At 59.8% G+C, this 56404-nt stretch carries 53 protein-coding genes, 1 tRNA gene, 4 pseudogenes and 1 riboswitch (1 of these 59 cut by a window edge); of the genes and pseudogenes, 34 read left to right on the plus strand and 24 right to left on the minus strand.

All coding sequences use genetic code 11. The features are described 5' to 3' along the window. Together Q7V03_RS02570 and Q7V03_RS02575 are read left to right on the plus strand one after the other, a co-directional pair. On the plus strand, nucleotides 1–832 hold the 3' portion of the coding sequence (locus tag Q7V03_RS02570) for a M81 family metallopeptidase (protein WP_304924046.1). The gene continues 680 nt to the left of window position 1, outside the view; 832 of the gene's 1512 nt are visible here — the last part of the coding sequence; the start codon falls outside the window, past its left edge; it ends in the stop codon at nucleotides 830–832. A gap of 205 nt (nucleotides 833–1037) precedes the next feature. Continuing rightward, a complete protein-coding gene (locus Q7V03_RS02575) occupies nucleotides 1038–1175 on the plus strand; it encodes a hypothetical protein (protein WP_304924047.1) in 138 nt (45 codons plus the stop codon). Here Q7V03_RS02575 and Q7V03_RS02580 read toward each other — a convergent pair. After that, nucleotides 1157–1852 (minus strand): type 1 glutamine amidotransferase, encoded by a 696-nt coding sequence (locus tag Q7V03_RS02580; protein ID WP_304924048.1) that lies wholly within the window; start codon nucleotides 1850–1852, stop codon nucleotides 1157–1159. The two genes, Q7V03_RS02575 and Q7V03_RS02580, sit on opposite strands and share 19 nt — an antisense overlap. Nucleotides 1853–1924: 72 nt before the next feature. Here Q7V03_RS02580 and Q7V03_RS02585 point away from each other — a divergent pair, with 72 nt between their 5' ends. From Q7V03_RS02585 to Q7V03_RS02600, 4 genes are all read left to right on the plus strand, one after another. Beyond that, the gene (locus Q7V03_RS02585) at nucleotides 1925–3181 is read left to right on the plus strand and encodes a cytochrome P450 (RefSeq protein ID WP_304924049.1); all 1257 of its coding nucleotides are present in this window, start codon (nucleotides 1925–1927) and stop codon (nucleotides 3179–3181) included. A 40-nt stretch (nucleotides 3182–3221) separates the two neighbouring features. Continuing rightward, complete coding sequence (locus Q7V03_RS02590) at nucleotides 3222–4523, plus strand: glutamine synthetase family protein (RefSeq protein ID WP_304924050.1); 1302 nt, start codon at nucleotides 3222–3224, stop codon at nucleotides 4521–4523. A gap of 140 nt (nucleotides 4524–4663) precedes the next feature. After that, entirely contained in the window at nucleotides 4664–4975 is a 312-nt protein-coding gene (locus Q7V03_RS02595; protein ID WP_304924051.1) for a 2Fe-2S iron-sulfur cluster-binding protein, read from the plus strand. A gap of 65 nt (nucleotides 4976–5040) precedes the next feature. After that, entirely contained in the window at nucleotides 5041–5907 is an 867-nt protein-coding gene (locus Q7V03_RS02600) for a ParB N-terminal domain-containing protein (RefSeq protein ID WP_304924052.1), read from the plus strand. A gap of 43 nt (nucleotides 5908–5950) precedes the next feature. Here Q7V03_RS02600 and Q7V03_RS02605 read toward each other — a convergent pair whose 3' ends face one another. The 3 genes from Q7V03_RS02605 to Q7V03_RS02615 form a co-directional block, all read right to left on the minus strand. After that, nucleotides 5951–7393, minus strand: coding sequence for a P-loop ATPase, Sll1717 family (locus tag Q7V03_RS02605; protein ID WP_304924053.1), 1443 nt, complete (start codon nucleotides 7391–7393; stop codon nucleotides 5951–5953). Between the two features lie 226 nt (nucleotides 7394–7619). Continuing rightward, nucleotides 7620–8720: a chorismate synthase gene (gene aroC, locus Q7V03_RS02610; RefSeq protein WP_304924054.1), complete on the minus strand. Its 1101-nt coding sequence runs from the start codon at nucleotides 8718–8720 to the stop codon at nucleotides 7620–7622. Between the two features lie 173 nt (nucleotides 8721–8893). After that, nucleotides 8894–9175: a hypothetical protein gene (locus tag Q7V03_RS02615; RefSeq protein WP_304924055.1), complete on the minus strand. Its 282-nt coding sequence runs from the start codon at nucleotides 9173–9175 to the stop codon at nucleotides 8894–8896. Nucleotides 9176–9319: 144 nt separating this feature from the next. Next, nucleotides 9320–9440: riboswitch (TPP riboswitch) on the plus strand. A gap of 37 nt (nucleotides 9441–9477) precedes the next feature. Between Q7V03_RS02615 and thiB the strand changes: the two genes are divergently transcribed. From thiB to Q7V03_RS02630, 3 genes are read left to right on the plus strand one after another with little or no spacing between them, the layout of a single operon-like run. Further along, nucleotides 9478–10461 (plus strand): thiamine ABC transporter substrate binding subunit, encoded by a 984-nt coding sequence (gene thiB / locus Q7V03_RS02620; protein ID WP_304924056.1) that lies wholly within the window; start codon nucleotides 9478–9480, stop codon nucleotides 10459–10461. After that, a complete protein-coding gene (locus Q7V03_RS02625; protein ID WP_304924057.1) occupies nucleotides 10437–11981 on the plus strand; it encodes a thiamine/thiamine pyrophosphate ABC transporter permease ThiP in 1545 nt (514 codons plus the stop codon). The genes thiB and Q7V03_RS02625 overlap by 25 nt, the downstream gene beginning before the upstream one ends. After that, nucleotides 11968–12660 carry an ATP-binding cassette domain-containing protein gene (locus tag Q7V03_RS02630; protein WP_304924058.1) on the plus strand — a complete coding sequence of 231 codons (693 nt, stop codon included), beginning with the start codon at nucleotides 11968–11970 and terminating at the stop codon, nucleotides 12658–12660. The genes Q7V03_RS02625 and Q7V03_RS02630 overlap by 14 nt, the downstream gene beginning before the upstream one ends. Nucleotides 12661–12714: 54 nt before the next feature. Here the strand turns inward: Q7V03_RS02630 and Q7V03_RS02635 are convergent, their stop codons facing one another. The 4 genes from Q7V03_RS02635 to Q7V03_RS02650 all read right to left on the minus strand — a co-directional run bounded on the left by Q7V03_RS02635 (nucleotide 12715) and on the right by Q7V03_RS02650 (nucleotide 16264). Beyond that, nucleotides 12715–13503 (minus strand): cytochrome c1, encoded by a 789-nt coding sequence (locus Q7V03_RS02635; protein ID WP_304924059.1) that lies wholly within the window; start codon nucleotides 13501–13503, stop codon nucleotides 12715–12717. 19 nt (nucleotides 13504–13522) lie between these two features. Further along, nucleotides 13523–14836: a cytochrome b gene (gene petB / locus Q7V03_RS02640; RefSeq protein ID WP_304924060.1), complete on the minus strand. Its 1314-nt coding sequence runs from the start codon at nucleotides 14834–14836 to the stop codon at nucleotides 13523–13525. 11 nt (nucleotides 14837–14847) lie between these two features. Then, nucleotides 14848–15408, minus strand: a complete 561-nt coding sequence (petA, locus tag Q7V03_RS02645) for a ubiquinol-cytochrome c reductase iron-sulfur subunit (protein ID WP_304924061.1) — start codon at nucleotides 15406–15408, stop codon at nucleotides 14848–14850. A 247-nt stretch (nucleotides 15409–15655) separates the two neighbouring features. Next, nucleotides 15656–16264: a glutathione S-transferase family protein gene (locus Q7V03_RS02650; RefSeq protein ID WP_304924062.1), complete on the minus strand. Its 609-nt coding sequence runs from the start codon at nucleotides 16262–16264 to the stop codon at nucleotides 15656–15658. 403 nt (nucleotides 16265–16667) lie between these two features. Here Q7V03_RS02650 and Q7V03_RS02655 point away from each other — a divergent pair, with 403 nt between their 5' ends. Beyond that, nucleotides 16668–16949 (plus strand): hypothetical protein, encoded by a 282-nt coding sequence (locus Q7V03_RS02655; protein ID WP_304924063.1) that lies wholly within the window; start codon nucleotides 16668–16670, stop codon nucleotides 16947–16949. Here the strand turns inward: Q7V03_RS02655 and Q7V03_RS02660 are convergent. The 3 genes from Q7V03_RS02660 to Q7V03_RS02670 all read right to left on the minus strand — a co-directional run bounded on the left by Q7V03_RS02660 (nucleotide 16908) and on the right by Q7V03_RS02670 (nucleotide 17984). Then, on the minus strand, nucleotides 16908–17525 hold the full coding sequence (locus Q7V03_RS02660) for an FMN-binding negative transcriptional regulator (RefSeq protein ID WP_304924064.1): 618 nt from the start codon (nucleotides 17523–17525) through the stop codon (nucleotides 16908–16910). The two genes, Q7V03_RS02655 and Q7V03_RS02660, sit on opposite strands and share 42 nt — an antisense overlap. Nucleotides 17526–17707: 182 nt before the next feature. After that, a complete protein-coding gene (ykgO, locus tag Q7V03_RS02665; protein ID WP_054006596.1) occupies nucleotides 17708–17833 on the minus strand; it encodes a type B 50S ribosomal protein L36 in 126 nt (41 codons plus the stop codon). Between the two features lie 76 nt (nucleotides 17834–17909). Then, nucleotides 17910–17984: transfer RNA gene (locus Q7V03_RS02670), tRNA-Val, on the minus strand. 182 nt (nucleotides 17985–18166) lie between these two features. On the opposite strand from Q7V03_RS02670, the gene Q7V03_RS02675 reads away from it, so the two are divergent. Continuing rightward, the gene (locus tag Q7V03_RS02675) at nucleotides 18167–19024 is read left to right on the plus strand and encodes an N-formylglutamate amidohydrolase (protein ID WP_304924065.1); all 858 of its coding nucleotides are present in this window, start codon (nucleotides 18167–18169) and stop codon (nucleotides 19022–19024) included. A gap of 155 nt (nucleotides 19025–19179) precedes the next feature. Here Q7V03_RS02675 and Q7V03_RS02680 read toward each other — a convergent pair whose 3' ends face one another. Beyond that, nucleotides 19180–20433, minus strand: a complete 1254-nt coding sequence (locus Q7V03_RS02680) for a DNA polymerase IV (protein WP_304924066.1) — start codon at nucleotides 20431–20433, stop codon at nucleotides 19180–19182. A gap of 233 nt (nucleotides 20434–20666) precedes the next feature. Here Q7V03_RS02680 and Q7V03_RS02685 point away from each other — a divergent pair, with 233 nt between their 5' ends. The 4 genes and pseudogenes from Q7V03_RS02685 (at nucleotide 20667) to Q7V03_RS02700 (ending at nucleotide 23839) form a co-directional block, all read left to right on the plus strand. Further along, nucleotides 20667–21500, plus strand: a complete 834-nt coding sequence (locus Q7V03_RS02685) for an NAD(P)-dependent oxidoreductase (RefSeq protein ID WP_304924067.1) — start codon at nucleotides 20667–20669, stop codon at nucleotides 21498–21500. Continuing rightward, nucleotides 21497–22105: a sugar transferase gene (locus Q7V03_RS02690; protein ID WP_304924068.1), complete on the plus strand. Its 609-nt coding sequence runs from the start codon at nucleotides 21497–21499 to the stop codon at nucleotides 22103–22105. The genes Q7V03_RS02685 and Q7V03_RS02690 overlap by 4 nt, the downstream gene beginning before the upstream one ends. A 75-nt stretch (nucleotides 22106–22180) precedes the next feature. After that, a pseudogene (locus Q7V03_RS02695) lies at nucleotides 22181–22482 on the plus strand (nicotinate-nucleotide diphosphorylase (carboxylating)); the annotation flags it as partial. A 394-nt stretch (nucleotides 22483–22876) separates the two neighbouring features. Continuing rightward, nucleotides 22877–23839: a glycosyltransferase family 32 protein gene (locus Q7V03_RS02700; protein ID WP_304924069.1), complete on the plus strand. Its 963-nt coding sequence runs from the start codon at nucleotides 22877–22879 to the stop codon at nucleotides 23837–23839. On the opposite strand, the gene Q7V03_RS02705 is transcribed toward Q7V03_RS02700, so the two are convergent. Together Q7V03_RS02705 and Q7V03_RS02710 are read right to left on the minus strand one after the other, a co-directional pair. Continuing rightward, nucleotides 23831–24556 (minus strand): polysaccharide deacetylase family protein, encoded by a 726-nt coding sequence (locus tag Q7V03_RS02705; protein ID WP_304924070.1) that lies wholly within the window; start codon nucleotides 24554–24556, stop codon nucleotides 23831–23833. The genes Q7V03_RS02700 and Q7V03_RS02705 overlap by 9 nt on opposite strands. Further along, a complete protein-coding gene (locus Q7V03_RS02710; protein WP_304924071.1) occupies nucleotides 24553–25668 on the minus strand; it encodes a glycosyltransferase family 4 protein in 1116 nt (371 codons plus the stop codon). The genes Q7V03_RS02705 and Q7V03_RS02710 overlap by 4 nt, the downstream gene beginning before the upstream one ends. 164 nt (nucleotides 25669–25832) lie before the next feature. Here Q7V03_RS02710 and Q7V03_RS02715 point away from each other — a divergent pair, with 164 nt between their 5' ends. Together Q7V03_RS02715 and Q7V03_RS02720 are read left to right on the plus strand one after the other, a co-directional pair. Next, nucleotides 25833–27161 (plus strand): nucleotide sugar dehydrogenase, encoded by a 1329-nt coding sequence (locus tag Q7V03_RS02715; RefSeq protein WP_304924072.1) that lies wholly within the window; start codon nucleotides 25833–25835, stop codon nucleotides 27159–27161. Nucleotides 27162–27164: 3 nt separating this feature from the next. Then, nucleotides 27165–28841 (plus strand): metallophosphoesterase, encoded by a 1677-nt coding sequence (locus Q7V03_RS02720; RefSeq protein ID WP_304924073.1) that lies wholly within the window; start codon nucleotides 27165–27167, stop codon nucleotides 28839–28841. Here Q7V03_RS02720 and Q7V03_RS02725 read toward each other — a convergent pair. The 6 genes from Q7V03_RS02725 to Q7V03_RS02750 all read right to left on the minus strand — a co-directional run bounded on the left by Q7V03_RS02725 (nucleotide 28777) and on the right by Q7V03_RS02750 (nucleotide 37723). Continuing rightward, nucleotides 28777–30438, minus strand: a complete 1662-nt coding sequence (locus Q7V03_RS02725; RefSeq protein ID WP_304924074.1) for an adenylate/guanylate cyclase domain-containing protein — start codon at nucleotides 30436–30438, stop codon at nucleotides 28777–28779. The two genes, Q7V03_RS02720 and Q7V03_RS02725, sit on opposite strands and share 65 nt — an antisense overlap. A 105-nt stretch (nucleotides 30439–30543) precedes the next feature. Then, on the minus strand, nucleotides 30544–31908 hold the full coding sequence (locus Q7V03_RS02730) for an adenylate/guanylate cyclase domain-containing protein (protein WP_304924075.1): 1365 nt from the start codon (nucleotides 31906–31908) through the stop codon (nucleotides 30544–30546). A 156-nt stretch (nucleotides 31909–32064) separates the two neighbouring features. Beyond that, on the minus strand, nucleotides 32065–32943 hold the full coding sequence (locus Q7V03_RS02735; protein ID WP_304924076.1) for an MBL fold metallo-hydrolase: 879 nt from the start codon (nucleotides 32941–32943) through the stop codon (nucleotides 32065–32067). 201 nt (nucleotides 32944–33144) lie between these two features. Continuing rightward, on the minus strand, nucleotides 33145–33588 hold the full coding sequence (locus Q7V03_RS02740; protein WP_235815622.1) for a Crp/Fnr family transcriptional regulator: 444 nt from the start codon (nucleotides 33586–33588) through the stop codon (nucleotides 33145–33147). A gap of 73 nt (nucleotides 33589–33661) precedes the next feature. Further along, nucleotides 33662–36382, minus strand: a complete 2721-nt coding sequence (locus tag Q7V03_RS02745; RefSeq protein WP_304924077.1) for an ABC transporter ATP-binding protein — start codon at nucleotides 36380–36382, stop codon at nucleotides 33662–33664. Nucleotides 36383–36547: 165 nt separating this feature from the next. Further along, the gene (locus Q7V03_RS02750; protein ID WP_304924078.1) at nucleotides 36548–37723 is read right to left on the minus strand and encodes a DUF3095 domain-containing protein; all 1176 of its coding nucleotides are present in this window, start codon (nucleotides 37721–37723) and stop codon (nucleotides 36548–36550) included. A gap of 270 nt (nucleotides 37724–37993) precedes the next feature. Between Q7V03_RS02750 and Q7V03_RS02755 the strand changes: the two genes are divergently transcribed. From Q7V03_RS02755 to Q7V03_RS02790, 8 genes and pseudogenes are all read left to right on the plus strand, one after another. Continuing rightward, nucleotides 37994–39916 (plus strand): ABC transporter ATP-binding protein, encoded by a 1923-nt coding sequence (locus tag Q7V03_RS02755; RefSeq protein WP_304924079.1) that lies wholly within the window; start codon nucleotides 37994–37996, stop codon nucleotides 39914–39916. After that, entirely contained in the window at nucleotides 39913–41802 is a 1890-nt protein-coding gene (locus Q7V03_RS02760) for an ABC transporter substrate-binding protein (RefSeq protein ID WP_304924080.1), read from the plus strand. Before Q7V03_RS02755 ends, Q7V03_RS02760 begins: the two co-directional genes overlap by 4 nt. A gap of 3 nt (nucleotides 41803–41805) precedes the next feature. Then, a complete protein-coding gene (locus tag Q7V03_RS02765; RefSeq protein ID WP_304924081.1) occupies nucleotides 41806–42804 on the plus strand; it encodes an ABC transporter permease in 999 nt (332 codons plus the stop codon). Beyond that, nucleotides 42801–43994 (plus strand): ABC transporter permease, encoded by a 1194-nt coding sequence (locus Q7V03_RS02770; RefSeq protein ID WP_304924082.1) that lies wholly within the window; start codon nucleotides 42801–42803, stop codon nucleotides 43992–43994. The genes Q7V03_RS02765 and Q7V03_RS02770 overlap by 4 nt, the downstream gene beginning before the upstream one ends. A gap of 42 nt (nucleotides 43995–44036) precedes the next feature. Further along, complete coding sequence (locus tag Q7V03_RS02775) at nucleotides 44037–45248, plus strand: glycosyltransferase family protein (RefSeq protein WP_304924083.1); 1212 nt, start codon at nucleotides 44037–44039, stop codon at nucleotides 45246–45248. After that, the gene (locus Q7V03_RS02780; protein ID WP_304924084.1) at nucleotides 45245–46525 is read left to right on the plus strand and encodes a glycosyltransferase family 4 protein; all 1281 of its coding nucleotides are present in this window, start codon (nucleotides 45245–45247) and stop codon (nucleotides 46523–46525) included. The genes Q7V03_RS02775 and Q7V03_RS02780 overlap by 4 nt, the downstream gene beginning before the upstream one ends. Further along, a complete protein-coding gene (locus tag Q7V03_RS02785) occupies nucleotides 46522–47670 on the plus strand; it encodes a glycosyltransferase family protein (protein ID WP_304924085.1) in 1149 nt (382 codons plus the stop codon). The genes Q7V03_RS02780 and Q7V03_RS02785 overlap by 4 nt, the downstream gene beginning before the upstream one ends. A gap of 25 nt (nucleotides 47671–47695) precedes the next feature. Further along, nucleotides 47696–48232 (plus strand): annotated as a pseudogene (locus tag Q7V03_RS02790) (SDR family oxidoreductase). Between the two features lie 52 nt (nucleotides 48233–48284). Here the strand turns inward: Q7V03_RS02790 and Q7V03_RS02795 are convergent. After that, complete coding sequence (locus tag Q7V03_RS02795) at nucleotides 48285–48758, minus strand: bifunctional 4-hydroxy-2-oxoglutarate aldolase/2-dehydro-3-deoxy-phosphogluconate aldolase (RefSeq protein WP_370651063.1); 474 nt, start codon at nucleotides 48756–48758, stop codon at nucleotides 48285–48287. Between Q7V03_RS02795 and Q7V03_RS02800 the strand changes: the two are divergent. The 5 genes and pseudogenes from Q7V03_RS02800 to Q7V03_RS02820 form a co-directional block, all read left to right on the plus strand. Then, a pseudogene (locus Q7V03_RS02800) lies at nucleotides 48727–49459 on the plus strand (IS5 family transposase); the annotation flags it as partial. The gene Q7V03_RS02795 and the pseudogene Q7V03_RS02800 sit on opposite strands and share 32 nt — an antisense overlap. Nucleotides 49460–49683: 224 nt before the next feature. Continuing rightward, on the plus strand, nucleotides 49684–50166 hold the full coding sequence (locus Q7V03_RS02805) for a transposase (protein WP_304924087.1): 483 nt from the start codon (nucleotides 49684–49686) through the stop codon (nucleotides 50164–50166). A gap of 4 nt (nucleotides 50167–50170) precedes the next feature. Beyond that, nucleotides 50171–50380, plus strand: a complete 210-nt coding sequence (locus Q7V03_RS02810; RefSeq protein ID WP_304924088.1) for a hypothetical protein — start codon at nucleotides 50171–50173, stop codon at nucleotides 50378–50380. Between the two features lie 31 nt (nucleotides 50381–50411). Then, entirely contained in the window at nucleotides 50412–50624 is a 213-nt protein-coding gene (locus Q7V03_RS02815; RefSeq protein ID WP_304924096.1) for a DUF2805 domain-containing protein, read from the plus strand. Nucleotides 50625–50640: 16 nt separating this feature from the next. After that, nucleotides 50641–50982 (plus strand): pyridoxamine 5'-phosphate oxidase family protein, encoded by a 342-nt coding sequence (locus tag Q7V03_RS02820; RefSeq protein WP_304924089.1) that lies wholly within the window; start codon nucleotides 50641–50643, stop codon nucleotides 50980–50982. A 318-nt stretch (nucleotides 50983–51300) separates the two neighbouring features. Here the strand turns inward: Q7V03_RS02820 and Q7V03_RS23780 are convergent, their stop codons facing one another. After that, a complete protein-coding gene (locus Q7V03_RS23780) occupies nucleotides 51301–51792 on the minus strand; it encodes a transposase (RefSeq protein WP_370651066.1) in 492 nt (163 codons plus the stop codon). Between the two features lie 220 nt (nucleotides 51793–52012). Here Q7V03_RS23780 and Q7V03_RS02830 point away from each other — a divergent pair. Next, nucleotides 52013–52312 (plus strand): annotated as a pseudogene (locus Q7V03_RS02830) (transposase); the annotation flags it as partial. 367 nt (nucleotides 52313–52679) lie between these two features. On the opposite strand, the gene Q7V03_RS02835 reads toward Q7V03_RS02830, so the two are convergent. Beyond that, nucleotides 52680–52856, minus strand: coding sequence for a hypothetical protein (locus tag Q7V03_RS02835; RefSeq protein WP_304924090.1), 177 nt, complete (start codon nucleotides 52854–52856; stop codon nucleotides 52680–52682). Between the two features lie 472 nt (nucleotides 52857–53328). On the opposite strand from Q7V03_RS02835, the gene Q7V03_RS02840 reads away from it, so the two are divergent. Both Q7V03_RS02840 and Q7V03_RS02845 read left to right on the plus strand, forming a co-directional pair. Beyond that, nucleotides 53329–53973, plus strand: coding sequence for an alternative oxidase (locus tag Q7V03_RS02840; protein WP_304924091.1), 645 nt, complete (start codon nucleotides 53329–53331; stop codon nucleotides 53971–53973). 109 nt (nucleotides 53974–54082) lie between these two features. Then, the gene (locus Q7V03_RS02845) at nucleotides 54083–55303 is read left to right on the plus strand and encodes a cysteine desulfurase (protein WP_304924092.1); all 1221 of its coding nucleotides are present in this window, start codon (nucleotides 54083–54085) and stop codon (nucleotides 55301–55303) included. An 18-nt stretch (nucleotides 55304–55321) separates the two neighbouring features. Here Q7V03_RS02845 and Q7V03_RS02850 read toward each other — a convergent pair whose 3' ends face one another. Further along, nucleotides 55322–55600 carry an NAD(P)-dependent oxidoreductase gene (locus Q7V03_RS02850; protein WP_370651067.1) on the minus strand — a complete coding sequence of 93 codons (279 nt, stop codon included), beginning with the start codon at nucleotides 55598–55600 and terminating at the stop codon, nucleotides 55322–55324. Nucleotides 55601–55719: 119 nt separating this feature from the next. Here Q7V03_RS02850 and Q7V03_RS02855 point away from each other — a divergent pair. Then, nucleotides 55720–56404, plus strand: a 685-nt coding sequence (locus Q7V03_RS02855; RefSeq protein WP_304924093.1) for a transposase, incomplete at its 3' end; no start/stop codon positions are given.

Below are 56404 nucleotides of genomic sequence, written 5' to 3' on the forward strand. Positions count from 1 at the left end.
CGGCATCCTTGCGGTCTCGATCAACGCAGGCTTTGCCGAGGCCGATATTCTAGAGGCTGGCCCCACCGTTCTGGTCAGCTACGATCAAACCATCCCCACCGCTGGCCCGCGCGCGCAGGCGATTGCCAAAGCCTTGGCCGATACAATCTGGGCACAACGCGACTCTGTCTCGAATGATTTTCTCAGCCCCGCCGCAGCCGCCCTGCAAGCCCGCGATTTCGACGCCAGCCAAGGCCCGCTTGTCATCGCCGACTATGCCGACAACCCCGGCGCAGGCGCTTACGGCGATGCCACCGCGCTGTTGCAAGCCCTGCTTGACGCGGGTGCAACTGGCGGCGCCTTCGCCCCAATGATCGACGCCGAAGCGGCAGCGCTTCTGCACCGTCACAAAGTCGGCGATCAAGTCAGCCTCGCACTTGGCGGCAAACAAGACCCCAGCTTTGGCGGAAGCCCGCTGAACCTGACAGGCGAAATCATCCACCTGTCGGATGGCAGCTATACCGGCAACGGCCCCATCCTTGGCGGCATCACCCACAGCTTCGGCCTCACCGCCGTTCTGCGCGTGCAAGGCATTGATGTTCTGGTCGTCACCCAACCCGGCCAGATGCTTGATCTGATGCAGGTCCGCACATTTGGCGTTGAGCCGACCGCCCTGCGCTTTCTGGTGGTCAAATCCATGCAACACTTCCGCGCCGCGTTTCAGCCGATTGCGGGCAAAGTCATCGTCTGCGACACCGGAGCCCTCGCCACCCCGCAAGCCCATCTGCGCCCCTATGTCCGCGTTCGCCGCCCGGTCTGGCCACTGGATCGCACTGGATTTGGTGCCTTGTAACGGGCTCTAAACGCAGTTTAGTGGCATTTTTTTGGGCGATGGCCTCCCCTTTGGCAGCAATATCCGAACCGCGTGACCGGTTAAATTTGCGACCTGACAATGATATCTGACCTATTCGAAAGAAACCGACACTCACCTTTTGCACCCAAGCGCGATATCGCGGTTGAGCCTATGTTTGGTAAACTTTACAAAAAACCGGACAATCATGGCACAGATCGACGTCGCACCGCCTCATCCGTACACGGCCGCCACCTGGCAGGCGCGTAAAAGCTGGTGGCTGCTGCCCGCTGTCGGCTTCGGTACGGCATGTTGGGGCACACTGATCTATGGGCTGCTGACCTGAGCAGTTTCAAAGAACTGCACGATCCGTCGTGCGATCTTGTCCTGATCCGCCACCGCACCGCAGAGTGAGGCGCGGGCAGCGTTCAACACCTGATCCGGCAGCTTGCCCTGCATTTCTTCGGTCAATGCCACCATAAACCCATGCGTCATCTCGGGATGATACTGCGTTGTCAGCACGTTTGATCCAATCGCAAAACTCCCCACCGCACAATCCGCATTGCCCCCCAACGCTATAGCCCCCTCTGGCATGGTCAAAACTTGCTCTCTATGCGCCGCATAAAGCCGGATTTGTGCGCCCTCTATCTCCGTCTGCACCGCCCCAAACACCCAACCGCCGGGATTGTCCCCGACCACCCCGCCCAAAGCCACCGCAATCGCCTGATGGCCAAAGCACGCGCCAAACAACGGCGCGCCGCGCGCCACGATCTCTCGGATCAGCCCAAACAGCCGCCCGACCCAAGCCGCAGAATCATGCACCGAGGCCGGGCTTCCGGTGATGATCCAGCCATCAAACCGCGCCCCCTCGGCCGGAAACGCCCCATCCTTCACCGAAAACGCACTCACCCGCCACTCCGGGCGCTCTGCTTGCAACAGCGCGGCAAACTTCGCGCCATCCTTTGGATGTGCCTGCGCAAATTCACTCTCGTCGGTGTTCGCCACCAGCACTGCAATATGCATAATCTTTCTCTTTACATATTTATGAACATGTATAGCATATTTATAAATCAGCCCCACGGCAAGCGAGGAATTATGACGCTTTGGACCCCCACCGACGATGGCCATGCCGATTTGTCCAGCCATGATGCCTTCACCAATGGTGCGCCGCTGAACACCTTCGCCCGTCTGCGCCGTGAGGATCCAATGCATTGGACCGATTACGCGCAGGGCGAGAACTATTGGAGCGTCACCCGCCATGCCGATATTCTAGAGCTGAACCGCCAGACTGACCTGTTGTCTTCGGCCCGTGGTATCCGCATCGAGGATCAGTCCTACGAAGAATACCTCGCCCGTCGCACCTTCCAAGAAACCGACGGGCCTCAGCATATGGCCACCCGCATCCGCGTTGCCAAAGCCTTCTCCCGCCCGGTGATTGCGCAGTTTGAACAGGTTATCCGCGATATTTGTGTCGATATTCTCGACACCACCCTGCCGAAAGGCAGCTTTGACGCCACCGCCGAAATCGCCCGCCAACTGCCAATGCGGATGCTGGGCCGCATCATGGGCACACCCGACGCCGATCTGCCGTGGCTGGTCGCCAAAGGCGATGCGCTGATCGCCAACACCGACCCCGATTTCACCAGCCATGTCCTTGACAAGATGACCACCGATGAATTCCGCATGATGCCGTTCAACTCTCCGGCAGGCGCAGAGCTGTTCGTCTATGCCAAAGATCTGATGGCCCGCAAAGCTGCTTCAGGCGACCGCTCGGGCATCCTGCCGCTGATCATGGAGCCTGCCGCCGATGGCACCACCATGCCCGAACACGAATTCCGCAATTTCTTCTGCCTGCTGGTTGCCGCGGGCAACGACACCACCCGCTATTCGATCGCGGCAGGGCTGCAAGCCCTCGCCCACCAACCCGAACTTCTGCCGCTGCTGCAAACCCATACGGTGTGGGACACCGCCCCCGATGAAATCATCCGTTGGGCCACCCCTGCGATCTATTTCCGCCGCACCGCCACCCGCGATTTTGACTATCACGGCAAGCAGGTCAAGGCGGGTCAAAAGGTGGTCTATTGGTTCCTTTCCGGCAACCGTGACGACGCGGCCTTTGATGACCCGATGCGCGTCAATCTTGCGCGCCAAAACAATCGCCACGTGGCCTTTGGCCAAGGCGGCCCACATGTTTGTCTTGGCATGTGGCTGGCCCGTCTAGAGGTGCGTGTGTTGTTCGAAGAACTTGCCAAACGCCTCCGCAAGATCGAACCTGCGGGTGATCACAAATACCTGCGCTCTAACTTCGTTGGCGGTTTGAAATCTTTGCCCGTCACCGTGACACTCAACTAAGCGGCCAAAAGCGGTCAAAGAACCGCCTCAGGGAGTTACCATGACCGATCACCCGCAGCGCCTGCGCGCGATGTTTTGCGATCACCTTTCCATCATGCGCGGCAAATACTTGCCTGCCAGCAAGTTAAAAGACGACGAAAGCCGCTTCGCCCGCCCGACCTTTTCGGTGCATTACGACAAAGACTTGCTGATAGAGGCGCCCGGCACGATGTGCCTTGAAGGCATTCCCGACATGGCCTTGCGCTGGAAGGGCGACGAGATTCGCCAAGGCTGGGAGCCGAACACCAAAGTCGTCACTGGAGACCTGTTCGCCGCCGATGGCACCCCGATCCCGATGTGCCCGCGCTCTGCCCTGAAACGCGCTGTCGCGGCGTGGAAGCAACACGGCCTGATCCCGAAAGTCGGCATTGAGCTGGAAGCCTACGCCTTCGTCCGCCGCGATGATGGCCAGATCGTGCCCTACGACACCCCCGGCGGCGTGGTCTATGGCACTGGCAATTTCACCGACCCGAGGCGCTTTACCGACGCAATCTGGAACAAGGCCCAAGACATTGGCCTGCCGTTGGATCTGATCACCGCCGAATATGACACCCCGCAATATGAATTTACCCTCACATTCAACAGTGCTGTCCAACACGTCGATACCGTCGTGCTGTTCCGGCAAATGGCCCGTGAAATTGCATGGGATCACGGCATCATTCTGACCTTCCTGCCCAAGCCGATCCCCGGCAAGGGTGGCAACGGCATGCACATTAACCTCTCGTTCAACGACTCCAAAGACCACAATGCCCTTGCCAATGGCGATTATGGCGACCCTGCCAACCTCAACCCCCTCGCCAAAGGCTGCATCGCCGGCTGGATGCAGCATCACAAAGCCATGGCGGGCCTGATCGCGCCCAATGCGCAAAGCTACAACCGCCTGCAACCCGCCAGCCTGTCGGGCTATTGGGGCAACTGGGGCGGCGACAACCGCAACGTCACCGTCCGCCTCAGCGCGGAAGGCGGCAAGAAAGCCCGGCTGGAACACCGCATGGCCGACGCCGCCGCAAACCCCTACACCGCCGTCGCCACAGTCCTGCAAGCCGCGCTGCTCGGGTTCGAGGGCAAATACAAACTGCAACCGATGGAGACTGGCAACGGCTTCACCACCAACGATGCCAAACACGGCACCGCCGCCTGCCTCCTCGAAGCCCTGAACGATCTGCAATCCGACACCACCCTCACCACCGCCGTGGGCAGCGGCCTTGTCGAAAACCACCTTTATATGAAACGCGCCGAGGTTGAAAAAACCGCCCTTCTTGAACCCGACGCCCTGCGCGATTGGTACATCTGGTATCTGTAACCCGCCAATGCTTTCCCATCGGTAAAGCCGCACGCGGATGACGCAAAAATTGCCCCGCTGCCGCGTTCACATTGGCACAAATATCCCACAGGGGCCCAAGGGTGTGAACCCCGGCGCGTCCCGCCAAACCGGAGCCTGAAATGCAAGCCACCTGGCGCCTCCCCAACGGTCAATCCATCACCGCCACCGTCCACCCCGGCCAAACCCTGATGGAAGCCGCCGTCGCCCACAATGTCCCCAACGTCATCGGCGAATGTGGCGGCTCGCTGTCCTGCGCCACCTGCCACGTCGTCGTTGATCCCGCCTGGGCCACCCGCGCAGGCCCGCCCTCCGCTTTTGAAGACGACATGCTCGACGTCACCGACGCCGACCGCCAACCCACCTCGCGCCTGTCCTGCCAGATCAAGATGACCGCGGCGCTCGACGGCATCCTCCTGCACATCCCCGGCTAAGACCGCCCCGCTCACCCAATCTTAACCACACCCCCGGCACCCTGCACCGCAAACAGGAGCGCCCGATGACCCCCACCCATCCCACCGAAATCACCCAGATCCCCGCCGCCGAAATCTTCGAGCACGCCCTGCTCCGCGACCGCTCCCACCTCGACACCACAGCCCTCGAAGACCTCGCCGCCTCCATCGCCCGCGATGGCCTGCGCCAACCCATCGAGGTCTGGGCGCTCTCCCAACCGACCGAGACCCACCGCTACGGCCTGATCTCCGGCCTGCGCCGCCTCACCGCCACCCGCCTGCTGCACAGCCGCAACCCCAGCGCCCACACCACCATCCCCGCCTTCCTGCGCACCCCCGCCTCGATCCCCGACGCGATGGCGCAAATGATCGCCGAAAACGAAATCCGCGAGAACCTCACCCCGTGGGAGCGCGGCCTCACCCTCGCCACCTGCGTCGCCCAAGACCTGTTCCCCACCATCGACGCCGCCATCGCCGCTCTGCACCCCACCGCCACCAAACAAAAACGCACCCGCCTGCGCACCCTCGCCCTTGTGGCAGAGGAGTTGGAGGATGCCTTCACCACCCCCGAACTGCTCTCACAAAACCAGATCGAGCGCCTCGCAGCCGCCCTCCGAGGCGGCCTCACCCCCCTCATCCACCAGATTCTCAAGGAAAACCGCCGCGCCAGCCTGCCCAGCCAATGGGCCGCCCTGATCCCGACGCTCACCGAGGCGCTCGCCCCCGAGACCGACCCCACCCCCACCAAACCCGGCCGCCCGCGTCGGCTGCTGACCCTGAAACAGGGGCTGACGATACGGCGAGAGAAATGCATCGGCGGCTGGTCGCTGAAATTCACCGGCCCCCACGCCCGCAGCGGCGGGTTGATGGATGATGTGATGGACGAGATCGAGCGGTTGTTTCAGCCGGAGTAGGGGGAGGAACTCCATTGAAAAGGCGGACAATCTAATAACCGCACTATACTATATTTAGAGCTTTCCAAAGTCCTCGATGCAGCATGATTGATTTTGCGTCATTGAAGGCCGAACTTCTATTGCGATACTTAAATGAGTAGGACGTTTTTCCTTGAGGCATACTATCAATGTTTCCAATAGCACTGCAATTAAACAGCGCGACACACAACGTATACACTTGCTGATCAGATAGGGGGAACAAAGTTGCCTTAGATGCGGCGAAGAGTTCCGATATTTTAAAATCTCTTTTTCCCACCAGACTTAGCGCTGAAATTATTGCTTCGATCTCATTCGGTAAAGCGTATCCTGCGAGTTCATCTCGAATTTCGGGTAGAAAATACTTGATAGAGTAGTCACGCGATGCTGACCTAACGTTGCTTTCAGATAGTCGATTACCACTACAAAACTCTTGCATGTGTGACAAAAGCTGCAAAAAATCCCTTGGTGTGTGGCGTGTCAGGTCTAGTAAGTACTGCTTTGAGGGGGTGGAGTTGATATAAGGCGGAAAAAATTCTTCAACTATTTTGACGGATCGTGCCAAACTTCTTTCCGCTCGAATTGTGGCAGCTCTAAAAAGCAGTGAATTATCGGGGTCCTTGACATCATGATACCAATCAAGCTCCAACGCATATGATTGACGAATTTTATTTTTATTTGGCCCCGGAATTCTATCGAATAAGTCTGTTCGACAGAGCACAATTATTTTAAACGGCACAGAGTTCCTACTAAAAAGTTCATTCAACTTTCCTATTTCGTAAATAAGTGCAGCCAGCGATTTGTACTGAACCTCTCGAGTCGTGAGGATATCATCTAGTCCGTCAATTATAAGATAGTGGTTGCTTCCACTTCTTATCCTTGATGCAATGGATTTTAAAGATTCAACAAAATTAAATATCTCAGTAGTATTTTTTACTTCTCCGCCTGAAGATACATACTCAGCAAGCTTACCTGGAAGGGTGACAGAAAAATTGGTTTTAGACGATTTTCGTACTATGGCACTTGGTGACGCAGAGGGAGAAAGCCCCATAGCTCGAAATGCACCTATGGCCTCGTTGAATACTTCGGCATCAGAAATCTGAGCGCCTTTGTCTTTTTCAAAGGATTCAAGAACATAAATTAGGAGAATCCATGACCAAGCAGCGGGAAATTTTGACTCCGGTTCTTCATCTCCTTTAATAATTTTTGAAAATGGCGTAAATGGGAAATCTCCCAACGACACAACTTTAACAAATTTATCGAACCGCCCAGACAAAGTTAGGTCCATGCGTTCTGCCAGCGTTGATTTTCCAGAGCCCTTGTATCCTAAAAAAAGATACTTCTTACCTTCAGTGGCTTCTGATTCCATAGAGCGAAAATCAATATGTCCGTCTGTGAGCAAGCCCGGATCATTTGCTCTCTCTGCCTCCGCGCTAACCCATCCGAATTTAATTTTCTTGAAATCGGTCAACTTAAATTCCCATTTCTTCTTGGTGAACGCTACGAATTGAACCAAACACATACATCTTTAAGATTGTGTCAATAGGAAACTTGGCATTTGTTTGCTTCAGACACATCGAAGAAGAATCACATAGGCCTCTGGAACGCGTTTAGGCGTCCAAACCTTAACAAATCCTTAAATCCACCACCCCAACCCACTGATATGAAACAACAAAAAAAGGTCCCGAGTTGGGACCCTACCCGATCCGGCCCCGAACCCCTCCGGTCTGGCCCCGGTCCAGCAAAAGATGGTCGGCCAGAACGCAGGCCATCATCGCCTCCCCCACCGGAACCGCCCGGATCCCCACGCAAGGGTCGTGCCGCCCCTTGGTGACCAGATCAATCTCCGCCCCCGTCGCATCAATCGTCGCGCGTGGCGTCAGAATAGACGAGGTCGGCTTCACCGCGAACCGCACCACAACCGGCTGCCCGCTGGAAATCCCGCCCAAGATCCCCCCCGCATGGTTCGACAAGAACTCCGGCCCGTTGGCCCCCATCCTGATCTGATCCGCATTCTCAACCCCGGTCAAAGTCGCGGCATCGAACCCGTCCCCGATCTCCACCCCCTTCACCGCATTGATCGACATCATCGCGCTTGCCAGATCGGAATCCAGCTTGCCATACAACGGCGCCCCCAACCCCGCAGGCACCCCCGACGCCATCACCTCAATCACCGCCCCCACCGAATTGTGGTCCAGCCGCAACCCATCCAGATAGTCAGCCCACTCTGGCACCGCGACCGGATCAGGACAGAAGAACGGATTACCCGAGATCACCGCCGCATCAAACCGCCCCCGATCAATCCCCATCACCCCCATCCGCACCATATACCCGCTGATGGTCAGCCCCGGCGACAACGACGCCAGCACCGCCCGCGCCACCCCGCCGGCTGCCACCCGAGACGCCGTCTCCCGCGCGCTCGACCGCCCACCGCCGCGATAATCCCGGACCCCGTATTTCTGATGGTAGGTGATATCGGCATGCCCCGGCCGAAACGCCTGCGCGATGGTGCTGTAATCCTTGCTGCGCTGATCCGTATTTTCAATCATCAGCTGGATCGGCGTCCCGGTGGTGACGCCCTCAAACACCCCGGACAGAATGCGAACCGCATCCGCCTCTTTCCGCTGGGTGGTGAACTTGCTGGTCCCCGGTTTCCGCTGATCCAGCCAAGGCTGCAAATCCGCCTCTGACAACCGCACCCCCGGAGGACAGCCATCCACCGTGCAGCCAATCGCAGGCCCGTGGCTTTCTCCCCAAGTGGTGACGCGAAACAGATGACCGAAGGTGTTCAGGCTCATGGAAAGGCTCCTCTTTGCATCCCCAATAAGCCAAGCCCCGCGCCCGATAAACCCTTAAAGCAGTTGGTGGATGATCTGAGCCAAGGTTCTCGACGGCCCTACAGGGCTTTCCCAGCTGGGAAAGAATTGTGTGGTATCGCTGATTATGACCAATTCTATACCATATGTTGTGGTTAATTACGTCCTAACCATGTTAAAACGCCAACGACCCTGTGCCGAGCCGTCAACGTCTTTCGCGGCTTTCTTGAAGCCGTCATCACGGCGCGGTCGCGCAGCGCCGTGGCTTTTTCGATCATGACAATCTGGATGCGGAGGATAGCCGCAAAATCGAGCCGTTCATACCGCCCCGCGCCCGCGGGTTCTGTCACCTTCGGCTTTGACGGCTGGGACAGGGTCAGAAACACCCCGATCCCGGCGCGTTCAAGCTTAATCACCCCGCGCAGATTGCGGATCATCGGGAAGGTCTGTCGTAAGGCTGTGGCAACGGTTCGGCATGGGTGAATAACCCACCGCTAACTTATTGAAATAAGTCACAGCACCCTCTGTCCGCGTGTGGCTACATATCCCCTCTTGCACCCGGCAACGGTTTGCCTATGCTTTGTCTTACCTCGGGGAGCCGGCGGTCGTTTCCATGAAACGCGCCAAAGGCTGAGATGCGAAAGCGAACCCGTCGAACCTGAACCGGATCATACCGGCGGAGGGAAGGTGCTGGATTTCTCCATCCCCGACCATTTCCGTCGCAACGTTGGAGAGAAAGATGACCACCAAACTCCTCGCTGCGGGCCTCGTATTCCTCGCCTCGCCCGCGCTGGCTGATACGCCCGTCTTAACCGTGCTGACCTATGACAGCTTCACGTCCGAGTGGGGCCCCGGCCCGGCGATTGAGAAGGGATTTGAAGCGACCTGCGGCTGCGACGTGAAATTTGTTACCGCAGGCGACGGCGCTGCCTTGCTGGCGCGGGTGAAGTTGGAGGGGACGGATAGCAAGGCCGATGTCGTGGTGGGCCTTGATACCAACCTGACCGCCGACGCGACCGCGACCGGATTGTTCGCACCCGTAGCGTCGCAGCCGAACACGTTGCCAGTGCCCTTCCAAGACCCCAACTTCATTCCGTTCGACTGGGGCTATTTCGCCTTCGTTTACGACAAGACCAAAGTCGCCACGCCGCCTGCTTCGTTTGCAGAACTTGCCGCTTCTGATTTGAAAGTTGTGATCGAGGACCCGCGCTCGTCTACCCCCGGCCTTGGTCTGGTGCTGTGGGTGAAGGCGGCGTATGGCGACAAGGCGCCGCAAATCTGGGCCGATCTGGCCGATAACATCGTCACGGTGACGCCCGGCTGGTCGGAAGCCTACGGCATGTTTACCGAGGGGCAGGCCGATATGGTGCTGTCTTACACCACCTCGCCCGCCTATCACCTGATTGCCGAGAATGACGATACCAAGGCGGCGGCTTCGTTTTCTGAGGGGCATTATATGCAGATCGAGGTGGCGGGAAAGCTGGCTTCATCGCAGCAATCTGTGCTGGCAGATCAGTTTCTGGCCTACCTGACGGCGGATGCGGCGCAGTCGGTGCTGATCACCACGAACTGGATGTATCCGGCTAAAACTCCGGCAGAGGGCTTGCCGAAGGGGTTTGAAACTTTGGTGCAGCCGGTGAAATCTTTGCTGATGTCGGCACGTGACGCCGAAGCTGCCCGTGCGCCCGCGATTGCGGAATGGCAAGCCGCGCTGTCGAAATAAGCCCAGCCTTCGGGCTGAGCCTTGCCATCGCCGCGCTGATTTTGGGCAGTGCGGCGATGGTGGCCGCCCGGGCGGAGAGTTTTGCTTTGGCCGCGCAGGATTGGCAGGCCTTGCGGTTTACCGTGCTGCAAGCCAGCCTGTCGGCGGCAACGTCGAGCCTGCTTGCTATCCCTGTCGCGCGCGCCTTGTTCCGCCGTCGGTTTCCGTGGCGCGGGATGCTGATCCGGTTGCTGGCGGCCCCTTTCGTGCTGCCGGTGGTGGTGGCGGTGATGGGGCTTTTGACGGTGTTTGGCCGGGGCGGGCCTGTGAACGGCGCGCTGGCATGGCTGGGTTTGCCCGAGGTGTCGATCTTTGGGTTGCATGGGGTGGTGCTGGCGAATGTGTTCTTCAACATGCCGCTGGCAACGCGGATGTTGCTGCATGGCTGGCAGTCGATCCCGGTCGAGCGGTTTCGGCTGGCGCAGTCGCTGGGATTGCCGCCATCGGCACAGTTCCGGCATCTGGAAGCACCGATGTTGCGGGCGCAGTTGCCGGGGATATTCGCGGTGATCTTGCTGATTTGTCTGGCAAGTTTTGCGATTGCTTTGATGCTGGGCGGGGGGCCGAAGGCCAGCACGCTGGAACTGGCGATCTATCAATCGTTGCGGTTTGAGTTTGATCTGGGGCGGGCGGCTTTGCTGGCGGCGGTGCAGTTTGCGCTCTGTGCGGCGATCACGCTGGCTGCACTGGGGCTGACTTTGCCGCAGGGGTTTGGGGCGGGGTTGGGGCGGCGGATGGCGATTGCAGCTCCGACTGGGTGGCGGCGCGGCGCGGATGGGCTGGCGATTGCTGCCGCGGCGTTGTTTTTGTTTACGCCGTTGCTCGCGGTGGTCAGCAAGGGATTGCCGGGGCTGGCTGCGCTGCCGAATGGGCTTTGGCCGGCGGTTCTGCGCTCGGTTTTGGTGGCTGTGGTGTCGGCTTTGCTGGCGACAAGTGCTGCGCTGATCCTGGCTGTGGGCGCGGCACGTGGCAAAATCCGGGTGATCGAGTTGGCAGCGATGCTGCCGCTTGCGGCAAGTTCTCTGGTGTTGGGGACGGGGCTTTTCCTGATGGTGCGGCCGTTTGTGACGCCGGAAACGCTGGCGCTGCCGATCACGGTTTTGGTCAATGCCACGCTAACGCTGCCCTATCTGTTCCGACTTTTGCTGCCTGAGGCGCGGCAGCTTGAGGCGGATTATGGTCGCTTGACTGCCAGCCTTGGCCTGCCGCGCCGCACGATACTGCGCTTTGTCACTCTGCCAAGGCTCGCCCGCCCGCTGGGCTATGGCGCGGGGTTGGCTGCGGCGCTTTCGATGGGCGATCTGGGGGTGATTGCGCTGTTTGCGGGCGATGGTGGCGCGACTTTGCCGCTGTTTGTGCAACATTTGATCGGGGCGTACCGGTTGCAACAGGCTGCGGCGGCCTCGCTGATATTGGTTGCGATCAGCTTTGCTTTGTTCTGGGCCTTTGACCGATTGGGAAGCCACTATGCTGACGCTTGAACGGGTGGTTTTGCAGCAAGATGACTTCCGCCTGACCGCCGATTGGCAGGTAGCGGCGGGCGAGCGGGTGGCGTTGATCGGGCCTTCGGGTGCGGGAAAATCGACGTTACTGATGGCCTTGGCGGGGTTTTTGGCCCCGGCGCAAGGGCATGTTTTGTGGCAGGGCAGGGATTTGGCAGGGGTTTCTGCTGGGGATCGACCGCTGACGATTCTGTTTCAGGATCAAAACCTGTTCCCACATCTGACGCTGGCGCAGAACCTTGGGCTGGGGTTGTCGCCGACCTTGCGGTTAACCCCGGCGCAAGGGGCACAGATCGAAACCACCTTAAACCAAGTCGGCTTGAAGGGTTTGGCTGCCCGCAAACCCGGCCAGCTTTCGGGCGGGCAGCAGGGCAGGGCGGCGCTGGCGCGGGCTTTGTTGCGCGCAAGGCCAGTGCTGTTGCTGGATGAGCCGTTTGCGGCACTTGGCCCAGCATTGAAGGCCGAGATGCTGGATTTGCTGGATGAGGTGGCGACTGTCACCGGGGCGGCGGTGCTGATGGTGACGCATGATCCCAGTGATGCGAAACGCTTTGCGGGTAAGACGGTGCTGGTGGCCGATGGCGTGGCGCAGGCCCCCGTGGTTACAGCGGAGCTGTTTGCCAACCCACCACAGGCGCTAAAAGAGTATCTGGGTTAGACATAAAAAAACCCCGCACTGGGCGGGGTTTTTCCGAAGCCAGTGATCCGAAAATCAGTGCGCTTTCTTGCCTTTGATGCCCGACCACAGACGCTTGTTGGTCAGATACAGCAGCGAGGACAGCAGGATCAGGAACAACACGGCCTTAAAGCCAGTGTCCTTGCGGGCGTTCAGCTTGGGCTCGGCCGACCACATCAGGAACGCCGCCACATCTTCGGACATGCTTTTGATGTCATTCGGCGCGCCATCGGCGAATTCCACCTGACCATCGGCCAAGGGCGGCTGCATTTTGATCCAGCCTGTTGAGTACACTGGGTTTTCATAGAAGGTCGAGCCGGCTTCGTCTTTTTCTTCGCCGGTGTAGCCGTGCAGCAGCGCCACGATATATTCGGGCCCGCCCATGCCCTTGAACAACTGGTTCAGACCCAGCCCGTAAGGGCCGTGGAAGCCCGCCCGAGCCTTCGCCATCAGCGAAAGATCGGGTGCGCCCGCGCCATCATTGGCAGGAAAGAAGTCAACCGGCAGGCCGTCACGATCTTCGCCAGTGTCCTTATCAGTCACCGAGAAGTTCTTGGCGTAGGCACGCACCTGGTCTTCCGGCAGATGCGGTCCCCCTTCATCCGACAAGGTGCGGATTGGCACCATGTTCAGACCATGGCAGGCAGAGCAGACTTCGGTGTAAACCTGAAGCCCGCGTTGCAGTTGGTGTTCATCATAGCTGCCAAACGGGCCTTCAAAGCTGAATGCCACGTCTTCGACATGGCCGCCTGTCTCGGCAGCCATGGCCATTGCCGTCATCAGGCTCAGTGCAGAGACAGCGCTGATTGCGATTTTGCGAAACATCTCAGTCAGTTCCTTTCTCTCACTCAGCCGGTGCGGCGTAGTGCGACTTGAAGTCTTCCTCAATCGTAGCGGGTTGCGGCAGTGGTTTTTCAAGCACCCCCAGCAGCGGCAGGATCACAAGGAAGTAGGCAAACCAGTAGGCCGAGGCCAGCAGCGAGATCCAAGCGTTCAGCTCATTTGGCACCTGAGCACCAACCCACGTCAGCACCACAAAGTCGATGGCCAGCAGCCAGTACCATGCTTTGAACTTTGGCCGATATTTGCCCGAGCGCACCGCAGAGGTGTCCAGCCACGGCACCATCGCCATCACGGCAATTGCACCGAACATCGCGAGAACACCGAAGAATTTGGCGTCAACGATGCCGAATGTGATGAACTGCACCAGTTGCACCACCCAGACATCGGCGGTGAAGGCGCGCAGAATCGCGTAGAACGGCAGGAAGTACCACTCTGGCACGATGTGCGCCGGAGTAGAAAGCGGGTTGGCTTGCACGTAGTTGACGGGATCGCCAAGGTAGTTTGGCATAAAGCTGACGACAGCAAAGAAGATCGCCAGAATGATGCAAAGCGCGAACAGGTCCTTGATCACATAATATGGCCAGAACGGAACGGTGTCTTTCGCGGCATCCTCTTTCGAGGTGCGCCGCACTTCAACGCCGGTCGGGTTGTTGTTGCCAGTGTTGTGGAACGCCCAGATGTGCAGGGCCACCAGGCCCGCAATCACGAAGGGCAGCAGGTAGTGCAAGCTGAAGAAGCGGTTCAGCGTGGCGTTGTCCACCGCAGGGCCGCCCAGCAGCCATTCCTGAATCATCGGGCCAACACCAGGGATCGCGCCGAACAGGCCGGTGATCACCGTGGCACCCCAGAACGACATCTGACCCCAAGGCAGCACGTAGCCCATAAAGGCCGTCGCCATCATCGCAAGATAGATCATCATGCCGATGATCCAGGTGACTTCGCGTGGGGCTTTGTAGCTGCCGTAGTACAGGCTGCGGAAGATGTGCAGATAGACGGCAAAGAAGAACAAAGATGCGCCATTGGCGTGGATATACCGCAGCATATAGCCGCCATTTACATCGCGCATGATGTGCTCGACCGAGCGGAAGGCGAAATCAACATGCGGCGTGTAATGCATTGCCAGCACGATGCCGGTGATGATTTGCAGACCCAGACAGAACGTAAGGACGATGCCCCAGATCCACATCCAGTTCAGGTTTTTCGGTGTCGGGATCGTCAGCGTGTCATATGCCATGCTGACAATCGGCAGACGGGTGTGCAGCCAGGTTTGGAAACCCGGCTTTGGTTCGTAATGGTCGTGCGGAATTCCGGCCATGGTTTTTGTCCTTATCCCAGCTTGATCGTTGTTGCGTTTTCGAATTTCGCCATCGGCACCGGCAGGTTGCGCGGGGCTGGGCCTTTGCGAATACGACCGGCCATATCATAGTGCGATCCGTGGCAAGGGCAAAACCAGCCTCCGAAATCGCCGGCATCGCCCAAAGGCACGCAGCCCAAATGGGTGCAAACGCCCATCATCACCAACCACTCGCCTGCTTCATCCAGCGTGCGGTTTTTGTCTTCGGCAGTGGTCGAGGCATCCAGATTGGCGTTCTCGGCATTGGTGTCTGCCAGATCGGTCAGCGGCACGGCACGGCCTTTTTCGATCTCATCCGGGGTGCGGCGGCGGATGAACACCGGCTTTCCGCGCCACTTGACAGTGATCTGGGTGCCGACTTCGACAGCGGTGATATCCACCATGATCGAGGCCAAAGCGCGGGTGTCGGCTGAGGGGTTCATCTGGTTGACCAGCGGCCAAACCGCCGCGCCAGTTGCCACAACGCCCGCTCCGGCGGTTGCGTAATACAGGAAATCCCTGCGGGTGCCTGCGGTATCGTCTGCGTGGGACACGAGAACTTCTCCCTTCAAAGGTCGCAAGGCGCGCGACCGATATATAGCTGCGGCCCCGGTTTCCCGGAGCCTTACATGGCGGGTTTAGCCACAGAAAGCTGGGACGTCCAGCGGACAAAGCCGCGCAGGGGCGGCGGAAATCAGCTTTTCCTGATGTGCGACCTTGAAGCTACGCAAATCATTCCCGCACACCGCCCGTTTGTCGCGATTTGCTATAGATAAAGTGTTTTTGTCGGGACTTTGTGGCTTAGATTTGCACTGGGCGAGTCGCCAACATGGCCGGGCGGTTGGCAAATTCTGCTTCCCAAGCCGCCAGTTGTGGTCGCCCCTGCCGCCAATTCCGCGCATCGTGCCGAAAGTCGAGATAACCCAGTGCGCAAGCCAGACCGATCTGCGGCATTTCGAGTGGCCCGTTCAAAACTGCCGCCCAATCCGCTTCAATCACATCCAGCGCACGGGCGGCCTTGACCCATTGTGCCTCAATCCATTCAGGAAATTGCTTGTCTACCGGGCGCAGACGCACCTCATAGGCCATCGCCAGCGCGGCCTCTAGGATGCCATCCACCGTCGCCTCTCGCACCAAACACGGCCAGATCGCGGGCCCGGTCGGATACAGCGCACCCCCCGCCAGATCGTTGAGATAGCGGCAGATCACCCGGCTGTCGTAAATCCCCCCCGCATCAGTTTGCAGCGCCGGGATCTTGCCCAACGGGTTCTGATCCACAGGCAAACTGCCGGGGGCCAGCGGCGTGCCCATCACATTGCTGATCTCAATACGATCTTCCAGGCCAAGTTCCAAAATCAGCGCCATAACCTTGCGGCCAAAGGGCGTCGCGGGGGAGGTGTAAAGCCGCATGATGTCTCCGTGTCTGCAGATGTGATTCGTTTGGTTGCCGCCAGTTAAGCCGCGCCGGCGCCGACATGACAACACCTGTCAGTTGCCAACCGCGCCCTTATCTTTGCCGCCTTCCTCGCCACCCCTGAGTTGGCCGAAGATGCGCTATTCCGCCTGCATCCGTTCAAAGGCCGGTGCTGGATATGGTGACTGCGCCCGATGGCAAGCTGTTGGGCAGGGCCGATGGCAATACGATCCGCCTTTGAAACCTCGCCACCGGGCAGGCGATGCCGTCGCGGTTTGAGCCTGCGCAAAAACTGCGCTTTATTGCGGATTCGATGCAGAATGCGATCAACGCGCAGTTCTGCGATTTGAACGTGGACGGCCCGCATGCGGCTTTGCTGGGTGGTCGCGTCGGGGTGTGGTGCTTGACCCGGTCGGCATCCATCACGCCTATGATCAGAAAACCGGGGCTTTTGATCCGGAGGGCGTTGTCGCCAAAGCTGCGGCTGAATTGGACCTTGCGCGCGTCTTGGGGTCGGGTCCCGCGCCGATCACACGGTTTTCCTTGCTGCAGGACGGCGGCGGCATTGGTCGCATCGAATGGCGGCTGAAGGCCATGACCGTTGAGGTGCCGTCAACCCGCACGCCAGGGGTGGGGGTGTCAGCCCAAGTCCCGCCGCATCAGCGCGGCGATGGCTTGTGAGCCCATATCGGCTTGCTGTTGCAGGTGATCGGCAGCGCAGCGGCGCACCTCTGGCGTCTTGTTCTGGTTCAGTTTCCAAGTGCCTGCGACCGAGGCAATCTGGAACCGAAACGGCAGGATCATCCGCAGCATGCTGGGCATCACGCCTTCCGACATCTTGTCGGACACCCACGGCTTTTTCGGCAGTAGCCGGGTTTCATGTTCGGCAGACAGCGCATCGACATGCGGGTGGAGATGATCTTCGGGCAGCGACGACAGCACCCCCCGCAGATGCACCGCGATATAGTTCCACGTCGGCACCTGATCTTCTATGTCGTACCAATCCGGGGAGATATAAGCATCGGGGCCAGAGACTGCGATCAGCGCAGGCAGGCCCGCTGTGCAGGCGCGCGCAATCGGGTTTGAGCGTGCCAAATGCAATTCCGCAAAGCTGGCATCGTCCGAGATTAAGAACGGCACATGCGCGGCCAAGGGACCCTCTGCCCCGTTTACCGACAAAATCCCAAAGCCGCGCGCACGGGCGAGGGCAAGGTTGTCTTGCAACGGGACAGAGCGGAACGCGGGATTGGGGTGCATGGCGGGCTCCAAAAAGGGATCTCAGCTTGCCTAAGCGGCGGTGCGCATCACGACAATCGAATCTTTCTTATCTGGCATTAGACCGCCGCAATCACAGACAGCCAAAGCCCCATCCGCCAAGCGCCATTGAAAAAGCCGCCAGAGATTGCTCTCGGCGGCCTATTCGGTGCTGCTGCGCGCGATCAACCCTGACGGGCCTTGTAGCGCTTTTGCGTCTTGTTGATCACATAGACGCGGCCTTTACGGCGCACGACCTGGCAATCGCGATGACGGTTCTTCAGCGAGCGGAGCGAGTTTGCAACTTTCATCGTAGCATCTCCCTTGTTCGCGGCGCGTCTTTGCGCCAGTTGAAAAACGTAGCCCCCGTTGCCGGGAACGGCGAAATGGTGGGCGGTACTGGGATCGAACCAGTGGCCACTACGATGTCAACGTAGTGCTCTACCGCTGAGCTAACCGCCCACAAGCCTGACGTTTCCACCCAATCTATTCATCCAAGCCGTAAGACCCAAACAAAAGGACGCGGGCGGAACCGCGTCGGATGGCTGGGCTATAAACAGAGTCGCGGGCCTGTTCAAGGGGGTAAAGGGGGGTATCGGTAAAGGATATTTTGCAGTTATATCACAAAGTAACAGGAGTGTGGCGTGTCGCAGGTTTACCAAATCCATCGCCCCGAACGGCAAGATACGGCGGTGGTGTTTGCCTCGCCGCACAGCGGGCGGGCCTATTCGGTGGCATTTCTGGCGCAGACGATTCTGTCGCGTGATGCGATCCGGTCTTCGGAAGATGCCTTTGTCGATCAAGTGTTTGGCGCGGCCGTTCAGCACGGCGCACCGCTGTTGGTGGCCGATGTGCCGCGCGCTTATCTTGATCTGAACCGCGCGCCTGATGAATTTGACCCTGCGGTGATCGAAGGCATCGCGCGGGTGCCGCACAACCCGCGCATCTCTTCTGGGCTGGGGGTGATTCCCCGCGTGGTGTCGGGTGGGCGGCTGATCTATCGCGGCAAGATGGCACTGGCTGAAGCCGAAGCACGCATTGCTCAGGTTTGGCACCCCTACCACCGCGCGCTGCGGCAGTTGCTGGACGAAACCCATGCGCAATTTGGCGAGGCCGTGCTGATTGATTGCCACTCGATGCCGCATGAGGCCATCGACGGCCACGGACGGCCCGGTCAACCGAAGCCCGATGTGGTGTTGGGCGATCGGTTTGGGGCTGCTGCCGGGCGGCATGTGATGGACGGGGTTGAGGCCGCGTTTCAGCGCGCGGGCCTGCGCGTGGCGCGCAATACGCCGTTTGCGGGGGCGTTTATCGCGCAAAGCTATGGGCGGCCCTCGGCGCGCAGGCATGTGATACAGGTGGAAATTGATCGCGGGCTTTACATGGATGAAGCCACGATCAGTCCGCACAGCGGTTTTGATGATTTTAAGGCATTGATGGCCGGAGTGATTGGCGAAATCGTCGGCATTGGCCGCGCCAGCTTGCCTTTGGCGGCGGAATAGCGGTTATTTTGGGGCTGGCTGTCCTTGGCCCAAGGTTGCCGCGATGCCGTGCGCCAAGGCTCTTTTACGCTCAATCGTTAAAAAAGTCTTAAACTGACCAGATTAAGTCATTGATTTATAAGTCATAAAAAAGGTCCCGAGTTGGGACCTCCCGGCTATCGCAGCGCCCGCCCCTTGATGATCGCCGCGCCGCCAAAGCGGGCGCGGATGGCATCAGTGGCGCGTTCGGCTGCGGCGCGTTTGCCTGCGGTGGGGTCCAGAAGATCGGCAGAAAGATCGGCCTGCGCTTCTGGGGCAAGATCGCTGATGCCGACACCGATCAGGCGGTAGGGGCCTTTGCGGTCGGTCTGGTCAAACAAAGCGCGGGCGGCGCGGTAGATGCGGTCGCTCAGCTGGGTCGGATCGGTCAAACTGTGGCGGCGGCTGATCAGTTGGAAATCGGCGCGCTTCAGTTTCAGGGTGACGGTTTTGCCTGACAAAGCCTTGGCCTTGGCACGGTCAGCGACTTGCTCGGCCAGACGCCACAGATGGCCGTCCAGCAGATCGGGGTCAGAGGTGTCCTCAAAAAAGGTGGTTTCCTTGCTGATCGACTTCAGCTTTTCATCGCGGTTCACCCGTCGGGTGTCCAGACCTCGGGCAAGGTGCCACAGCCTGTCGCCCATACTGCCGAAGCGGGCGACAAGATCGGTGCGGTCCCAGCGCAGCAGGTCATTGATGGTGCGGATGCCGGCTTTTTCCAGCGCGGCTTGGCTGGCGGTGCCGACGCCCCAGATGATCCGCACCGGTTTGGGGCGCAGGAAAGCCTCGGTCTCGGCCCGGCCGATGATAGAAAACCCGCGCGGTTTGTCGAGGTCGGAGGCGATCTTGGCAAGGAATTTGTTGTGTGACAGGCCGACTGAGCCTGACAGGCCCAACTCATCCTCCATCCGTTTCACCAGCCTTGCCAGCACCACGGCGGGGGGCGCGCCGTGCAGGCGTTCGGTTCCGGTGAGGTCTAGAAACGCCTCGTCCAGCGAAAGCGGTTCGATGGCAGGCGTCAGCGTCTCCATCATCGCGCGAATGGCACGCGAGGCGTCGACGTAGACCGACATCCGGGGTTTGACGACCACGGCATCGGGGCAGAGTTTCAGCGCCTGAAACATCGGCATGGCAGAGCGCACGCCATGGATGCGGGCGAGGTAGCAGCAGGTCGAGACCACGCCTCGGGTGCCGCCGCCGACGATCACGGCTTTGTCGCGGAGGTCTGGATTGTCGCGTTTCTCGACGCTGGCATAGAAGGCGTCGCAATCCATATGGGCGATCGAAAGCTGGTTCAACTCGGGATGGGCAAGCAGACGGGGAGAGCGGCACTTGGGGCAGCGGGCTCGGGCGTCAAATTGGGTGAGGCAGTCGCGGCACAGGGTGGGCATGGCGGGATTATGCCAGATCGGGGGCGAGGTTGTCCACGCGTGGCGCATGAGGGCGTTTTATAGGAATCAATGGGTTAGGGGGTGGTGTTTGTGAATTGTTTACGATTGCCGCATTTGCTTTTAGGTCATCCTCTGTGCTCAAGTATCCCCGCCGGAGGCATCCAACGTCGATACAGACGCTTCGCCCTAGAACGTTGGCTGCGGCCCGCAAATCCCTTATAACTGGCGGTATGTTGAACCAGATCAATAAAACCTTGGTGGTGGGTGCAAGCGGGCAGGTTGGGCGGCTGCTGGCGCAGGCTTGGCAACTGGCGGGGCAGGCTCCGACTTTGCAGCGCCGTGGGGGAACTTTGTCCTCGGATTTGCCGCAGATGGAGTGGCATCCGCTTTCGGGCGCGGCGCTTGAGGCGGGACGGTTTCGGGCGATGATCGTGCTGGCGGGAGCGGTGCGTGGCGCCTTGGGGTTGAATGCGCAACTTGCCGAGGCTTGCTTTGCGGCGGCGGTGCAGGCGGGGATTGGGCAGGTTTTGCTGGCCTCGTCCTCGGCGGTTTATGGGGTGAATGGCGGGCAGGCGTGTCGCGAGGATACGCCGACCCATCCTGTGAATGACTATGGCCGTTCCAAGTTGGAGGCTGAGGCCGTGGCTGATCGGTGGCGCGCACAGGGGCTTGCGATCACGGCGCTGCGGATTGGCAATGTGGCGGGGGCGGATGCTTTGCTTGGTGGGATACGGCCCGGACAACCAACCAAGATCGACGGCTTTGCAGACGGCAAGGGCCCAGTGCGCAGCTATATCGGGCCGATCACTTTGGCGGATGTTTTGGCGCGTCTGCTGGGCCAAGACCTGCCGCCCGTGCTGAACATCGGCGCGCCCAATCCGGTGGCGATGGCCGATCTGGCGCAGGTGGCTGGGGCGGAGTGGCACTATCACGCCGCCCCGACAACGGCCTATCAGCGCATTACGCTTGATTGCGGCCTGCTGGCGCAGCATTACCGCTTTGCTGAAAACCCGTCAGATGCCGCCGTCATTGTGGCGGAATGGCAAGCTACCCGAGGGCCACAATGACGCCGATGAAACGCTTTCTGGATGTGCTGGCGGTGTTGGTGCTGGCGATTCCGCTGCTGCCTTTGGGGCTGCTGACGGCGCTGGCGATCTTGGTATTGGATGGCCGCCCGGTGATCTATTGGGCCGAGCGGATGAAGACGCCGACCCAAAGCTTCAAGCTGGCGAAGTTCCGCAGCATGACGGTGCGGCCTGCGGAAGCGGGGGTTTCGGGCGGTGATAAATCCAGCCGCATCACTCGGACGGGTCGGTTTATCCGTCGCACCCGGTTGGATGAATTGCCGCAGCTTTGGAATGTGCTGAAGGGCGATATCAGCTTTGTGGGGCCACGCCCGCCGCTGCGCGAATATGTCGAACGCTTCCCCGAGATTTACGGCCAAGTGCTGAAATCGCGCCCCGGAATCACCGGACTTGCGACGATTGTCTATCATCGCCACGAGGGACTGCTGCTGGCGCGCTGCAAGACCGCCGCCGAAACCGATGCGGTCTATGCGCGGTCTTGTGTGCCGCGCAAGGCCAAGCTGGATTTGATTTACCAGCGGCGGCGCAATCTGCGGTTTGATTTTTATCTGATGCTGAAGACGGTGTTCAAGCGGTTGCCGCTTTAGGCCAGCTTTTGCCCAAACAGCACGAACCTGTCACCAAGCAGGGGCTTTGGGATGATCCTGATCAACACCCGCGCCGGCGGCGTGAACGGCGTCAAGCTTGTATGGGATGCGATCTTGATCAAGGACAATCACATTGCAGTTGCTGGCGGTAATAGCGTGGTGCTGACGGCGGCGCGGATGTGGTGCCTCTGGACAACATCGACACCCCGACGTCGCGGCAAGCGGTCGATCTGGTGGCGGGGCGGTTGGTGATGGAAACCTCGGGCAATATGGCGCTGTCACGGATTGCCGAGGCTGCGGCGATGGGGGGCAATCATATCTCGGTCGGGCTTTTGACCCATTCGGCGCACACGCTGGATCGGGAGCTGGATTTCTGAGGTCTGATATCAAAGTGCGAAGGGTTGCAGCGATGTGGCCCGCCAACCCATCGCGGAGATCGAAACGCTGGATTGGCTTGTGGCGAAGAACCACGGTGGGCATGGCTTTCCGCCTGATGTCCGGTCCGTCGAAATAGGTTTTTAAGCGGGCGTATGGCTGAGGTGCCGCGCGTGTTGAACCCAGTGGGTTGACGACTCTGCAAGCGCGCGCGTGTTCAGGCCGCAGCTTGGCTGGGCCCTTGAAGATTGTCTGATGTGGCAGAGCAGGGTGCCAATGCGTTTGATCGCCAAGGCTCTGTGCGTTGCGCTATAGCCTTGGTTTGGTTACTTCTTGGGACGGCGGTTGATCCGAGATATGGATCAAACCGCTGGGCCACCAAGAAGGGCGGGCAGCATGAGCGCCAAGCGACGCATGAACGATGGCATCCGTGCTGCCAGAGCAATGGTCGCCAAGGGCGACTTTGCTGCGGCGACGGCAATTTTGGATGCACTGACTGCGGATAGCGAGATTGCGGCCTTGGCTGCACAGACGGCATTGGGGCTGCCGCGCAGGCTTCATGCGGCACGGCTGCATCTGGCCAAGGCGGTGGGAGATCTTGTCGCACGGGCGGGGTATCAGTTTCATCTGATGCCGCCGCCAGAGGTGCTTGCGCCGTTGTTTCGGTTTTCCACCGCCGAGCAGCAGGCGATCACTGCCGTCAACCGCAGGCCTGTGCCGCGGGTGATCCATCAGATCTGGATTGGCAGCCTGCCTGTCCCCGTTGGGGTGGCGGCATGGCGGCATCATGCAGAGTTGCAGGGGTATCAGTATCGGCTGTGGCACGAGGCTGATTTGGCGCGTCTGGGTCTGCCGGATCAGCCTGTTTATGCAGCCATGCTGGCGCGCGGGGATTATCCCGGTGCGGTGGATGTGGCGCGATACGCGATTTTGGCGGCGGAGGGCGGGATATACTTGGATTGCGATTGGTATCCGGCGCGGGATGACATCAGCTTTCACGATCTGCTGCCGCTGATCGGCCTGACCGCTTGGGCCGAGATGGTGCCGCGTCAGACCGGACTTGGCGGTTTGCTGTTGGGCAATTCGTTCATCGCTGTGCCGCCGGATCATCCGGCGCTGCATCGGCTGAATGCGCGGTTGCCGCAGGTGCTTGGTCTGCTGCCGGAGGCCCCGGCGTGGTGGTCAACCGGGCCGCTGGTGTTCACATTGGCGGCGCGGGGTGGGGCGGTCAGCGTGGCACCGCAGACATTGGTTGCGGGGGTGCTGGCCGACCGTGCGGCTGTGGCCGAGGTGGAGGCACTGCGGGCGCAGGCTTTGCAGGCGGAGAGCGGCCTGCTGATCGCGTGGAAATCATGGTGAGGCGATAAGCTGCGGCAGGCCGACCCAGCGACACCCGGGATGATTGGCGGTGAGGGCGAATAGCCGTGAGAGGAAGCCCCAGACCTGCGCATCATGCACAAGGTGGTGGGTCAGCAGGCCAATCGGCGCATCACTGCGGGCCATGGCTTGCGCGATTTCGTCCATCAACACTGCATCGGGTCGCCCGGAACGGCTGCCGCGCCAGTCGATCACATCGACATGGGTGTTGTAGAGGGGCAGGGCGGCGGTGGCTTCGGGGCCGTAGACCGACAGGGCTTTGAAGCCAAGGGCGGGAAGGCCCGCGACAACTGGCGGGGCGATGCGGTTCCACGGCGGCACCAGCACATGCGCGAACTGCTGGGGGTGGAGTTGCGCGAGATGGCTGAAGCCACGCGCGAGGTCGTCCAGAACCTGTTGGGTCGGGCGATGCGGGCCCAGTTCTTGCTTTTTCTCGGAACCGGGGGCGTGGTTGGTATGTGACCAGCCATGCACGGCGACGCAAACGCCTTGCGCGGTGGTCAGTCGTTTGGCCAATGCCGGGCCGGAATGGGCGGGGATGACGGCGAGGGTGACGGGGATGTTCGCGGCTTCGGTCAGGGAGAGCAGGCGGTCGAGTTCCGCGCTGGGCGCTATGGCGTCATCGTCGCGCAGCCATAGCTGCGCCGGGGTGCCATTGGCGGCGCGCAGATCAAGCGCGCGGATCAGGGATTCGGTCATGGTCTGGTCTCGACTATGGTTTGCAGCAGGGTGTTCAGGCGCTGGGCTGCGCCTGCTAAGGAATGGTCGCGCAGAACGCGCAGGCGGGCGGCTTGGCCCATACGGTGCTGAAGGGCGGGGTCAGTCAGTAAGTGCAGGATGGCTGCCGCCGCTGCCGCATCGTCGCCCGGCTCCGTCAGAAAGCCGGTTTCGCCATCGGCCACCACTTCGGGTACGCCTGCGGTGCGTTGCGCTATGACGGGGACGCCTGCGGCTTGGGCCTCAAGATAGGCGAGACCGTAGGCTTCGCCACAGCCGGGCCAGATATAGGCCGAGGCGTGGGCTAAGGTCGCGGCGATTTCGGGGCGGGATTGCAGGCCCCGCCATGTCAGACGATCCGGGGGCAGGTCTGCGAACATCGCCTGCACCTCGGCGCGCTGCGGGCCGTCGCCGATGACGGTGAGATGCCAGTCAAGGCTGGGCGGCAATAGGGCCAGCGTTGCGGCAAGGCGGCGGTAGCTGTCGGTCTTGTCGCCTGCGCGCATCATCGCGACCGTCACCAGATGGCCGGGCTGCGGTGTGGGGGGGGCTGAAAAAGCGTCAGTTTCGATGAAGGGCGGAAACCGGGCTAGTTGCGCAGTGGGGGTGGTATCTTGCAGGCCGTTCATATCGCGGGCGGTGAGGCAGAGGTTCAGGTTGGCTTGCTGCACTGCGGCCATGACGCTGGCCTGCATCTCGGCCCAGATGCCGATGTTGCGGCGCGCGGAGAGCGAGGCCTCGACCGTGACATAGGGCAGCGCGAAACGGCGGGTAAGGCGGGGGCCAAGCAGGTCGGGGGCTTTGTAATAGGGGTGGTAGCAGAGCCACAGATCGGGCGGCTGATCGGCCCAAAGGGTGCTGATCCGGCCGGACTCGTGGTTGGCATCGGCGCGCAGCTTGGCCCAGCCCGCGGGATCTTGCGGGTCGCCGATATAGGCGCGCAGGTCTGAGGCCAGGTCCACCTGATGCCCTGCTTGTTCCATGCAGCGGACCAGCAGCTGTGCCATCAGCCGATCTCCCGAGGGCACCGGATGCGTCGGGGCCTTCAAAGGCGCGTAAAAGGCGATCCGCAGGCGGCGGGCGGGCGGCGTCATCAGGTGATGTTCCCAGTGGTTTGCAGGTCTGCGCTAAGGGTAAGCGCAAAGCTGGTGCGCGGCGACTGGAATCGACCGCCGTTGCCCCTGCCCCGCCGCCAACCTTGACAGCATTGGCAAACTGGCCCATTTCCAGATCAGCCTCAGCCATGGCGGAGTGACCCTTGCCCCTGTCCCAACTTCTTGAAAATATCACCAGCCGAGCGGCCCGTGTTGGGGTGATTGGTCTGGGTTACGTCGGCCTGCCGCTGGCGATTACCGCCGCGCGGGCGGGGTTTCGGGTGACCGGATATGATACCGATCCCGCCAAGATCACCGCCGTTGAGGCCCGCAAAAGCTATATCGAGGCGGTGCCGGATGCGGTGCTGGCTGATGAGGTGGCCGCAGGGCGGTTTGCGGCCACGGCGGATTTCTCTGGGCTTGGTCTGTGCGATGTGATTGTGATTTGTGTGCCGACGCCGCTGACGCGCCACCGCGAGCCGGACCTGTCTTTCATCACCCGCACCTGTGACGACATCGCCAAGACCCTGCGCCGGGGTCAGGTGATCGTGCTGGAATCCACCACTTATCCGGGGACGACGGATGGCCCGGTGAAGCGGATTCTTGAGGCGGGCGGGTTGGTTTCGGGCAAAGATTTCTACCTTGGGTTTTCGCCAGAGCGGGAAGATCCTGGCAACCGCGCCTTTGATACCTCGAGCATTCCCAAGGTGGTGGCAGGCGATGGGGCGGATGCGGGGCGGTTGGTGGCGGCATTCTATGGCGCGGTGGTGAAAACCGTGGTGCCGGTGTCGTCGACTGCGACGGCTGAGGCGGTAAAGCTGACTGAAAATGTTTTTCGTGCGGTGAATATTGCCTTGGTCAACGAGCTGAAGGTGATCTACGAGGCGATGGGCGTGGATATCTGGGAAGTGATCGAAGCCGCCAAGACCAAACCTTTCGGCTACATGCCGTTCTATCCCGGCCCCGGTTTGGGCGGGCATTGCATCCCGATTGACCCGTTTTACCTGACGTGGAAAGCCCGGGAATATGATATTCCGACCCGGTTTATCGAGTTGGCAGGTGAGATCAACTCGGGGATGCCGCGGCACGTGGTGCAACGGCTGGCCGAAGCGTTGGATCAGCGCTTGGGGCTGGCGTTGAGCCGATCCAAGGTGCTGGTGATCGGGCTGGCCTATAAGAAGAACGTGCCGGATATTCGCGAAAGCCCGTCGCTGAAGCTGATCGAACTGATTGAAGAGCGCGGTGGGCAGGCCAGCTATCACGATCCGTTTGTAAGCGAGATTCCCAAGACGCGGGCTTATGGCGCGCTGAAGGGGCGTCAATCGGTGGCGTTTGATGAGGCAACGGTCGGCGGCTTTGACGCGGTGCTGATCGCGACGGATCACGACGGCTTAGACTACGCGGGGCTGGCGCGTTGGTCACCGTTGATCATCGACACCCGCAACGTGTTCGCGCGGAACGCGATTGTAGCGGATCATGTGGTGAAGGCCTGAGCGATGGCACTTCATACCGTTGCCGTACTGGCGGATGTGCATTTTCACGATCCGGCGGGCGATTTCGGTGGCGCGGGGATTTTGGCAGACGGTGTTCGGCTTGCCCTGCGCAGTTGGGCCGATACGCGGATTGCGGCGCGGGCGTTTAACGAAACCGCTGGGGTGCTACGCGCTGCGCTGGAGAAGATCGCGGCGGCTGGGGTGCGGCATGTGGTGCTGGCGGGGGATTATTCTGACGACGGGCAGGCTGCGAACATTTGGCGGCTGGTTAATGTGTTGGAGGGGTTTGAGCAGCGGCACGGGCTGCAGTTTTATGCCATTCCCGGCAATCATGATCTGTATGGCCCGCATGGCAAGCATGTGACAACGCGGTTTGTCTCGGCACCAGGGCAAACCATGATGGTGACCAGCGATGCGGAACAGGCAGAGGTCGGGGCGATTGTGACGCCCGCGATGCGTTGCGGCGGGCAGCCTGCGGCGCTGCTGCCGATGGCGCGGTTTGGGCTGTTTCGCCAGCCGGAATATCTGCACTGGGAAAGCCCGTTCGGGCTGGATGATCGGCCCGAGGCGCGGATCTATGAGGCGGTTTCCGCTGATGGCTCGGCGACGCAAAGGCTGATGGATGCGTCTTATCTGGTGGAGCCTGAGCCGGGGCTGTGGCTGTTGATGATCGATGCCAACGTGTTCGAGCCGCGCGCGGGGCGGCCCGATGCGACCCGTAAGAAGGCGTTCATTGGGCCGTCTGATGCCGGGTGGAATGCAGTGCTGCGGGTCAAGCCGTTCCTGCTGGATTGGATCGCGGATGTGACCGCGCGGGCGCAGGCACTGGGCAAGACACTGGTGGCCGTGTCGCATTATCCGGTGCTGGACCCGTTTCAGGATGTGGCGGGGTCGGAACGGGCGTTGTTTGGGGAAACCGCGATTGTGCGGCGCACCCCCGGCCCACAGGTGGCGCAGGCGTTGATCGCCGCCGGGCTGCGCTGGCATATGGGGGGGCATATGCATGTCAATGCCACCACCAGCACGGCGGATGGGCGACTGACCGATCTGTCGTTGCCGTCGCTGGTGGCCTTCCCTGCGGCATTTAAGATCATTCGTGCCGGCACCGACGTTGTCAGCGCCGAAACGATTTCGCTGCAGGATGTGCCGACTGATCCTTGTATTGCGGCGGTTTACACGGCGGAGGGTCGGCAAGGTGAGGCCTTGCCGCTTGGCGCATTGTTGGCGGCGCAGCGGCGGGCGCATGTGCTGGAGCGGCGCTTGGTGCATGATTGGCCGCCCGTGGTGCGGGCGCTGGTGATGGACCGGGATGCGGGATTTCTGGTGGAATTGGCCGGGGGAGAGGTTGCGGCATTTGCAGGGCGGCACGGGCTTGATCTTGGGTTGATTGTCGCCTGCCCGCTGGCCGATCTGATCGCCGATGCTTATCTGATCAAAGTTGCCGGGCCTTTGGCTGGGCGCTGGATTGTGGCTGACAGGCTGGCTTTGTGCCGTGCACTTGCGGCGGATTATGGCGATGCCAGCGCCGATCCTGCACAAGGCCCGCGTGGGTTTTTGCAGCGGTTTTTGTCGGTGCTGAAGGTGTCATTGGATCGGGTGGACGTGGAGGACGGCCCTATTCTGCTGGCTGCGGCAGGCTTGTCGCGCGCTGGGCCACCAGAATATCCAGCGGCTGACTGAGCCCACGAATATCGACGGTTTGCGGCAGGGTTTTTTCGGTCGCCTCAAGCTCTGACAGCGCCAGCGCATAGGCAGAAACCGCCACTTGTACGCCTAGATCCTTGGTCTTTTGCTCCAACCGGCTGGCAATGTTCACTGTCTCACCCAGGGCGGTCAGGCGGGCGACGGTTTCGGTGCGATGCGCGGCACCGATGCGGCCCAGAATGGCGGGGCCGGAATGGATGCCGATGCCCATCGATAGCGGCACGCGGAGTTCTTCATGCAGGCTTTGATTGAGGCTGTCGAGCACGCCGCCCATGGCGCGGGCGGCCGCGATGGCGCGGCGCGCACCTTCGGCCGGAGTGGTCTCCATCCCGAAGATTGCCATGATGCCATCGCCCATGAACTTGTCGACAAAACCGCCGCTGTCTTCGATCGCCTCAGCCATGCGGCCTAGAAACTGGTTCAGCACGAACACCACATCGAAAGACAAGCGCCCCTCGGACATTTTGGTAAAGCCGCGCAGGTCGCAGAACAGCAGCGTGACTTCGCTTTCAACGCCCCAATGGTATTTGTCAACGTCGCCGGATTGGCCCGTCTCTAGGTTGGCGGGCAGCAGGGTTGAGATGGTCAGATCGGCGGTCGGGCGCAACTGGCAGGCCAGCCGCACATTCGCGGGCGCACCGACACGGCGCAGCACTTGCTGCTCGGTCAGCGAGGCCGGGGGCAGTTGATCGAGCCCTTCCAGCACGCGGACCCGGCAGGTCGAACACCGCGCGCGGCCACCGCAGACAGCGGCATGCGGGATGCGGTTCATCTGGCTGATTTCCAGCACCGAAAGCCCGCGCGCTGCTGAAATCACCGGGCCAAAAGTATAACGCACCCGAACTCGCGCGCCCATTTTGTTGCCCATCTGCAGCAGCGTCCAGCCCCCGACCGCAGCTGCCAATATCGCAAAGTAGCTGTAGGAACCCAGCAGGAAATTTTGTTGCATCTCCGCGTATTGTGCGGCGTTGAACGGGCTGGAGACGCCGCCGCGCAACTGAAGTATTCGCCCCGCCGAGACATAGCCCGCATAGGCCAATGACGGGATCAGCACGGCCAGTGCATTCATCGCCCAAAGGTTGCGGCGATACCACGGCTTTCGCGACAGCCACATGTGGAGGCCAATACAGCCATGTATCCAAACCAGCGTTATCAGCAGCGCCAGCCGAACACCCTCACCCGGCCACATCGCCCAGAGCGCATATTTGTAGCTATCGGTGACGCCGAACCACTCATGCGCGCCCCGGGTGCCAAGCACATGTCGGATCAGCAGAATCGGAATCATCAGCCCGAACAAAAGCTGCACCACGCCTCGGGTGCCGATACGCCATGTCTGCAGGCGCACGAAATGCGCGATACCCAAGCCGACATGCACCAAGGCGGCGAGACACAGCACCAGCGTTCCGATCAGGCTGCGGGTTATGAACAGGCGCAGGTCTTGCCCAGCCTGCATCGCCTCAAGCGAGATCAGCCCAAGTGCATGGTTCAGCAAATGCGTGGTGGCAAAAGTAAACAGCACCAGGCCCGACCACAGCCGCAACTGTGCGACGCTTGGCCGAGAGCGTCGCCACAACCGGCGCGCTCCTCTGCGTCGCGACTGCGCAACTTTGTTCATGTCAGAGCCCGACACGCGTGCGTCTGATCCGCGGGGAAGATGGAGGGGCAAAAGGTTTGCATCTTAGGCCAGAATCACAAGATCAACGGGAGCTGCAAGTCCAGCCACGTCTTCGCCGTCACGCCGCAGCACGGCGGGATTAACATAGCCCTGCGCCTCGGCGCGGCTGTGGGTGCTGGCGTCGGTCAAAGCCCGCGTGCTCTGGGCTTTGTTGGCGCTTTCCAGTTTCGACGCCAGATTGACGGCATGGCCGATCACTGTGAACTCGTAGCGGCCTTGCGAGCCGACAATCCCCACGGTGACATCGCCTGATGCCACCGCAACACCGGTGGCAAAGCGGCCCGGCCAGCCCAATGCCGCGAAATCGTCCTGCCGCGCATCCAGTGCGGCAATCACCGCTGAGGCCGCACGCAGGGCATCTGCCGCATAGGTTTCGCCCGGCTGAACGGCTCCGAACGTCGCCAAGATGCCATCACCCATGAATTTGTCGATTTGGCCGTTGTGCTGTTCAATTTCAGTCAGGGTGATCTGCTGGTAATGCGCCAAAATCCGCATCACCGTTTCCGGCGGCAGCGAGAGCGCGGTTTTCGTAAAGCCGCGGACATCGACAAACATGATGGCAGCCGCGCGGATCTCGCCTTGGCCAGCGCCGGGCATTTCTGCGGATTGAGTGATCATATCGGCCACTTCGGGCGCGAAGAACTGGCTGAGATCCTCGGCTGCGGCATGGCTTTGAATGGCATCAAACAGCACAGCGCGCGCGCGGAACAAAGCGAGGGTCAGGATAAGCGTCACGCCGAGCAGCGTGATCACCTTGTCGATCTCGGCTCCGATCAGGATGGTGTTTGAGGTCAGGTATTCAACATAGTTGCGGGTGACATGCATGTTGTTCATGTCATAGGTCAGCGCGTAAAGCACCATCAGCGTCCAACCCGATGCCGCAATCAGCCCCGACATGAAAACATAGCGCGGATCAAAGCGCAGCGCGCGCAAGGCGATGAAAAAAAACAGATAAATCATCGTTGGCGATTTGAGATAGAAGGCGGGCGGCTGCTGATACTGAATGTGGAAGGAAAAGATCATGGCGCACAGCAGCCCGACATCGACCACCATCGACAGCAGCAGATACCAGCCGGGCAGCACCATCCGATACGACAGAAACAGCCGAAACAGGGTAAACACCAGATAGGCGGCCAGCGTCAGCGGCACGAAATTTTCGCCCGCAGTGCCCTCGGCGCGGGGTGCTATCCAATACAGCAGGGTCATGAATCCGACGATGCTTAGCTGCGCCCAACTGATGGTCTGCTCTGCTGCGGTTTCACGGCGGTCAATTTCGGCCATGACACGGGCGGGGACGGATTCGCCATGCGGGTCGCCTGTCCAGATATAGACGACAAAATCGCGGAGAGAGGCGGGAATGTAGGTCACGATAGCTTCCTTCTTTCCGCATTGGCCGTCTGATCTGGGAAATGTGATCTTGGAAAGATGTCGCTTTTAGCCGGTTTTCGCATCACAAAAAAGCAACATTTATGTAAGCAGAGCCAGTGTGCAGAAAGGGTGATCTGCCATCGCGCAAGATGCGTCTCAGATATCAATCACCTGAAGGTCACGCCCGCAGAACGCGCCCGGAAACTGGCGTTTTGCAGCGCGCTCGATTTTGCTTAATGCGGCGTCGGTCCGGTTGAAGCTGTGGTGAATGAAGCCCACTTGTTTCGCCCCCGCTGTCTGCGCCAAACGCACCGCCTGCTGCCAAGAAGAATGACCAAAGCCTTTGAAGGTCGCCATTTCTTCATCCAAGAAAGTGGCGTCGTAGAGAAACAGATCCACCTTGTCGATCAAGCGTAGCACGGCGGGGTCCAAAGTGCCGGGTTCGTGTTCGGTATCGGTGATGATGGCAATCGAGCGACCGCCAAACTCTACCCGATACCCCACGGCATTGCCGGGATGATTGAGCATCCCCGTGCGGATCGTCACGCCGGGGTAGGGGGTCAGCACATCGCCTGCACTGAAATCCCGCGCATCAATCCTGGCGCTGCAATAGTCGGGCCCAATGGGGAAGAACGGCTTGCGCATGAATTCCGACAGCATCTGCCGGGTGGTCATCGCAGGCCCCATATGGCCAGACCACATCTTGAGCTGTGACTGGCCGCAATACATCGGCTTAAAAAATGGCAGACCGCAGACATGGTCGTAATGGGTGTGGGTGAAGTAGAGGGTGAGTTCCTTGCAGCCGTCAGCAGCGAGGGCCTGCCCAGCCGCCAAGGCCCCACTGCCAGCGTCGAACATGATCACATGCTCGCCGCAGCGCATTTCGATACAGATCGTGTTGCCACCAAACTTCTGAAACTGACGGCCGCTGACGGGTAGGCCGCCGCGTGCGCCCCAAAGCTTCAGCTGAAACTTCGACAGCGCGGTCATGTGCCGGGCCTGCTCGAAAGCCACCCGCTGCAATACCGTGGACATGGGCCAGAAGCTTTTTCATTGCCGCGCATCGCCAAGATCAGACTTCCCCAGATCGCTGATATACAGAAGGATAGGAAGCATCGCGACAAGATGCGAGGCCCGATTGCGGGGCAGGTCGAAAAGAAAAGCCTGCTTGGGTGCAGAATGCTGGGCAGTTTTGTCCAAAGCATGACTTTTTTCCGTGCCAGACTTGGGCTTTGATCAGCGCTTGGAGAGGGCGGCGACCCGACTGCGCGCCTCAGACAGCTCTACCGTGGTCTGGCTGAGACGATTTGCCAGCACGCGCACCACCTCGATGGTCATTTCCGGGAAGTCGGACATCAGTTTGAAAAAGTTGTCCTTGCTGATTCGCAGGGCCTCAACCGGGGTTGCGGCCTTGATCGTCGCGGTGCGGGCCACGTCACACAGGATGGCGATTTCGCCAACGATAGCATTCTCTTCAAGGTCAGCCACTTTGATAGGCCCGGTTGGGCCATCAACGATTACATCGGCACGGCCAGCCAGCAGCACAAACGCCGCATCGCCTGCGTCGCCTTGGTGAAACAACACCTCGCCGGCGCGGTAGGACACCCGTTCTGATGTGAAGGCTAGCAGTTTCAGCTTTGCCGGAGATACTCCGGCAAACAGTGGAACCTGCTTCAGCATTTTGACTTCGTCATTCAAGAGCACGTCGTCACCTTCCCACTTATGCAACCGCTGGATAGGCCTAGCCCTTAGACTATGCCGACATCAGTTCCTTGAAGATACCATTCTTTTGTAAAAGTTCTGCATGAGAGCCGTCTTCGACTAGTCTTCCACGCTCAAAAACTGCCACCCGATCAAACAACTGCGCAAACTTCGCATTCGAGATTACCCAAGCCACGGCGGGCGTACGGCCCTCTTTGCGCAGATATTTCAGCGCGGCAATCAGCACCTGTTCTTGCGTCCGGGTATCCAGCGCCGACAGCGGGCGGTTGAACAGATAGTAATCTGACCGCCGGATCAACGCCCGTGCCAAGGCGAGTTTCTGTCGCTGCACTGAGGTCAGCCGCTTGCCGCCTGCGCCGATGTGGAAGTCGAGCCCAATCGACAGCAGCGTATCATAGATGCCCAATTCGCGCAGTACCCCGCCTGCCACCGCATAGATGCGTTCAACGCCGTCGCGATATTTCTGGCTGATGCGGCCACACAGCATGTTGTCGAGCAAGGTACCGGAAACCATGTATTGCTCGGGATCGTAAAACTCGATCGCGTCTTTCAGGTTGGCCGGAAGGCCTTCGTTGAAAGCCGTTCTGAACGCCACGATCTGCGCCATCAACTCGGACGAGAGCAGACCAAAACGATGCCGCGGCTCGATGTAGTCAAAGCTGAGGCGGATCATCATCGTGCGGTCGCTGTCGGTGATGTTGGAAGAGTTTTTATCCATTTTTTTCAGAAGCATGGCGTAGACGGGAATATCGTCTGATTTCATGAAGGTCAGCTGTTGGAAGAACGGATGATCCGGCGGCAAGTCGCTGAACAGTTCGATGGCGTTGCGGGCAATTTCGGTGCCCATGCTGAACAGGGTGTCAGCCAATCCGAGCTGTTTCAGAACGCTTAAGAAATACGGGTTATTGATGATTGCACCCGCCATCAATTCGGGCGTGCGGGCATTGCCGAACAGCAGGTTTTCGATCACCGTCGCTTCGGTATTATAGGTACCGGGTTCAAACGGTTCGATCAGCCGGTTCAGATCCGCTTTGGTCAACGCATCGCGCAGCACCCGGCGCATTTCGACGGTTTTGGCGGCAAGATCGCCATGCTCGGCCAGATTGACGTGGGACCGCAACGCAAGATCGAACATATCGCGGGTCAGCGCCACGGCGTCCAGTGCAGCATAGACTGACGGCATCAGAGCCGCCTGATCCGCTGCCCCCTGATGTTCAAAGTCGATCCAGTCGGAGTGAATGTCGAACTCGGGATTGCCCGCCCAAACGGCCTCGCGCCGCTCCCATTGACGTTGCGTCAGAGCCGCACCTTCGATCACACGGTCGGTGATCGGGGCGTGTTTTAGCCCGTAAAGCAGGTTGTCACGCACGGTTCCGAAGAAGAAATAGGCATCGGTGCCCGCATAGGTGATGGAGCGGCCGCTGATTGATTCGGGCAGGCTGTGCAGATCAGCGCTGCCCGCATTGATCTGGCCCTGCGTCGGCCAGACGATGCGCGCCAAGGCCTCGGCCAAAATGTCAGCGCCTGATCCGGCGTTGCCGATGATGGCGACCGTCTCACCCGGCATCAGGGTGAAATTGACCCTGTCCAGCCCGACGGCCCCGGTGTCATCGGTCACGCCCAGATTGACCGCTGCGAGGGGACCGCTCATTTTACCCTCTGCACGTTCCGCCGATACTGCCTGAATCTCGGGTTCCAACAGGCCATCCACCGCGAACTGCCCGATCACCAGATTGTATTTGATCTGCACGTCCTGACGGTTCTGATCCCAGTCGATCAATTCTTTCAATGGGCCGGGAAGATCCTTATACGCCCCGATCACCGCCACCAGCTGCCCGATATCCAACTGGCCTTGCAGCGCCAGATAACCGCCGATGCTGTAGAACAGGAACGGCGTCACCGAGGCGAGGAAGTTGTTGAGGAACTTCACCAAAAATTTCCACTGATAAATGTCGAAGCGGATTTTGTAGATCTGCCCCAGCCGCGATGAGATATCGGCGCGCTCAAAGTTTGAAGTGTCGTACGAATGGATGGTGTGGATGCCGTCAACGATCTCGCTGACGCGACCGGCGAGTTCGCGCGCGGTCAGTTGCCGCTCGCGCCCCAGCACCAGCAATCTGCGACGCATGCGGGGGATGATGAAGGCCTGTACCCCGACCAGTGCTGCGGTGATCAGGCCCAGTGGGATGCTTTGCACGAAGATAAACACAAGCGCCATGATTGCCTGTCCGCCGAGCAGAGCGGGGGCGACAAAGGCATCACCTGTAAAGCCGCCGAGCGGTTCGACCTCGTCTTTCACCATGCTGGAGATTTCCGCGCCCTTCAGACGTTTGAAGGTGGCGGGCGGAAATCGCAGAATATGATCGACCAGCGTGAAGCGGATGCGGCGCAGCAGACGTTCGCCCAGACGGCCTTTGTAGGTGTTGATGTAATATTTGAAGAGGCCGTTCACGATCACCAGCAGCAAAAACACTCCGCTGAGCGCAAACAGGGTGTTCAAGCGGTCGAGTTGAATGCCGTCAAACAACGTGACAGTGCCCAAAATCGGCAGATCAAACGCGATCTGCATGAATGTCTGCACGGCTGCGGGATCAGCAAAACCATCGCCCTGTATTGGCCCGTTCACGATCTGCTTTGGCAAATTGAGCGACAGGAAATAGGGGATCATCGAGAGCGCCACGATCATCAGCACCCAAAGCTGTTGGCGTTTGGTGTGGGTCCAGATGTAGCGCGAAATATTGGGGTCCAGCATGGCGTTAAGGCCCTCTACAGATCGGTCGGCACCTTGATGAAATACCTAAGGTGCAAAGGGTCATATCGTGCCAACCAGAATGGGGGTCAGGGTCAAGCAGAGCAGTGTCAAAAATCTGTCGTGCTGGCACTCAACGCCAAGCACGGTTGTGAGGCAAGACGTTTATCATTGCGCGCCGGCTGGTTGCAATGCTGCTTTGGCCTTCATCTGGGTTGCAGCCTGTGCATAGCCGCCCGCCGCGCCGTCAATGAAGTGCATGTGATCATGTGCCCGCAGCGACGGCACGATGCAGGTGACAAGCGCCTGATCTTGCTTGTACAGGCCGAACTGGCAGATGCCCGAGGCAGCAGCAGAGTCGAGCAGGGCTTCGATTTCAGCAAGCCCAGCGGCGTTGATATCAATCGTCATCTTCAAGCCATCGTCAAATTTGCGAAAGTCAGTGTTGCGGGTCATTTGCCGCACATAGTCGCGGGCATTGAATCCACCAAGCGTCAGATTGGTGCGGTAGAGCAGCACAGTCATAAAGATCGCCACCATCACTTTGATTCGGGCCATTAGGCGTTTGCCGCGTGGGGCGTGGGCCTTAGTCTCGGACGCGACACCACCCAAACTTAGGTGCGGCACCGGGCCTTCGGGCGGTAGCGGGTTGCCCAATCCGCCCGCTTTATTGGCCACCGACACCACGCTGGCCACCAGAGACCGGAAGGCATCGGGGTGAGCGGTTGGGCTGGGTACAGCGATGATCGACACGATCTGACCATTGCGCGAGGCGACGGGGTTCCAGCGGCAAGACAGCCCAGACAGATCGGGACGGCTGCCGGGTTCAGCCATCGGCACGGCAAAACGACCGCGCTTCATCTGCATTTCGGCCCAAGCCGCTCCACCGCCCGCGAACATCGCGAAGGTCATCTCGGGGCTGGCCTGAAACCGCGCGATCCGCACATCATGGCCCGCCGCGCGCACCTCGGCCAACGGCACCAAGGCGGTGCGCATGTTCAGCCCCAGATCATCCTCGATCCAACGTGCCACAGCCGCCAGCGCCACGCTTGCCGCAGCAATGCCGTTCGGGGGCACTGCGATCACCGCGCCGTCGCCGCCAAAGACGAACGGATAATCACTGCCCTCTAGCACATTCAGCACCGCCGTGATCACTGAGGCCCCGGCCATGTTGACGGATTTATATTTGCCATGCGCAATCGCCTCGGTCGAGGACACAACATCGGCCACCGCCAGCGCCCAGCCTTCGGGCAGCGATCGGTAGCGTGTCAGATTGGCTACATCTTCAAACTCGGCGAAGACCGGCAGATCTGACAGGAAAACGGAGGCGTTGTGACCGGACATCGTAGCAATCTAGCATGATTTTTGCAGGATACAGGTGCCATAAATGCACTTTTTCTCTGCTGGGTCACACGCCTTCGTGTGGCTTGCATCGGGGTTGGGCGAAGGGCGACAAAGCTGCCACGGTCTGACTATTTCAGAACTGGTGGAGTCGATTTCAACACCCGGCGTTGTATTTTGATTGCAATACGCCAGAACTCTCGCATGCAATGGCTTTGCTAAGCAACCGGATCCAGCATGATCCACGCCACAGGACGGAATGGGTCAAAGCGGATGACACGACAAGAACTTGGCATCGGCATGGATTTGCTGCGGGTAGAGGACGTGAAAGTGTCCTTCCCGCTGGCCACTGGCCAAGTCGACGCGCTGAAAGGTGTGGGGCTGCGGGTGCTGCCCGGCAAGATTACCGCTTTGGTCGGTGAGTCGGGTTCGGGCAAATCGGTGCTGGGTCAGACCATCATGGGGCTTCAGCCGGATTTTGCACGGGTCAGCGGCCGCGTGCTGTTGACCGACCCCACGGCGCCGGGCGGCAAGGTTGAGCTGCTGGGCCTGCCGCGCGATGGACGCCTGATCCGCAGCGTGCGGGGCCGCAAGATCGGCATGATCTTTCAAGAACCGATGACCTCGTTTTCGGCTTTGCACACCATCGGCAATCAGATTTCCGAAGCGTTGCGTATTCACGAGCCGGTTTCGGTCAAAGAACAGCGTGAACGCTCGGAAGAAATGCTGTCGTTGGTTGGCTTTACGAAGCCCAGCAAAGTATTCGACATGTATCCGTTCGAGCTTTCGGGAGGGATGCGGCAGCGGGCGATGATCGCGATGGCGCTGATTTGCAGCCCGCAGTTGTTGATCGCAGATGAGCCGACCACTGCGCTGGATGTGACCATTCAGGCGCAGATTCTGACGCTGCTGCGCGATCTGCAACAGCGCCTGAACATGGCGATCCTGCTGATCACCCATGACCTGGGCGTCGTTGCCAATGTCACCGATGAGGTCGTGGTGCTGTATCAAGGCCGCATCATGGAATCCGGCCCGGTGGACGATATTTTCCGCCGCCCGCAGCATCCGTATTTAAAGGGCCTGATGGCCGCGATCCCGCATTTCGGCATGAAGAAAGGCGAGCGTTTGCGACCTTTGCGCGACATTCAGATCAACCGCGACAAGCTGATGACGGCCATCGGCGGCGCGCAACCTGCGCCCATAGCTTCTGCGCCAGAAATCCTGCTGTCGGTCCGCAACCTAAGCAAAACGTACCAAACCCGCGATCAGGCTTGGGATATTCGCAAATCCGCAAAACCTGCTCCCGCTGTCGATGGCGTCAGCTTTGACATCAAACGCGGCGAATGTCTGGGTCTGGTCGGCGAAAGCGGTTGCGGTAAAACCACCATCAGCAAGATCCTGATGCGCGCCGTTACGCCCGATGCGGGCTCGGTGATCTATAATGATGGCTCTGGCCCGGTGGACGTTCTTGCCGCCAAGGGCGACGATCTGCAACGCTTGCGCACGCAGATTCAGATGGTGTTTCAAGACCCGGTGTCGTCGCTTTCGCCGCGGATGACTGTTGGCAACATCCTGTCCGAACCTTTGGACATTCACCGCCGCGGCACCCCGCCCCAGCGCCGCGAAACCGTTGATGCCCTGCTGGGTGCTATCGGTCTGGGCCAATCCGCCCGCCACCGTTATCCGCATAGCTTTTCAGGCGGGCAGCGTCAGCGTGTCGGAATTGCGCGGGCTTTGGCCTTGGCTCCGGGGTTGATCGTCTGTGACGAGCCGGTGTCAGCGCTGGACGTTTCGGTGCAGGCGCAGATTCTGAACCTGTTGAAAGATTTGCAGAAAGATCTTGGCCTGACCTATCTGTTCATCTCGCACAACCTCGCCGTAGTGGATTACATGGCCGACCGCGTCGCCGTGATGTGGGCCGGCTGCATCGTGGAAATCGCTGCGCGCGAAACCATCATGACCGCGCCTGTGCATCCCTATACCAAGGCGCTGCTCGCCGCCGTGCCTTACCCCGATCTGGATCGCCGCTTGGATTTTGCGACGTTTGAGGGCAACACCGCCCTGACCAGCGCCAACTGGGCTGCCGCGTTTCGGGCCGAGCCTGATGCCCAATCCGACCTTGCCCCGCTTGATTTGGGGGGCGGCCATTTCGTCTTGGCCCGCAAATCCGCTGATAGAAATGATCTGAAACCATGATCACCCGTCGCACCGCCCTCTCGCTGCTCGCCTCGGTCGCTTTGCCCACGGTCACCTACGCGGAATCGCCGTTTTTCGCCGCCGACGTGAAGATGGGCAATATCGCGCCGCTGGCCGAACGTCTGCCGCGCTCTCCCCGCGTCATTGACCTGCCCGCGATGGGCCGCACCACGGGCCGCCTTGGTGGCAGCGTGCGGATGCTGATCAGCGGCCAGCGCGATGTGCGGCTGATTCCGATTTATGGCTATTCCCGGCTTGTTGGTTATGACGCGGGCCTGCAATTGGTCTCGGATATTCTAGAAAGCTTTGAGGCGGTTGACGGCCGCGTCTTCACCCTGCATCTGCGCGAAGGCCATCGCTGGTCCGATGGTAGCCCCTTCACGGCGGAGGACTTCCGCTATTGCTGGGATGATATGATGAACAATGCCGATCTCTATCGCGGTGGCCCCCCGGTGGATCTGATCGCCAATGGCAAAGTTGTCGAATTCAGCGTGATCGACCCCGTGACGGTGCGCTACACCTTCGCCAGCCCGATGCCAGATTTCCTGCCCAAACTGGCCTCGCCGCTGCCGCTGATCCTGTATGTGCCGCAGGCCTATATGAAGCAATTCCACGCCAAGTATCAAACACCGGAAAAGCTGGCCGAACTGATCGAGCAGAACCGCGTCGATGATTGGCAAGGCCTGCATGCGAAAATGGGCCGCTCGATCCGCCCGGAAAACCCCAGTCTGCCGACGCTAGAGGCGTGGCGTCCGCGCACTGCACCGCCCGCCGAGCAATTCGTGTTTGAGCGCAACGCTTATTTCCACCGTGTCGATCAGACAGGCCAGCAACTGCCGTATTTTGACCGCATTATTCTGGATGTCGCCTCGGCTGATATTATTCCAGCCAAAACCGCGACTGGCGAAAGCGATCTTCAAGCGGGTGGCATCAGCTTTCCCGATTACACCCTGATGAAGCAGGCCGAAAAGCAGCACCCGCTGAAAGTCTCGCTGTGGCGGCGCACGCAAGGATCGAGCGTCTCGCTGTTTCCAAACCTGAACTGCAAAGACCCGGTCTGGCGTAAGCTGTTCCAAGACGTGCGGATGCGGCGGGCTTTGTCGGTGGCGATCAATCGGCATGAGTTGAACAAGGTCAACTTCTTCGGTTTGGGACGCGAAAGTGCCGACACAGTGCTACCCGAAAGCCAACTCTACCGCCCCGAATACGCAAGTGCTTGGGCGCAATATGACCCAGATCTTGCCAATGCTCTGCTGGATGAGCTGGGCCTGACCGAACGCGGCGGCGGCAATATTCGCATTCTGCCCGATGGCCGTCAGGCGGGCATCGTGGTGGAAACCGCAGGCGAAAGCAGCCTTGAAACCGATGTGCTGGAATTGATCGTCGACCACATGCGTGATGTCGGCATCGCCCTTTATATCCGGGCCAGCCAACGCGATATCTTCCGCAGCCGCGCCATGGGCGGTGAGGTGCAAATGTCGGTGTGGGCGGGCCTTGATAACGGCGTGCCCACTGCCGACATGGCCCCCGATCAACTTGCCCCCACCCACAGCGACCAGTTGCAATGGCCGGTCTGGGGCAGTTGGTATATGTCGGCTGAAACGGCAGGCGAGGCCCCCGATCTGCCCGCCGCCTTGCAACTGGTCAGCCTGCTGAAACAATGGCGCAACACCACCACAACCGTCGCCCGCGCCGAAATTTGGGCGCAGATGCTGACACTTTGGGCTGATCAGGTGTTCTCCATCGGCACTGTCAACTCTGCCCCGCAGCCGATCGTGCGCGCGGCCCGGATGCGCAATGTGCCAGAAGATGCGTTGTATGGCTTCACGCCGACTAGTTTCTTGGGCGCCTATATGCCCGACACGTTCTATTATGCGCGGGAATAACCCATGATCCGCTACATATTCATCCGCACGCTGGCGATGATCCCAACGCTGTTCCTGATCTCGGTTCTGGTGTTTTTCATCATCGAATTACCTCCCGGCGACTACTTTGAAAGCTATGTGTCCGAGTTGCGATCCTTGGGCGAATCCGCCGATCTGGCCGAGATTGAAATGCTGCGCGAACGCTATGGCTTCGATCAGCCGCAGGTCATTCGCTATATCTGGTGGGTCGGCGGCATGTTGCACGGCGATTTCGGCTATTCATTCGAATACCGCCTGCCCGTCAGCGAAGTGGTGGGTGACAGGCTTTGGCTTACCGTCCTTTTGTCAACGGTCACCATCCTGTTCACTTGGATCATCGCCTTTCCCATCGGCATCTATTCCGCCACCCACCAATACAGTTGGGGCGATTATGGGCTGACCTTTCTGGGCCTGTTGGGCATCGCCGTGCCCAACTTCATGCTGGCCTTGGTGATGATGTATTTCGCCAATATCTGGTTTGGGGTCTCAATCGGCAACATGATGGACCGCCAGTTTCTGAACGAGCCGATGAGCATGGCGAAGCTTTCCTCGATCATGTCGCATATCTGGATACCCGTGGTGATCATCGGCACCGCTGGCACCGCCAGTATGGTGCGCCGGTTGCGTGCCAACCTGCTGGATGAGTTGCACAAACAATATGTTGTCACCGCCCGCGCCAAGGGTCTGCATCCGCTGAAAGTGCTGGTGAAATATCCCCTGCGCATGGCACTGAATTTTTTCATCTCGGACATCGGATCAATCCTTCCGGCGATGATTTCCGGGGCCGAAGTCACCGCCATTGTGCTGTCGCTGGAAACCACTGGGCCAATGCTGATCCGCGCCCTGCAAAGCCAGGATATGTATCTGGCAGGCTCGTTCCTGATGTTTCTCGCCTTTCTCACCGTGATCGGCGTGCTGATTTCCGACATCGCGCTAACGTTTCTTGACCCCCGTATCCGGCTTGGTAAAGGCAGCAGCAAATGAGCGATCTGCCGAACCAAACCACCGTCTTGCCCGCCCCCGGTGCGCCCATGACGCATTACGTCTCGGACGCGCCGTTTGATCCCTATGAGGCCGAAAACGCCGCATCGGCCCAAAGCAAATTCGCCGAAGCCTCGCAACTGCAACTGATGTGGTGGAAGTTTCGCAAGCACAAAGTAGCCCTCTATTGCGGCATCTTTCTGATCTTGATGTATGCCTCGATCTTCATCAGCGAATTTCTTGCGCCCTACGCGCAATCCGCCCGCAACACCGATTTCATCTATGCACCGCCGCAGGCAATCCACCTGTTCCACGATGGCAAATTCGTCGGCCCCTTCGTCTATGGCCGCAGTCAAGTGCTTGATATGGATACACTTCAGCGCATCTACACCCGCGATCCGACAGATGTGCAAAAACTGCGGTTCTTCTGCGAAGGCGACAATTATAATTTTTGGGGCATGATCCCCGGCAACACCCATCTGGTTTGCCCTGCCGAAGACGGCCAGTTTTTCTTGCTCGGCACCGACCGTCTGGGCCGCGATGTGCTGTCGCGCATCATCTACGGCGCGCGGATTTCGCTGACCATTGGCATCTTCGGCGTCACCATGAGCTTCATTCTCGGCATCGTGATCGGCGGTCTTGCGGGCTATCACGGAGGCTGGTTCGATGCGGTCACCCAGCGCATCATCGAGGTGCTGCAATCCATCCCCTCTATCCCGCTGTGGATGGCCCTCGCCGCGATCATCCCTGTGACGTGGAGCCCGATCCTCGTCTACATAGGCATCACCGTGATCCTTGGCCTGCTGGACTGGACCGGCCTTGCCCGTGGAGTGCGGTCTAAACTGTTGGCCTTGCGCGAAGAAGATTATGTGCTGGCCGCCCGCCTGATGGGCGCAGGCAGCGCCCGCATCATTGGCCGCCACATGATCCCCGGCTTCATGTCACACCTGATCGCCTCTGCCACCCTGACCATCCCCGGCATGATCTTGGGCGAAACCGCGCTTAGCTTCCTTGGCATCGGCCTGCGCGCGCCAATCTCTAGCTGGGGCATCCTGCTGACCGAGGCCCGCAGCGTCAACATCATCGCCCTCTACCCATGGCTGATGTTCCCAGTTATTCCGGTGATCCTTGTGATCCTTGCTTTCAATTTCCTCGGCGACGGGCTACGCGATGCCGCCGATCCTTACAAATGACCAGTCCCTACAAATGAACCGCACCAACCCGAGGTTACCTGAATGAAGCACCCGTTGGATAATGCGCGGATTCTGATGTATAGCCACGACACGTTCGGGCTTGGCCACCTGCGGCGCTGCCGCACCATCGCGCACGCTTTGGTGCAGGAATACAGCGGGTTGATGGTGCTGATCGTCTCTGGCTCGCAGATCGCCGGGGCGTTTGATTACCGCGCCCGCGTCGATTTCGTCAAAATCCCGAGCGTCATCAAGCTGCGCAATGGCGAATACTCTTCGCTGTCCGAGCATATTGACGTGCATGACACCATCAAAATGCGCCGCTCGATCATCCGCCACACCGCCGAAAGTTTTGCCCCCGATATCTTCATCGTCGATAAAGAACCGATGGGCCTGCGTGGTGAGATTGAGGAAACCCTCGCTTACCTGAAATCCAAAGGCACCACACTGATCCTCGGTCTGCGCGAGGTGATGGACGCCCCCCGCCTTCTTGATGCTGAATGGAAGCGCAATGATGTGATGGGCAAAATTGACCGTACCTATGACCATATTTGGGTCTATGGCCCACCCGATTTTTACGACCCGCTGACGGGCCTCGATGTCCCGCAATCGGTGCGGGATCGGATGGAGTTTGTCGGCTTCCTGCAACGCCGCTCGGCGCAAGAAAAGCTGTCCGATCAACGCCGTGACAGTGATTATCTGCTGGTCACCACCGGCGGCGGTGGCGACGGTGCTGATCTGATCGACAACGTGATGAACGCCTATCTGCACGACCCAAGCCTGACCCAAAAGGCGCTTGTGGTGCTGGGCCCCTACATGCCCGCCGACCAGCGCACCGAATTCCTGCGCAAAGGCCAAGCGATTCCCCAAATTGAGGTGATCGAATTTGACACACGCATGGAAGAACTCATCGCAGGCTCGGCTGGCGTCGTCGCGATGGGCGGCTACAACACCTATTGCGAGATTCTGTCCTTCGACAAACCCGCCCTCATCGTCCCCCGCACCACCCCGCGTGAAGAACAACTGTTGCGCGCCACCCGCGCTGCGGAACTTGGCATGATCGAAATGCTGCTGCCCGAAGAAGCCGCCATTCCCGCGCGCATGGCCGCCGCCCTGCGCGCGCTGCCGCAGCGCCCGCATCCATCAGATGCTGTTCCCGGCTTGCAACTTGAAGGCTTGACCAACATCGCGCGCTTGGTCGGCGAAGACCTGACCGCCCGCGCCGAAAATCCCGGCACCCTGCGTTTCGCAAAGTGAGTCCAACCCGGCCCCACCCCGAGCTTAAAAAACGTCTGGTCGTTGTGGTCAAAGGCTATCCCCGTCTATCAGAAACGTTCATCGCGCAAGAATTGCGCGGGTTGGAACTGGCGGGCCTTGATCTTGTCATCGTCTCGCTGCGCCATCCCACCGACAAAAAACGCCACGCCGTCCATGATGAAATCGCAGCCAATCTGCTGTATCTGCCCGAATATCTGCATCGCGAGCCACTACGCGTTCTGCGTGGCCTTTGGGCCGCGCGCCGTCACGCCGGTTTTTGGCCCACCCTGCGCGGCTGGCTGAACGACCTGTCCCGCGATCCCAGCCGCAACCGCATCCGCCGCCTTGGACAAGCCGCCGTTCTGGTCGCCGAATGGCCCCAAAATGGCGCATGGCTGCACGCACATTTCATCCACACCCCGGCCTCGGTCGCCGATTATGCGGCCCGCATCCTGCACATCGGTTGGACCGTCTCGGCCCATGCCAAAGACATCTGGACCTCGCCGGATTGGGAGCTTTCGGCCAAACTGTCCCGTGCCAAATGGGCAGTGACATGCACCGAAATTGGGCATAAAAAACTGCAATCATTAACCAAAACTCCAGAAACCGTGCATCTTAGCTATCACGGCCTGAACCTGGACCGCTTCCCACCCTTTACCGAAACCCGCCCAAACAAAGACGGCAAAAACCCCGCCGATCCGGTGCAAATCGTCAGTGTCGGCCGCGCTGTGCCGAAAAAGGGCTACGACACGCTGCTGCACGCCCTCGCCCTACTGCCAGCCGACCTGCACTGGCGGTTCACGCATCTTGGCGGTGGTCCAGACCGCGAAGCCTTGCAAGCCTTCGCAGAAACCCTTGGACTCACCTCCCGCATTCACTGGCAAGGCTCGGTTGATCAAGCCGAGGTTCTTGCCGCCTACCGCGCATCGGATCTGTTCGCCCTCGCCTGCCGCATCACCCCCGACGGCGACCGTGACGGTCTGCCCAACGTGCTGGTTGAAGCCGCGAGCCAAGGCCTCGCCTGTCTCTCGACCAATATATCCGGCATCCCAGAGCTGTTTCGCAACGCTGAAAACGGCTGGCTCACCCCGCCGGATAATCCCGAAGCCCTCGCGGCAGCCTTACAAACCGCCATCACCCAACCCGACCTGCGCGCCCAGTACGGTCGAGCCGCCGCCGCCCAAGTCCGTGCAACGTTGGATTACCACCATAGCGTTAGCCAACTCGCCGCCCTGTTCGCCGCCGAGGGCATCCAGCCATGGCCAAATGACCCATGACCACAAAAGTCTTCTTCTACGTTCAACACCTTTTGGGCATCGGGCATCTTGCGCGTGCCAGTCGCATCGCCCGCGCGATGATCGACCGGGGGATGAACGTCACCCTTGTCACCGGCGGCTTGCCGGTTGCAGGCTTCCCTGGGCCCGGCATTCCCCATATCGCCCTGCCACCGATTGCAGTATCGAACAGCGACTTTTCCGGTCTGCTCACCGCCAGCGGCCAGCCTGCCGACGCCACGTATCTAAATGCTCGCAAGACCCAACTGCTTGCCGCCTACCGTGCCATCAAGCCAGACATTGTGCTGATCGAAGCTTTCCCCTTCGGCCGCCGCCAAGTCCGTTTTGAACTTCTCCCGCTGATCGACGCCATTGACGCCAGCCATCCGCGCCCGGCCTTGGTCAGCTCGGTGCGTGACATTCTGCAACGCAAAGTCAAACCGGGCCGCACTGAGGAAACCGTCGCCCTGATCAACCGCGCCTTCGATCTGGTCTTGGTCCACGGCGACCCCAGCTTTGCTGCGCTTGAAGACAGCTTCCCGCCGACTGATCAGATCAAACACAAAATCGCCTATACCGGTCTTGTCTGCCCGCCCGCACCGCTACCACCCGCCGAGCGGTTCGATGTGCTGGTCTCTGCGGGGGGGGGGGCCGCTGGCAAACAACTGATCACCGCCGCTGTCGGTGCCGCCCGCCTGCTGCCAGCGCTCGCGAAATGGCTGATCATCACGGGCCCGAATTTGCCACAGCCAGATTATGATGCCCTCACCGAAAACCAACCCACAAACATCACTCTCACCCGCTTTCGCCCCGATCTCGCCAGTCTGATGCGGGGGGCCAAGCTTTCTGTCTCACAGGCGGGCTACAACACCGTCGCAGATATCCTGATGGCCGGATGCCATGCCTTGCTGGTGCCCTACGCCACCGCAGGCGAGACCGAACAAACCGACCGTGCCGCGCTGCTGGAAAAGATCGGCCGCAGCCGCAGTCTGACCGAAGCAGCCCTTACCCCCGAATCCTTGGCAACCGCGATCCAAAACGAAATCGCCAGACCGCTGCCTGCGCCAGCGCTAGAAATCAGCGTGGATGGTGCCGCGCGCAGTGCCGAGATTTTGTTGGACTTCGTGAAGAAAAGCGCGCGCGGCTAATCCCAGCCGCTTTGCCCGGTTGGACGTGCGCGACGTGGCGGCGGTGAACATGTCAATCGGCGTTCGTCCTCGGCGAGAGCTGCTGGTATATGCCGCTGGTATCGCTCGCCGCAACGCCGAGTTTTATGAGGATACTTTTGCTGAAGTGCTGGATGTGACCCTCACCCCGCAGATGCGCCTTGCCCGCGTAGCACGGCCCTTGCTGGCGCGGCAGGGCGGGGCGATTATCAACATTGCCTCAATGCTTAGCCATCTCGCAGATGCGTCGGTGTCCGCCCACTGCGCATCAAAAACTGGGGTGCTGGCCTATGCTTAGGGGCGTGAAGGTATTCGGGTGAACGCGGCTGCTCCCGGCCACCAAGAGACCGACATGACACGATCGCTCTGGGAAGATCCGGTCGCTGCGGCACGGATCGAAGCCCGCACGGCGCTTAGGCGTTGGGGTAGTGCTGCTGATCTGGTTGGGGCGGTGATCTTTCTCGCCTCGCCTCGTCCGCAGCAGCTTATGTCACCGGGGCGTGCCGTGAGGTGGATGGTGGGTTCCTGTCGGGCGGCCCGCTGATGCAAGGCGGCGCGAACCCGCGCTGCCCCGCATGCAATTCTGCTGCGCTTACTTAGCGGGCGCGCAATTCTGCCACTCGTGCCACAGCGGCCCTGGCGTTCGCCGCGATCTTATCCCAGTTACCCGCTGCGACATCGGCTTTTGTCGCAATCCAAGTGCCGCCAACCGCCCGCACTTCGGGCAGGGCCAACCAATCCCCCACATTGTCCATTGTCATGCCGCCCGTGGGGTTAAGGCCGATGCAGATATCGGCATAGGGCGCTGCGATGGTCTTCAGCATGTTCGGGCAGCTTGCTGGCATTGCCGGAAAGAATTTGACCATCGTGCATCCCATTCGCAGCGCCGCCTGCAAGTCGGTCGGTGTCATGATGCGAGGCGCAAACGGCAAGCCAACTTTGGTTGCATGCGCAAGTACAGCGATCTTAATTCCCGGCGACAGCGCAAAACGCGTGCCGGCGGCCAATGATTGATCCACCTGATCCTCGGTCTGGTCTGGTCTGGTCTGGGCCGTGCCGGACTTCAGCACCCTCATCCGCCCATTGCCCGGCAGGTGAATGGAACATTCACCGAGAGGAGCCAGAAGACCCTGAAGGTCCACATCCCCTATCGCGGCTCGCAAGGCTCGTTGCATCTGCTGATCGACAGCACCGGGCTCAAGGTCGAGGGTGAAGGCGAGTGGAACGCCCGCAAGCACGGCGGCACGAAGCGTCGTGTCTGGCGCAAGATCCACATGCGTTGCCCGAGAGGGGGAATTGACGAGCAAACCTTGGAGATCCGGGCTGCGGAGTTCACCACCAGCGATGTCGGCGACGCGCCCATGCTGCCCGAGCTTCTCGACCAGATCCCGTCAGTTCAGGAGATTGCAAGCGTCACCGCCGATGGTGCCTTCGATACCCGCAAGTGCCACGATGCCATCGCCGCCCCAGGTGCCGCCGCGATCATACAGCCTGGAAAAACGCCAAGCCCTGGAAGCCCGACACCGCAGGGGCGATCGCGCGCAACGAAGCCCTGCGCGTATCACGCGGCTTCGGTCGAACCCTCTGGCGACGATGGAGCGGCTATCACCGCCGAAGCCGCGTCGAAACCAAGATGCACTGTATCAAACTGCTCGGCCAGCGACTGGCCGCGAGGGACTTCGATCGTCAGGTCGCCGAGTTCCATGTGCGTGTTGCCGTCCTGAACGGCTTCACTGCCCTTGGCATAGCCGCCCCTGAAGCCGTGGGATAAGTCGCAACGGGAAAAGGGGAAATCCGTCCATCACCTGATTGAGGCAACAGAGCCTGTTCACTTCCTCAAGCTGCTTAAGGCGTCAGGCATCCGACACGTCCATGCCGCCATACTTCGCCCGCCATTTAATGGGATGGACGCCTCTCCTGCCAATGGTAACATTTGGCTGAGAGATGCCGCCAAGATGGGAGAAGAAGATAGTAATTGCTTGCGTGGGTATCGATTTGGCGAAGAGCGTGTTCCAGATGCACGGTGCCGATTCCAAAGGGCGGCTGATGATGAGCCAGCGCTTGCGGAGGGATCAGGTGTTGCCGGAGGTTGCGAAGCTTCCGGCTTGTGTGATTGGGATCGTGGCTTGCACAGGGGCCTTCTTCTGGCAGCGTCAGTTTGAGACGCTCGGCCACACGGTCCGGATCATTGCGCCGCAATACGTGAAGCCCTTCGTCAAGCATCAGAAGAGCCACCGAAACGACGCCGAAGCGATTTGCACGGCGATGCGCCAGCCGAATATGAAATTCGTACCGACCAAGAACGAAGTGCAACAGGACATCCAGGCGCTTCATCGCGCTCGCAGCCGTTTGGTCAACCGCCGCACCGCGCTTGTCAGCCAGATGCGCGGCCTTCTGTTGGACCTTGGGGGGCACCATAGGCGTTTCAATCAGCCGGGCCCTGCGTGCCATCCCGAAGATTATTGCCGACCCTGGTAACGGCATGACCGCAATGACACGGGAGATCATTGCAGAACTCTATGAGGTCCTCGGCCAGATAAATGGGCGTATCAAGACTTTCGACCGCAGTCCTGAAGCCGTCTTCCAAGCAAATGCCAGCTGCCAACGCATCGCGCGCCTCTGTGGCGTTGGTCCAAAGACCGCAACGGCGGTGATCGCCGCGCGACTGGCTTTGGCAGTGCGGAAAACTTGACTTATCGCGCGGTCAAGGCATGTCAGCACGTATGGTAGAACGCGTGCTTGACCCACCAACGATCAGCGAAATCATTGAGATGGCGTTGAGCGATCACGTTAGCTTTGATCAGATCCGAGCCCTGCATGGGCTGGGTCCGGATGAGGTAAAGGCGCTGATGCGGCGAAATCTAAAATCCGGCAGCTACCGGGCTTGGCGCAGGCGTGTGCGGCAGTTTTCCGACCGGCGCGAGGTATACAAATGAAGCCCGATCCCCATCCATGGGCTTGCGATCTGACCCAGTTGCATGCTGGGTCTGGCTGCGCCTTATCCGTGGCGTCCGCGACCGGCACGCCCCGACCCGGTGCCCAACACTTGCCACCGTCACCCCAGACGGCAGGCCGCAGGCCAGAACTGTCGTGGTGCGTGCCACGGACAAACCAGCCGGAACGCTGGACATTCATAGCGACATCCAGTCGGCCAAGGTTCAGGAGTTGCGTGCAACGGCTTTCGCCGCGTTGGATGTGTGGGACGCCTCGGCGCATCTGCAAATGCGGCTGGAAGCCCGGGTCACGATCCTGACTGGTCAGGATCGTGACCATGATCTGGGCGGGTGTGCCTGAGGTGTCCAGGCTGTCCTATGGCACCATCCCCGCACCGGGCCAGCTTATCGCGCAGGCGCTGGACTACACGAACGGGCCCGATCCTGGATCTTTCGCTGTTCTACGGCTAAGCGTTCAGACGATAGACGCCCTGCACCTTGGCCCGAACCATAATCGCGCCCGATTTAGTCGCATGGGTAATTGGGCGGGGGAATGGCTGGCGCCTTGACGGTGGCGCGGCGTGACTTGTTGTATGGCAAAGCGGTTGAAGGGATCAAACCAAGGCGCGGCGCAGCGATGCCATCCCTTCGGCATCGACCATTAAAGTATCCGCCTTGGTCAAGCCATCGTTTCGGTCCCTTTTCTGCCGTCCCTAAGCTGGGCGTTTGCGATTGTGATGATGCGTCGCATGATGGTGGTCATGGCGAGTTTGGCGGGTTTTCCGGCGGCCCTGAGGGCATTGTATGTGGCTTTGAGGGATGGATTGAAGCGGATTGCGACGAGGGCTGGCCTGTAGATAGCCTGTCGCAGGATGGCGCGTCCGCCTTGAATGAAGGCCTTGCCAGGCCTTTGGCCGGATTGCCTTGTCACTGGGGCGAGGCCTGCGAGGCTGATCGCTTTGTCGAGGAGGGGCATGGGCATCGTGAGGCGGCGCGGTTCGTGAACGACATGGTGATTCTGAAGCGCGCGACCGGGGGCCTTGCTCCGAAGGTCCAGGGCAATCATGCTGCGGGCAAGCCGGCACCGTACAGTGGCTGGCTTCGCGAGCGGCTGGCGGCCAAGGGGGATCTGACGCTGGACGGGATCGTGGCCGAGCTTGCCGCCGTGCATGGCGTGACGGCGCACCGCGGATCAGTCGGCCTGTGGCTGCACAGGCTTGGCCTCAGCCATAAAAAACTCTGCTCGCCAGCGCAATCCTACGGCCCGAGGTGGCCGAGCGGCGCAGGGTCTGGATTGAGGCCCGCCAGTCTGACATGGCCAACATGCTGGAAAGACTTGTGTTCATCGACGAACCGAAGGTCCGCGAAGCGAAACTTCGCGCAAGACCAACCTCGTCAAGACGACCGGCTGGGCCCCCGTGGGCAAGCGCCTCATCGACCATGCCCCCTTCGGCCACGGGCACATCCAGACCTTCATTGCGGGCCTTGCTCATGACGGGCTGATCGCTCCTTGGGTCCTCGACGGCGCGATGAACCGCGCCAGCTTCGACGCCTACATCAAGAGCCAACTCGCCCCGGCGCTGCGGCCCGGACAGATCGTCGTGGCCGAAAACCTGTCGGCCCACAAATCCAGCCGGGCCCTCGAAGTGCTCCGTGCCTACGGCAATGACCTGGTCTTCCTGCCGCCGTAATCACCCGATCTGAACCCCATCGCGATGGCCTTCTCCAAGCTCAAGACCCTGATCTGAAAGGCCGCTGCCAGAACCTACCAAGCCCTGTGGAAACAGGTCGGGGCCGTCCGCGACATGTTCCTGCCGACGGAATGCCGAAACGACTTCATGGCCGCAGGATTTGGTTTGAATTGAACGCGACACGCTCTGAGCGCAAGGTGGGTTGGAAACCTACCCCACGCCTTCTGGACCCAGACAGCACAGACCGCTTGCGCAAACTGACATCCAGTGCCTCGATATGCGGACAAAGTGCGCAGGCATCGACAACAGGTTTTATCAACTGCTCTAGCGTGGCGTCATGGCTGGCGCGCGCCAAAGCGTAGATTTCCTAGATCAACCGATCATAGTCGAAGACACCCGCCGTCTCATCCCGCGCGATTATCACCAGATGCCGCGCAATCGTCCGCGCCAGATCCAGTAGATGCACATCGGGAACGACGCTATCCGGGGCATAAGTTCCAATCCGCGCGGCGATCTGCAGGGCTTTCAATTCGATACAGTTCAATTATGGCGAGGTCAGGTCTCCGTCTTTTGATAGTGACGAAGCACTGGTCGATGGCACCGTTGCGACACAACATTTAAAAATGCGACATTCACTCAACTTCATCCGGGGCGACATCGTCGGTGGCAGTTGGTCTTGGCTTTGGCAGGTGGTGGGCCAGCACGGCCTTGTAATGCCGCAGACGCCTGCGTGTCATTGCGCCGCCATCCCTCCCGCTTGGCGTGAACGAGATATTCCAGATTGGCGGCAGCCGATCCTTTGCCTGCATCAATTTGGTGACATGCGCATTGCCGTTGACGAAACATTGATGCCCTCCGCTGGGCGGCAAGGATGCTGCTCGCCACATCAGTCAAGGCAAAGGCATTATTCTGCGGTGAAGGCGGCCAATTGACTGGCTGATTTGCCACAGGTCTTGCCGGTGAAATGGGCGAGCGATCCACTATCTTTGTATTACAAGAAGATGCTTGGACACATCATGAAACACAGTAAAGACTTTACGCCTGATCTGCTGCAGGTGCACCATAAGCCACACAGCATGAACGACCGCGCCGCATTGCGCGTGGTAAAGACGATGCGGTTTTTCGCGGACCAGTTCTTCGCAAAACGCTATGGGCACCGGGCCGTAGTGCTGGAAACTGTCGCGGCGGTTCCGGGGATGGTCGGGGGTTTGCTACAGCATCTTCGCGCCCTCCGGCACATCCGCGACGATCAGGGCTGGATCAAGGAACTGATCGAAGAGGCCGACAATGAGCGCATGCATTTGATGACATTCATCCAGATCGCGCAGCCAAGTCGGCTTGAGCGCATATTGATCATGGTGGCGCAGGCGGTGTTCTATAATCTGTATTTTTTCCTCTACCTGCTGGCCCCCAAAACCGCACACCGGGTGGTCGGTTACCTGGAGGAAGAGGCGGTGATCAGCTATACCCACTATCTGGAAGAGATCGACTCCGGTCGGGTTGAAAACGTACCAGCACCGCAGATTGCGCTAAAGTACTGGAACTTGCCATCGACCGCGCGCCTGCGCGACGTGGTAATTGTCGTGCGTGCAGATGAGGCCCACCACCGCGACACCAACCACCATTTTGCCAACCAGATCGCCAAAGGCGTGCATTCGTGAACGCGGAGCAAAGCCGCCGTAAAATGGGGGCTGCCCGCGAGCGACCGGGCAACCCCAAAGATTGAGGCTACGGTCGTCGATCAGACATTCATTTAAAGAAAGTGTAGCCATGCTCGATGTAGAAATGGTCCGCAGGGATTTTCCGATTTTGTCGCGCCAGGTGAATGGCAAGCCTTTAGTTTATCTAGATAATGGCGCTTCGGCCCAAAAACCAAAGGTGGTGATCGATGCAATCGCAAGGGCCTATTCGCATGAATACGCCAACGTGCATCGTGGCTTGCACACCCTCTCCAATCTGGCGACTGACAATTACGAACGGGTGCGTGGCATCGTTGCGCGGTTTTTGGGTGCAGCCAACGAGAACGAGATCATCTTTAATTCGGGCGCGACGGAAGGCATCAACATGGTCGCCTATGGTTGGGCGATGCCCCGCATGCAGGCAGGCGATGAGATCATTCTCAGCATAATGGAACACCACGCGAACATCGTGCCGTGGCATTTTCTGCGCGAACGGCAGGGTGTGGTGATAAAATGGGTGGATGTGGACAGCATGGGTATGCTCGATCCGGCAAAAATGCTGGACGCGATTACACCGCGGACCAAACTGATTGCGGTCACGCATTGCTCAAACGTTTTGGGCACCGTCGTGGATGTGGCGGCGATTTGCGCAGGTGCACGTGCACTTGGCGTGCCTGTGTTGATTGATGGCAGCCAGGCGGCGGTCCACTTGCCGATCAACGTGCAACAGATCGGCTGTGATTTCTATGCAGTGACGGGTCACAAGCTGTACGGTCCTTCCGGGTCCGGCGCGATCTATGTCCGCCACGACAGGATGGCCGAGATGCGACCCTTCATGGGTGGCGGCGACATGATCCGCGAGGTCACGCGCGATAGCGTTGTCTACAACGACGCGCCGATGAAATTCGAGGCGGGAACCCCCGGCATCGTGCAGACCATCGGTCTGGGCGTGGCGCTGGATTACATGACGGCGCTTGGGATGGCCAACATCGCCGCCCATGAGAACGGGTTGCGTGACTATGCCATCACGCGTCTTGACGGCTTAGCCTGGATCACGGTGCAAGGAACAATGCCTGACAAGGCCCCGATTTTCTCCTTTTCGATGCAGGGTGCCGCCCATGCGCATGACATATCGACCATCTTGGATAAAAGGGGTGTCGCGGTGCGCGCAGGCCAGCATTGTGCCGGGCCATTAATGGCGCATTTGGGGCTTACTGCCACCTGCCGCGCGTCATTCGGACTGTATAACACCGCTTCAGAGGTTGATGTGTTGATCGATGCGTTGGAATTGGCGCACGACTTGTTCGCCTGACAGCCGCCCGATGTGCGATCAGTTGGCCAATACAGGCGATGCGCCGATGAAATTCCGATCTTCGATCTGTTTGACGAGAAAGTCAGCCACGTTGGATCGCGCAATAATCCCGTTCCGCCATTCTGACCGTTCGCGAAGAATCTCGTAGCGGCCTGTTTTTGGACCATTCAACAGCACGCCCGGCCGCGCGATTGTCCAGTCAAGACCGCTTTGCTTGATCATCTGTTCCTGCAGGCTCTTGTCGTCATAGACACGGCCAAAAACAATCTGAAACGGGACGCGCTGCAGAAAACCAATGCTTACGCGGCTGTCGCCCGGGTGGTGTCGCGAAGTTGGTGGAAATTTGAAGGTGGCGTAATCTCCGGGTGAACCAAACCACCCAACCGGCGGCTTATACCGCCAGAGGAGATCACGCCATGACCCAGATTACAGACACCAGCAAGCTTGCGCTACTTGCATTTGAGGAAGGTTTTGATCCAATCGAGGATCGCCTTCGCACCAACATCCGCGGCACGATTGAGGCCGTTTTTGATGAAGAACTGAACGGCTTTCTCGGCCGTTTGCGCTATGGTCGAACGGCCGGGGCCGTGAAGGGCTATCGCCACGGCAACCGGGATCGCCAGATCATCGGGACCTTTGGGACCGAAACAATCAGCGTGCCACGCGCTCGCGTTGAAGACGAGGCAGGCCACGTCAGCGAATGGCGCTCGAAGGCGCTACCCCGCTATCAGCGGCTGACCAAGACGGCCGAAGCGCTGATCGCGTCGGTTTATCTCGCGGGTACGAACACGCGGCGGGTGAAGTGCGCGCTGTTTGCGCTGTTCAAGGGGGCTGTCAGCAAAGACGTCGTCAGCCGCGCCTGGCGCAAGGTGAAGGTGGATTGGGACGCCTGGTGCGCCCGTAGTCTTGCTGATGAGGACATCATCCGACTGATCCTTGACGGCACCGTCATCAAGACGTGTCTCGACAAGAAGGCCACGAACCTCTCGGTGCTCGCAGCCATCGGTGTGCGCCGAGATGGTCAGAAGGTATTGCTTTCCATCATGAATATGGGCGGCGAGAGCACGGCAGCGTGGCGTCAATTTCTCGATGATCTGGATA

This window comes from Cypionkella sp., from assembly GCF_030652235.1.
Taxonomy (GTDB): domain Bacteria; phylum Pseudomonadota; class Alphaproteobacteria; order Rhodobacterales; family Rhodobacteraceae; genus Cypionkella.

Excerpts from the sequence above, each read along its gene's own strand:
- Q7V03_RS02720 (WP_304924073.1), top strand. The coding sequence starts at position 27,165 with ATGGCACTTCATACCGTTGCCGTACTGGCGGATGTGCATTTTCACGAT.
- Q7V03_RS02700 (WP_304924069.1), top strand. The coding sequence starts at position 22,877 with ATGAGCGCCAAGCGACGCATGAACGATGGCATCCGTGCTGCCAGAGCA.
- Q7V03_RS02770 (WP_304924082.1), top strand. The coding sequence starts at position 42,801 with ATGAGCGATCTGCCGAACCAAACCACCGTCTTGCCCGCCCCCGGTGCG.
- Q7V03_RS02735 (WP_304924076.1), bottom strand. The coding sequence starts at position 32,943 with ATGTCCACGGTATTGCAGCGGGTGGCTTTCGAGCAGGCCCGGCACATG.
- Q7V03_RS02765 (WP_304924081.1), top strand. The coding sequence starts at position 41,806 with ATGATCCGCTACATATTCATCCGCACGCTGGCGATGATCCCAACGCTG.
- Q7V03_RS02840 (WP_304924091.1), top strand. The coding sequence starts at position 53,329 with ATGAAACACAGTAAAGACTTTACGCCTGATCTGCTGCAGGTGCACCAT.
- Q7V03_RS02635 (WP_304924059.1), bottom strand. The coding sequence starts at position 13,503 with ATGTTTCGCAAAATCGCAATCAGCGCTGTCTCTGCACTGAGCCTGATG.
- Q7V03_RS02755 (WP_304924079.1), top strand. The coding sequence starts at position 37,994 with ATGACACGACAAGAACTTGGCATCGGCATGGATTTGCTGCGGGTAGAG.
- thiB (WP_304924056.1), top strand. The coding sequence starts at position 9,478 with ATGACCACCAAACTCCTCGCTGCGGGCCTCGTATTCCTCGCCTCGCCC.
- Q7V03_RS02760 (WP_304924080.1), top strand. The coding sequence starts at position 39,913 with ATGATCACCCGTCGCACCGCCCTCTCGCTGCTCGCCTCGGTCGCTTTG.
- Q7V03_RS02810 (WP_304924088.1), top strand. The coding sequence starts at position 50,171 with ATGACCGCAATGACACGGGAGATCATTGCAGAACTCTATGAGGTCCTC.
- Q7V03_RS02660 (WP_304924064.1), bottom strand. The coding sequence starts at position 17,525 with ATGCACCCCAATCCCGCGTTCCGCTCTGTCCCGTTGCAAGACAACCTT.
- Q7V03_RS02600 (WP_304924052.1), top strand. The coding sequence starts at position 5,041 with ATGACCCCCACCCATCCCACCGAAATCACCCAGATCCCCGCCGCCGAA.
- Q7V03_RS02845 (WP_304924092.1), top strand. The coding sequence starts at position 54,083 with ATGCTCGATGTAGAAATGGTCCGCAGGGATTTTCCGATTTTGTCGCGC.
- Q7V03_RS02745 (WP_304924077.1), bottom strand. The coding sequence starts at position 36,382 with ATGCTGGACCCCAATATTTCGCGCTACATCTGGACCCACACCAAACGC.
- Q7V03_RS02785 (WP_304924085.1), top strand. The coding sequence starts at position 46,522 with ATGACCACAAAAGTCTTCTTCTACGTTCAACACCTTTTGGGCATCGGG.
- Q7V03_RS02650 (WP_304924062.1), bottom strand. The coding sequence starts at position 16,264 with ATGCGGCTTTACACCTCCCCCGCGACGCCCTTTGGCCGCAAGGTTATG.
- Q7V03_RS02575 (WP_304924047.1), top strand. The coding sequence starts at position 1,038 with ATGGCACAGATCGACGTCGCACCGCCTCATCCGTACACGGCCGCCACC.
- Q7V03_RS02680 (WP_304924066.1), bottom strand. The coding sequence starts at position 20,433 with ATGCCCACCCTGTGCCGCGACTGCCTCACCCAATTTGACGCCCGAGCC.
- Q7V03_RS02740 (WP_235815622.1), bottom strand. The coding sequence starts at position 33,588 with ATGCTGAAGCAGGTTCCACTGTTTGCCGGAGTATCTCCGGCAAAGCTG.
- Q7V03_RS02815 (WP_304924096.1), top strand. The coding sequence starts at position 50,412 with ATGGTAGAACGCGTGCTTGACCCACCAACGATCAGCGAAATCATTGAG.
- Q7V03_RS02630 (WP_304924058.1), top strand. The coding sequence starts at position 11,968 with ATGCTGACGCTTGAACGGGTGGTTTTGCAGCAAGATGACTTCCGCCTG.
- Q7V03_RS02705 (WP_304924070.1), bottom strand. The coding sequence starts at position 24,556 with ATGACCGAATCCCTGATCCGCGCGCTTGATCTGCGCGCCGCCAATGGC.
- Q7V03_RS02775 (WP_304924083.1), top strand. The coding sequence starts at position 44,037 with ATGAAGCACCCGTTGGATAATGCGCGGATTCTGATGTATAGCCACGAC.
- Q7V03_RS02690 (WP_304924068.1), top strand. The coding sequence starts at position 21,497 with ATGACGCCGATGAAACGCTTTCTGGATGTGCTGGCGGTGTTGGTGCTG.
- petB (WP_304924060.1), bottom strand. The coding sequence starts at position 14,836 with ATGGCCGGAATTCCGCACGACCATTACGAACCAAAGCCGGGTTTCCAA.
- Q7V03_RS02585 (WP_304924049.1), top strand. The coding sequence starts at position 1,925 with ATGACGCTTTGGACCCCCACCGACGATGGCCATGCCGATTTGTCCAGC.
- Q7V03_RS02820 (WP_304924089.1), top strand. The coding sequence starts at position 50,641 with ATGGGCTTGCGATCTGACCCAGTTGCATGCTGGGTCTGGCTGCGCCTT.
- ykgO (WP_054006596.1), bottom strand. The coding sequence starts at position 17,833 with ATGAAAGTTGCAAACTCGCTCCGCTCGCTGAAGAACCGTCATCGCGAT.
- Q7V03_RS02595 (WP_304924051.1), top strand. The coding sequence starts at position 4,664 with ATGCAAGCCACCTGGCGCCTCCCCAACGGTCAATCCATCACCGCCACC.
- Q7V03_RS02615 (WP_304924055.1), bottom strand. The coding sequence starts at position 9,175 with ATGATCCGCAATCTGCGCGGGGTGATTAAGCTTGAACGCGCCGGGATC.
- Q7V03_RS02590 (WP_304924050.1), top strand. The coding sequence starts at position 3,222 with ATGACCGATCACCCGCAGCGCCTGCGCGCGATGTTTTGCGATCACCTT.
- Q7V03_RS02710 (WP_304924071.1), bottom strand. The coding sequence starts at position 25,668 with ATGACGCCGCCCGCCCGCCGCCTGCGGATCGCCTTTTACGCGCCTTTG.
- Q7V03_RS02580 (WP_304924048.1), bottom strand. The coding sequence starts at position 1,852 with ATGCATATTGCAGTGCTGGTGGCGAACACCGACGAGAGTGAATTTGCG.
- aroC (WP_304924054.1), bottom strand. The coding sequence starts at position 8,720 with ATGAGCCTGAACACCTTCGGTCATCTGTTTCGCGTCACCACTTGGGGA.
- Q7V03_RS23780 (WP_370651066.1), bottom strand. The coding sequence starts at position 51,792 with ATGCACGGCGGCAAGCTCGGCCACGATCCCGTCCAGCGTCAGATCCCC.
- Q7V03_RS02625 (WP_304924057.1), top strand. The coding sequence starts at position 10,437 with ATGGCAAGCCGCGCTGTCGAAATAAGCCCAGCCTTCGGGCTGAGCCTT.
- Q7V03_RS02750 (WP_304924078.1), bottom strand. The coding sequence starts at position 37,723 with ATGTCCGGTCACAACGCCTCCGTTTTCCTGTCAGATCTGCCGGTCTTC.